The sequence below is a fragment of the Megamonas sp. Calf98-2 genome, assembly GCF_900110235.1.
Lineage (GTDB): Bacteria > Bacillota > Negativicutes > Selenomonadales > Selenomonadaceae > Megamonas > Megamonas funiformis.
Genome location: NZ_FOCY01000018.1, coordinates 9,100 through 52,799 on the forward strand (window position 1 = coordinate 9,100; position 43,700 = coordinate 52,799).

A 43,700-nucleotide genomic window follows, 5' to 3' on the forward strand; every position below is an offset into this window, starting at 1 on the left:
AAAAGGAAGGAAGACACTAGTTTTAGTAATTGCTAAATTAAGGAAAAAATATACTCTAAAAGCCCTATTAAACTATACAAAATTAGCTAAAAGCACATATTATGATGCATTAAAAAAATTATCTAGAGAAGATAAATATAAAGGATTAAAAACATTAATTCATAATATTTGTAATAAGGGTGCACATCAGAATTCTCTAGGCTTTTTTATTTAATCTTGAATTTTATGTTGTAATTTATTTTTTACAGCATCTTTGAAAGTAGAAAAGATTTCTTGTAGTCTTTCTGTGGAGATACCTGTTCCTTCAGAAATTTTAGCTAAACGCTGTTCATCAGTTAATTGACGATAATCGTCTAAATATTCATGACGTTCTTCTTTAGTCATATTAGCTAATTTATCTCTACCGGATTGCATATATTCATCGAGAATATCTACTTCTTGTTGAGTGATTTTGCCTTCAACTACTAATTGATTAGTGAATTTAGCGAGTCTTTCGGATAAATCATCACGATCTTTAGGTGCTTTAGGGTTTGGTTTAAATAAAATGCGTTTTAAAGTATCTACAGGGATAGTAGTGCTTTCGGAGATATCTGCTATATTAGCACGTAAGGAGAAATGTTCACGATTTTCTTGACGATATTCTCTAGCATCTCTGCGGTCTAATTTACGAGCTTTATCTTCATATTTTTGTCTGTCTTTATAAAAACTGATGATTTCTTTTTTCAATTTAGTAGCTTGATTAGTGGAAATAGTATTGCGTTCTAAGGCTTTATCTACAGACACAAAATCTTTTGCAGCATCTTTACGAGTAGATAGATACATCCAAGAATAATCACTTTCAAATTGTGTGCAATAATTTTGTACTTCTTCGTTGTGTACAAATGGTCTAGATGGAGGCGGTGGTAGTTGCGGAGGATTAGCTAAAGCTACACCACTTAATATAAATGTACTACAGCCAGCTAAAATAGCAGATGTAAGTTTTTTCTTTAAAGTAGCTTTCATGAGATACACACCCTTTCGGCTATTGATTTATATAAATATCGCATATTTTTTATTTGTACATTTAGTATATCATTGAAAAAAAATAATCATATTAAAATTTAATTAACTTTAGATTAAAAAAAAGAGCCTATATATAGGCTCTTTTCATATTTATATTTTATTTTACAACTAAAGCAGGACATGGAGCATGTTCTACTACATATTGGCTTACAGAGCCTAAAAGTACACCTTTTACAAGACCAAGTCCACGACTGCCAATTACTACTAAGTCAGCTTTGATTTCATCAGCAAAATCTGTGATAGTAACAGATGGAGAACCAGTTTCTGAAGTTGTAATTACATTGATTTTTTCAGGAACTTTATTAGCAGCTTTCTCTAGTATTTCATTACCAGCTTTTGTTACTGCTTCTAAGATTGCATCAGAGAGGCAAGCATTGATTGCTAGTTGGTTGATATTTGCTACATAAAGAATGTGAATATCTGAATTATATACTTCGGCAATTTTAATAGCTTCTTCAATAGCTCTATCAGAAGTTTCAGAGCCATCTACTGGTACTAAAATACGTTTAATATCTGTCATAAGGAATCCCTCCAAAGATTATTTTACAATGATTACAGGACAAGTTGATTTTTCAAGAATTTGGCGACTTGTACTACCATTTAAAATACTGCTAAATAAATTCAATTTACGACAACCCATGATGATTAAATCTGTATTATGAGCTTTGGTAAATTCTAAAATTTTTGAAGCAGGTTGTCCACTTAAATGATGTGTGCTGATATCAATATTTGCAGGCAATAAATCTTTTGCCCTAAGAAAAACACTTTCAGCATAACGAGAAACTGAACCAGTCAACGGAGTGGCTAACCAAGAAGAATATGTTGATTTATCATCAGTTTCTGTGGAAAAGTATGTAACTAATAATAAACAAATCTGTACTTGGTATATTTTTGCTAAATCTGAAGCTAAAGATAAAGCTTTGAATGATTCTGCTGTGCCATTTATAGGAACGACAATTTGTTGTATATTTGGCATATATTACCACCTAATTCTTGAACTATTTGTATGTATATTTTATTTCGCTAAAAAAAGTGAAAATCCCTTTAATTTTGTAAAATTTTTCTAAAAATAAAATTTTCTCTGCCTGATAAAGCTCAATTGTGATTTTGACGTCTAGTTTGAAAGAATTTTTTTACTAGTAAAGAGCATTCATCTTCGAGTACGCCAGCTCGTATCTGTGTTTGATGATTTAGCCAATGATTATTTACGATATTAAATACAGATTCACAACCACCAGCGCGCCAATCAGTAGCACCGTAGACTAATCGCTTTAATCTACTAGAAAAGATAGCGCCAGCACACATAGGGCATGGCTCAACTGTTACATATAAAGTTAAATCAGAAAGTCGCCAATTTTGAAGTTTAGTGCAGGCTTTGCGAATAGCTACAATTTCTGCATGAGCAGTGGCATCAAATGTTTTTTCGCGAAGATTATGACCGCGAGAGATGATATTGCCTTTATCATCACAGATTATAGCTCCTATAGGAATTTCACCGATAGCAAAAGCTTTTTTAGCTTCAATGAGCGCTTCTTTCATACCTTCAATATCATTTTTTATCTGTAAACGTTCCATGATATCACCACATTTATATTTGTATTTTAATATTGTCTATACTATAATAAATAAGCTATAGTCTTGGCAAGAACAACTGACAATTAATTTGCAGTTGATTTTTGAGGAATGTTTTTGTCTGCAAATAGCAATAAACCTTGATTTTTAGGTTATTGACTTAGGCGAAAGAGTGGAGGCTTATAATGAACTGGTATCTTATGGTAATTGCCCTTTATGCTGTGTTATTAATCGCTGTTGGTGTGATAATATCACGAAAAGTAAAAGGAGCAGATGATTTCTTTGTTGGTGGACGTAAAATGGCACCATTTTTATTATTCATCACTTTGGTAGCACCAAATATCGGTGCAGGCTCAACCGTTGGCGTAGCAGGTATGGGCTTTACTTCAGGTATCTCTGCTGCATGGTGGATTATCGCTTCAGCTGTAGGTACATTTATTTTGGCATTTGTTATTGGTCCTAAAATTTGGGAAATAGCCAAAAATCGTGGTTTTTATACTTTAGGTGATTATTTAGAATATCGCTATAATCGTTATTTTAGAGGTCTTATATCATTGATGATGGCGATTGGCACTTTAGCTATTTTTGCTGGTCAATTGATGGGTATTGCTTGGATATTATCTGTAGTAGCAGAGATTGATAAAACTACAGGTGTTTTAATCGCTTCAGTTGTAGTTGTTTTATATTTTTGTGCAGGTGGATTTTTATCAGCTGTTTACGCAAATTTAATTGAAGCTGGAGTAAAATTAGTCGGTTTTATCGTAGCCGTGCCACTTGTATTATCTTTTGTCGGTGGTCTTGATGGCTTGCAGGCAAAAGTAGTGGCTAATATGGCTGATGTAGCAAAATCAACAGCTTATTTTAGTTTTGATGGCTTAGGTAATACTGTAATTATGGGCTTTTTCTTGATGTTGATGCCATCATTTTTCCTATCTCCAGCGCTTATCGGCAAAGTGTATAGTGCAAGAGATAAAAATACAGTACGCATTAGTACGTTTGCTTGTGGTTTAGTCATGTTATTATTTTCTATCATTCCTGTTACTTTAGGTATGGCAGCTTATGCTATTGCCCCAGATTTACCACAGCAGGATTTAGCACTTCCTTATGTAATGAAAGAATGTATGCCATTTTGGGCTTCAGCTTTAGCTTTAGCAGCTATTTTCTCGGCGGAAATCAGTGCAGCAGATGCAGTTTTATATATGATAACAACATCTTTTACAAAGGATTTATATAAATCTTTTATCAATCCTAATGTTTCTGATGAAAGCTTAATCAAAGGCAGTAGATTTGTAACTGTAATGGCAGGTATTATCGGTATTGGTCTTGCGATTGTTTTACCAAATGTAATTTCAGCATTATCTATTTTCTATTCCTTGATGTCTGTATCCATTACAGCACCATTATTATTCGGTTTATTTACAAAACGCAGTAGTGCGTCAGCTGCTATAATTTCTACAATAGTGGGGATTATAGTTACTGTAGGATTAGATTTATTTAATGGTAATAAAGGCATTTGGATTTTAAATGCTCAATCTACAGCTATTATGTTGACGTTAATAATTATGTTTATCATGATGTTTGTAAGTCCAAATAAAAAAGTACCAAATAAATAATAAAAAGAGCGACTTTAATTTTTAAATTAAAGTCGCTCTTTTTGTTAGAGAAAATTATCGGTAGATTTTACTAGATTGATTTTATATTTGTTGGCTAAAATATTATATCTAGTTTCACTGTATTGCTCGAAGCCTTGAATATCATTCATGCAATCAGTGAGTACGTATATTTTGCGTGTTATCTCTAATTTATCGAAATAATATTCGCAGATTTGGCGGATACTTTCAAGTACGCAATGAGATTTTGCTTCACCTGCGATAATAATTTTATCAAAGGAAGCAATCTCAGTGAGTAAATCTGTATTTGTATCATCATGCATGGAGTATTCAGGTTTGATGATACCATACATTTCAGAAAGTGGATATTGCCCTTTATTGATTTTTGTTAAAGGAATATTTTGAGCTAAGGAAATAAAGTGAATAATATTATTAAATTGACTCTCTAAAGTAGCACCTACAGTACCGTTGATACAATGGTAAGGCCAAATACATAATTGTTTATCAGCTTTTTCTAAATGACGAACATAATTTTTACTAAGTGCAGGGTCAACAGTAGCTCTCCATTTACCTTCTGTTAAATCAGAAGCTTTGATAATGGTATAAGGAGCAGGGTGATTGCCTTCAATATCTACCCACCAGCAAGGGTGAAAGATTTGTTTTACTTCATGAGTATCTAGTGAAACAATGATTTTAGATAATTTATCCATATGTTTATAGAGAAATTGACTTAAGCGAATTACATCTTGCTTCGCTCCTGCAACACCTAAAGCTCCATTATCCATAAAATCTGTTTGGATATCAATTCCCAAAAAGAGAATTTTCGGTTTGTTTTCTTCTGTTTGGGCTGTTGGTGCTTGCCCAGCCCATTTGAGAATTTGATTTAAAGGCAAAGGATTGATTAATTGACCGACCGAGTCTTTATCGAAGATATGGTAAAATGGTACTGACAAAAAAATCACCTCTTTTATATTTTATAAAGCAAAAGCTCAGGAAATCCTGAGCTTTTATTTTGTCTATACTTCTTATGATTTACCAGTGATATTTTTCACCACGGCTGATTTTGAAAGCACGATAGATTTGTTCTACGAGTAGAAGTCTTATCATTTGATGTGTAAATGTCATTCGTGAAAAAGAAATACGTTCATCAGCACGTTTGCGGACTTCTTCAGATAAACCAAAAGCTCCTCCGATTAAAAAGGTTATATGGCTTTGTCCAGATAAAGTAAGTTTATCAATTTTGGCAGATAGTTCTTCTGAGGAAATATCTTTACCAAAAACATCAAGTACAATTAAATAACTATTTGCTGGAACTTTCTTTAAGAGTCTTTCACCTTCAGCTGTTAATGTAGCTTTTTTCTCAGATGGTGAAGGATTATCTTTCATTTTTTCTTCATTGATTTCAATGAATTCTAATTGTGTAAAAGGTTTTAAGCGTTTTACAAATTCATTGATACCATCGCGTAAATATTTTTCTTTAATTTTACCTGAAGCTACAATTGATATTTTCATGATTAATTATTTGTTGGCATTTCAGCTAGAGTAGCTGTAACATCGCCAACTTGTCCATTTCTTGAGATTGTGATTGTGATATTATCGCCGACTTTATGTTCAGCTATGATACTGCGTAAATCAGCTACAGTATTAGTGTCTTTACCGTCGATTTTTAAGATTAAATCACGTTGTCTAATACCAGCTTGGTCAGCAGGACTGCCGAGTTCAAGTTGCATTACAATGACGCCAGCATCGACATTTAATTTATAACCAGCTTGAGCTGCAGTTTGTTTATCAAGAACACCCACGCCAAGATATGGGTAAGTTACATGACCTTTATTGATTAATTCATCAATGATTGGTTTAGCAGTATTGATAGGAATAGCAAAACCGATACCTTCAACGCCAGTAGCAGCAAGTTTGGCACTATTGATACCAATTACTTGACCATCAGCATTTACAAGTGCACCGCCAGAGTTGCCAGGATTGATAGCTGCATCAGTTTGTAAAAGTTTTAGACGATTATCGCCGATAGTTAAAGTGCGGTTTAATGCACTGATTACGCCAGCAGTTACACTACCCTGAAATTCTAGACCTAAAGGATTGCCGATAGCAATGGCAGGTTCACCGACCATGATATCATCGGAATTACCGAATTCAGCAGTTGGTAAATCAGTAGCATCTACTTTGATTACTGCTAAATCAGAATATGGGTCAGTGCCAACGAGCGTAGCAGGAAGTGTTCTGCCATCAGCGAGAGCTACAGTGATATCTTTAGCACCTTCAATTACATGGTTATTAGTTACGATATAACCATCACTTCTGAAAATAACGCCAGAACCAGTACCTTTATCAATTTCAACTTGACGATTGAACCAATCGCGAGCGACTGCTTTATTAGTGATACCAACAACAGCAGGACCTACTTTTTTAGCTGCTTGCACTATTGGTGTATTGCGCGCATCGGAAATAGGTGCAGTGGATTTTTCACTAGAAGCGGAAGATGCTGCAGCAGAAGATGAAGATACAGCACTTTGTTCATTATTAGTACAACCGCCAAGAAAAATACTCATAGTGATAAGGCAAATGCCTAAGATGGAAAGTGGAGAACGCATAGAAAAACCTCCTTAAAATAATTATCTATTTAAAATATAGATAGAATATTAAATTTAATTTTTTATATTTAACATTCTATCAGGTGATGCCACATGTAAAGAAATATCCGTTAAATTATTTTCTTGAAAAATTTGCTTGATTGTATTTAAAGCAATATCAGGCGAATTATTTTGTTCACTGAGATGAGCCAAAATTATCTGTTGAGGTTTAGCTTGAAGTCTGTTGATAGCAAAACCTGCATCAATATTAGATAAATGACCTTTAGTGCTTAAAATACGTTTTTTCAATGACCATGGATATTGACCATTTTGCAATAATTTTAAATCATGATTAGCTTCCAATACTAAAATATCAGAATTCTCTAAAGCAGATTGCACTGTTTCACTTACAAAACCTAAATCAGTAGCTAGAGTTATTTTTTCAGTGAATTTCTTTGTTTTAGCATCATCTTTATACTTAGATATAGTGTAACCTACAGGGTCGATTGCATCATGAGAAATATTGAATATTTTTATAGCTAGATTGCCGATATCAATATTATTAGTTGTAAGTGCTTGGCAATTTTTAAAATTTATATCTGTAAATTTTTGAGTAATAGCTATTTGTTTTAATGTAGCAGTTTTGCTATAAATGGGCACATTATAATTTTTAGTCAATGTCTTTAAACCACGGATATGGTCGAGATGCTCATGCGTTATAAAAATAGCATCTAAGTCTTCAATATTTAAATGGAGTTGTGCTAAAGCTTGTTTCAATTTACGGGTGCTAATACCCATATCAATCAAAATAGCATTATTATCATCATAGATTAAAGTACAATTGCCACGGCTACCACTAGCTAAGACAGATATGTTCATAAAATAAAAAACCTCATTTCTGATTTTTATTGATTATATGTGTATATAGCCTTAGCCAGTAATATGATTAGTATATTACTAGGATAAGAAAAATACAATATAAAAAGCCACAGAAAACTGTGGCTTTAGATTAAATTTTAATTAAAATTAATTGAATTAATGAACTAACTAACTTTAGCTTTGCTATTTAATTTAGCTTTACATTCTGCGCAAGTGCCATAGAAGTAAAATTGATGACGATGAACATCATAAGAAGATTGACTAGCAACTTCTTCTACACATTTAGCAAAATCGATCATGATATCATCAACTCTGCTACATTCAGTACAGCAGATATGAGCATGAGAGCTAGTGTTTGCGTCATAACGGAAAGAATCTTCACCGACATTTAAGATATTGATTAATCCGATTTCGTGTAAAATATCAACAGTTTTGTAAATAGTAGCCAAACTCATTGTAGGGTAATAAGGTTGCAATTTATTAAATATCATTTCAGCATTAGGATGTGCTTTAGTGTTACATAATGCGTTATAGATTGCCAAACGTTGTGGCGTTACTTTGAAACCTTTTTTTCTTAAGAGCTCAGTCACTTTTTTATTATCTAACATGGCTGTATCGCCCCTTCCAAAAATAGTTATTAATAATAATTGTTATTAAAATAGAAAAATTATCCAAAAACTATAATTTTATTCTAAAAGAAAAATAAATCCTTGTCAATAGTAAAGGGTGCTATATATAAGCTTTAAGAAGATTTTTTATAAAAATTATTAAATAGTTAAATAAAATTATAGGGTAGAAATAATTATATAATATATGAAAACTGTCTCTTTTAAAATTTTTGGTAGATATGATATAATTTAGAAATAATGTAGATTTGTAATAAATTTTATTAATAAAATTTATTGATTAGCTAATATTTTAATTTGGAGATTGTTAGGAGTGTGATATATTTGCACATGAGTTTTACTATAATGATGGCTTTAGTAATGGCTGTTATCGCTTGTAGTAGTATTTTATTAGCAAAGGAATATATTTCCGCTAATGTTTATAAATCCGCGAGAAAAAAATTAATCATTATTAATTTAGTAGCTATTGTGGGTTTTGCAGTATTATATCCTAAAATATTAGATTTTGAATATACTTCAATTCTCATAAAATTAGTTGTAATGTGGTATGTATTGCAAGTCTTTTTATCCATTATAGCTTTATTGGTGAAGATTTTCCGCTTAATTTATGAAAAAACAAGTGGCACTAAAGTTGATGAAAGCAGACGTAGATTTTTACATGGCGTTGTTTGGGTGCCTGCTATTTCAGCTACTTTATATGGTGGTTTATACGAAAGCCGTAATATAGAATTTGTAGAACAAGATATAGATTGTAGTGCATTTCCTAAATTAAATGGCTTGAAAATAGCTCATTTAACGGATGTACATTTGGGAAATTTCTTCTCAGTTAGACAGTTTTATGAGATTTTAAATGAAATAGCACATAAAGCTCCAGATATGCTCGTCATCACGGGTGATGTTTTTGATAGTGGCAAGATAAATGATGAAGCTATCAAGATATTAAATGCTTTTACACCGTATTTTCCTTTTGGCGTTTATTTTTGCTGGGGTAATCATGAACATATACGTGGTATAGAACATCTACAAGAAGCTTTAAGTAAGACAAATATCAAAATCTTAAATAATCAGTCCGTAAAGATTTTAAGTGGAGATAAACCTTTATATCTTTTAGGCGTGGATTATGTAGATGAAAGAGGCGGACAAGAGTCTGCTAATATGCGAGAACAGTATTTACAAAAAGCTTTAAAAGATGTACCAGAAGATGCTTATAAGATATTGCTTGCTCATCATTCTATTTTTATAGATGAAGCTTTTAAACATAATATAAATTTGACTTTAACAGGTCATACACATGGAGGACAATTTGCTTTTTTAGGTATACCTATTATTCCTATGTTTAAGTACATGCGTGGAAGATTTGAGCAGAATAACTCCATTGGTTATGTAAGCAATGGTGCAGGCAGTTGGTTCCCTTATCGCATTGGTTGCCCACCAGAAGTTACTTTCTTTAATTTTAAAGCTTAAAAAATATCATATTGTATTTTGAAATTTTGAAGATTTTGGGGTGATATGATGAACGATATAGCAAAAATGCAAGACCTTTGGCAAGAAATGAGTTCATGGATGACAACATATATGAAATCTTTTTATTCGCCAGAAGCAGCAAAGACAGCAAAATCTCATTTGGAGATAAAATCGGCCAAAACGATATTTTTTGACGATGCTCAAATCGTAGATGGCATAATATTAAAAGAAAAACATACATGGAAAGTAGTAAAAAACTGCGAAAATTTGGCTAAGCATTTGAATTTAAATGAACATGATAGTTTGTTAGCTAAAATGATAGGTTTATTCCATGATGTAGGTCGCTTTTATCAGTTCACAGTATATCGCACCTTTAATGATGCCTTATCTGAAAATCATGCTAAATTAGGTCTAAAAGTTATAAAGGATTTACCTTTTATGACTAAATTAGATAAAGAAGATTTAGCGACTTTAAAATTTGCCATAGGTAATCATAATGCTAAAGAAATAGCGCCTACAGAAAATCAAAGGCATTTAGCTTTTGCTAAATTAATTCGCGATGCTGATAAAATAGATATTTATCGCGTATTAAAACCATTTTTAGGACCTACAGATGGTACAGGTTGTAGCCCTGATTTTGTGGATTTATTTGTAGCAGGCAAGCAATGTGATTACACAAAAATGAGAACACAAGATGATAGAAAACTTGTGCGTTTGATGTGGGTATATGATGTATATTTTGCATGGTCATTACAGCAGATTGTAGAACAAAATTATATTGAAGATATAATCAACAATCTAGTTCAAGATGAAAAAATGATGCAAGGTATTACTCGTTTGCGCAATTATATCCAAGAAAAACTACAAACGAAAGATATTTGGCAAGGTTAAAGCTGACAAATAATAGTTTATCATGATATCATATAAGATAAACTATAATTTGATAAAAGAAGGGGAAAAAATAATGGCAGAATTAATGGCTTCTAATTTTGTGCATAATGCTATTGATGAAGATTTAAAAGAAGGTAAATATACTGAAGGAATACATACACGTTTTCCTCCAGAACCAAATGGATATTTACATATTGGACATGCAAAATCCATATGCTTAAATTTCGGTACAGCTCAAAAATATAATGGTCTTTGTAACCTTCGTTTTGACGATACTAATCCAGTAAAAGAAGATGTAGAATATGTAGATTCTATTCAAGAAGATGTAAAATGGTTAGGTTTTACATGGAAGGATAGAAAATATTACGCTTCTGATTATTTTGAAAAACTCTATGATTATGCAGTAGAGTTAATCAAGAGAGGTAAAGCTTATGTAGATGATTTAACTGCTGATGAAATCCGCGAATATCGTGGTAATTTGACTGAAGCTGGTAAAGAATCTCCATATCGCAATCGTAGTGTAGAAGAAAACTTAGATTTATTTACACGCATGAAAAATGGTGAATTCGCTGATGGCGAAAAAGTTTTACGTGCAAAAATCGATATGGCTTCACCTAATATTACTATGCGTGACCCAGTTATCTATCGTATAGCGCATATTTCTCATCATCGTACAGGTGATGCATGGTGCATTTATCCAATGTATGACTTTGCTCATCCATTATCTGATGCTATCGAAGGTATTACACATTCCATCTGTACTTTAGAATTTGAAGATCATCGTCCACTTTACGATTGGCTTTTAGACAGTCTTGGTTTTGACGTAAATACACGTCCACGTCAGATTGAGTTTGCTCGTTTGAATATCACAAAAATGGTTATGAGTAAACGTAAACTTCGCCAATTAGTAGAAGGTGGTTATGTATCTGGCTGGGACGACCCACGTATGCCGACTATCTCTGGTCTTCGTCGTCGTGGTTATACAGCAGCAGCAATTCGCGATTTTTGTGAACGCATTGGCGTAGCTAAGGCAAATAGCTTAGTAGATGTAGCAATGCTTGAACATTGTGTGCGTGAAGATTTAAATGCTCATGCAAACCGTATCATGGCAGTGCTTGACCCTATCAAAGTTGTAATCACAAATTATCCAGAAGATAAAACAGAAATGCTTGCTTGTGAAAACTTACCAAATACAGATGCTAAACATTATATGCCATTTAGCCGTGAAATTTATATTGAACGTGAAGACTTCATGGAAGAAGCACCAAAGAAATTCTTCCGCTTAAAACCAGAAGGCGAAGTTCGTTTGAAAAGTGCTTATATCATTAAATGTGAAGAAGTTATAAAAGACGAACAAGGAAATATCGTAGAACTTCATTGTTCATATGACCCAGATTCCAAAACTGGTGGTAAAACAGCAGGACGTAAAATCAAAGGTACTATTCATTGGGTAAATGCTTCTACAGCTTTAGATGCACAAGTTCGCCTTTATGATTATTTATTAAATGATGAAGAAGGAGCAGTAAATGGAGATTTCATCGCTTCTTTAAATCCAAACTCTTTAGTAGTATTAGATAATTGTAAAGTAGAACCAAGTGTAAAATGGGCAGCACCTGGTACAAAATTCCAGTTCTTACGTCAAGGTTATTTCTGCGTAGATAAAGATAGCACAATGGATAATTTAGTATTCAATCGTGTAGTAGGTCTTCGTGATACATGGTCCAAAGTTGCTAAAAAAGGATAATTATAATTAATTATAGATAGAGATAATAAAAAAGGGGAAAATAAAAAAATAAAGTGAGGTTTATTCATGGATTCAACAGCTTGGATTGCACTTGCCATTTTCATGGTAGTGTACGTGTTCATCGTTTCGGAGAAAATTCACCGAACTGTAATTGCCCTAACTGGTGCAATGCTCATGATTGTATGTGGTATTTTAACTCAGGAGATGGCTATTCACCATATCGACTTTAATACTATCGGTCTTTTAGCTGGTATGATGGTAGTTGTAAATATCACAGGTGAAACTGGTTTATTTAATTATCTAGCAGTTTGGTCAGCTAAAAAAGTAAAAGCAGAGCCACTAAAATTATTAGTAGCATTATCTTTTTTAACTGCAATCTGTTCTGCATTCTTAGATAACGTAACAACAGTATTATTGACAGTGCCACTTACTTTCAGTATTACAAGACAGTTAAATGTACCAGTAAAACCATTCTTAGTAGCACAAATTTTGGCTTCTAATATCGGTGGTACATCAACACTTATCGGTGACCCACCAAACATCATGATTGGTAGTGCCGTACCAGAAATGGACTTTATGGCATTTCTTACAAACTTATCTGGTGTATGTATAGTTACTTTTATTGTTACAATTGCAATATTATTATTCCTCTATCGTAAACAATTAGTTACAACAGATGAATTAAGAGCAAAAGTAATGGCTATGGACGAACGCCAAGAAATCAAAGATTCTACATTGCTTAAAAAATGTTTAGTAGTATTAGCTATGATCATCGTTACATTCACAATGCATGCTCAATTGCATTTAGAATCTGCAACAGTAGCACTCACAGGTGCATGTATTTTGATGCTCATCAGTATGGCTAGATATGAAAAGAAAATTGCCAATGTATTAAGTCATATAGAATGGTTAGCAATCTTCTTCTTTGCAGGCTTATTCATCTTAGTAGGTGGATTAGTAGAAACAGGCGTAATCAAATTATTAGCAGAAAAAGTATTAGAGATAACAGCAGGAGATTTAACAAGTACGACAATGCTTATCTTATGGCTAAGTGCGATAGCTTCTGCATTTATTGATAATATACCATTCGTAGCAACTCTCATACCGATGATCAAAGACATGGGAGCAATGGGAATGACAAATCTAGAACCATTATGGTGGGCATTATCATTAGGCGCATGTCTTGGTGGAAATGGAACACTAATAGGTGCAAGTGCTAACGTAGTAGTAGCAAGTATGGCAGCAATCCATGGAGAAAAAATCTCCTTTGCTAAATACTTTATGGTAGCTTTCCCAATTATGATTTTATCTATTATTATAAGTAGCATTTACTTATATTTATTCTATCTATAATTTAACAAAAATATTAAAATAAAAAGCCCTTTACTAAGTTATTATCATTTAACATAGTAAAGGGCTTTTTATGTTCATAAATCTTTATTTACTTTTCTTTGGTGGGCAAAGAAAAGTAACAAAAGAATACCCACCGCAGATAAAATTTTAGTTTTGAAAATAATTATCACTTCATACAACGCTTAGAAACTCGCTTCGCTCAAACATTCAGACTAAAAACGTATTCAGCGATAATTATTTTCAATAACCTTAGGTTACCACTAAAATTTTATAATGCGGAAAAATATAATACCAAATATTTCCCGCATTTTAGTATTTTTTACGGTAGCCATAGGCTATTGGTAAAGATAAAAATAGGACTACGGTGTTAGTTCTACTGTTTGAGCGAAGCGAGTTTAGAACGTTGTTGACATATTTTTATCTTTGCCAAAGTAAAAAGTGCGTGAGCGGGTGGTTTCTTTGGTTCGTTTCTTTGCCATCAAAGAAATGAACATCTCTATGACATCAAAGAAATGAACATTTATTTAAATATTGCTATGTTTTACAGAATCAAAGATATCTGTGATTTCTTTAGATGGTGCTTTATCAAGTTTGCTACCGATAATGATAGCTAAAGAGGATAAGATAAAGCCTGGAACGATTTCATAGAGTTGTAAGATTGGATATACAGTTGCGATATCTAATAAGGTGATTTGTTTCCAAACAAGAACAGTGATACCGCCGACAATCATACCTGCTAAGATACCATTTCTTGTAGTGCGACGCCAGAAGAGAGAGAATAATAAAGCAGGGCCGAAAGTAGCACCAAAACCTGCCCAAGCGTAAGCAACGATATTTAAAATGGAGTTATTGGGGTCAAGACCAAGAGCGATAGCTATCAAGGCGATACCGATTACAGATAAACGAGTAACAAGTACTAATTCACGAGGATTGATATCTTTATGAATGAATTGTTTATATAAGTCTTGAGCTACAGCAGAAGCACCTACTAATAATTGAGCGGAAGCTGTGCTCATGATAGCTGCAAGTACAGCGGAAAGTACGATACCAGCCCAGAATGGACTAAATAAATGGTCAGTCATAACGAGGAATACTGTTTCAGAATTAGTGCCATTGAGTGGTGTAGTCAAATAAACACTACCAACCATACCTACACATACAGCAGCAGTAAGAGAGATTACTACCCAAGTCATAGCAATGCGAGTAGCTTTTTTCAATTCACTAGAAGAAGTGATAGCCATGAAACGCACTAAGATATGAGGCTGACCAAAATAACCAAGACCCCAAGCAAGTAGAGAAATCAATTCTAATACTGTAGTATAAGAACCATCTGGTTTTGTGAATGGATTGAAAAATTCTGGATTAGTGATGCTGATAGCAGTATATGTATCACCAAATCCCCCTAATGTGAAAGCTGCAGCAATAGGGACGATTAAGATAGCGAAGAACATCATTACGCCTTGGATAAAGTCAGTCCAACAAACGGCTAAAAATCCCCCTACAAAGGTATAAAAGACGATAACGAAAGCACCAAGACAAAGAGCATATTCATAAGGAATGCCAAAAATAGTGTTAAATAATTTACCGCCAGCTACAAATCCAGAAGAAGTGTAGATGATGAAGAAGATTAAAATAAAGATTGCCATGACAACACGAATTAAAGGGCTTTTATCGTGATAGCGATTTTGCAAGAAATCTGGCAAAGTAAGAGAGTTATTGGCAAGTTCTGTATATTTGCGTAATCGGCGAGCGATAAACTGCCAATTTGCCCATGTACCAAGTGCAAGTCCTACGGCAATCCAGCCAGCATTTAGACCAGCCAGATAAGCAAATCCAGGAAGGCCCATGAGCATCCAACCACTCATATCAGAAGCTTCGGCACTCATGGAAGTTACCCAAGCACCAAGTTTTCTGCCACCTAAGATGTAATCGGACATATTATGAGTGCGATAATAAAAATAAACACCGATTGCCATCATGAATAGCAAATAAAGTAAAAAAGCGACGATAATAGATATATTATCAGACATAAGATACCTCCTATTTAATTTTGATGTTTAATTATATGGTTAATATTGTATCATGATAAGCAAAATATGTACATATGTAAATGTGTATACTACAAATAATACAAATATACTATAAATAAGAAAAATATTGCAATAAATATAAGGGAGATTTACTTTGTGGATTGTATACAAAATTTTTTTGTATTTTTAATTGACAAATATAATGTCCAGTCATATAATAAAAAACATCAACGGTGATGTACATCAGAATTAAATAAAAAATTGTTGATATTATCTTGTAATTTAATAGCAAAATAAGACAAAGACGTCTTGTTAAAAGATATACAAAGCAGTATATCCTTTGACAAGGCGTTTTTTATTTTAGCAATTATTATATATTTTTGGCTTATTTTGTGATGAAGAAAGGGTGTAATTTATGAAAAAATTAGCGTCTATATTATCTATGACTGCTATGTTCATAGCGATGATGGCATCTGTGGCTTTCGCCGCTGACGATACTACAGCAGCAATAGATACAGGTGATACAGCATGGGTTTTAATCAGTGCAGCACTTGTATTTATCATGACACCAGGTCTTGCATTTTTCTATGGTGGTATGGTAAGAAGTAAAAACGTATTGAGTACCATAATGCACAGTTTCTTCATTGTAGCGATGATTTCTGTGGAATGGGTTCTTATTGGTTATGCAATGACTTTTGGCAGTGATATTGGTGGTTTTATTGGTAGCTTAGACAAAGTTGGTTTGACTGGTGTGGGCATGCAGGTAATGGCAAATGGTACAATTCCTGAACTTGCTTTTGTAGCCTTTCAGTGTATGTTTGCTATTATTACACCTGCACTTATTACTGGTGCTTTCGCAGAAAGAATGAAATTTGGTGCTTTTGTAGTATTCATCTTATTATGGGCAATCTTAATCTATAACCCTATGGCTCATTGGGTATGGGGTGGTGGCTTCTTAGCTAAACTCGGTGCCTTAGATTTTGCAGGGGGATTAGTAATTCATATTTTATCTGGTGTATCTGGTCTTACAGTATGTATTTTACTTGGCAAACGCCATGGTTATGGCAAAGTTCCAATGCTTCCACATCATTTACCAATGACTGTACTTGGTGCAGCACTTTTATGGTTTGGTTGGTTCGGATTCAATGCAGGTTCTGCTCTCGGTGCTAATGCACTTGCTGCAAATGCTTTTGTTACTACACAGGCAGCAGCAGCTATGGCGACTGTATCTTGGGTAGCATGTGAATGGATGCATCATGGCAAACCTACTATCTTAGGTGCAGCTTCTGGTTGTGTTGCAGGTCTTGTAGCCATCACTCCAGCAGCAGGTTTTGTTGCTCCACTTCCAGCTGTATTTATCGGCTTAATCGGTGGTATTGTTTGTTACTTTGCAGTAGCAGTTGTTAAAGAAAAATTCGGTTATGATGATTCCTTAGATGCTTTCGGTGTTCATGGTATCGGTGGTACATGGGGGGCTGTAGCTACAGGTTTATGGTGTTCTACAGAAATAAATCCAGCTGGTGCAGATGGTTTATTCTATGGTAGTGCAGATACTTTAATCGCTCAGTTGATTTCTATAGTAGTAGCTTATGTACTTGCTATTGTAGGTTCTTATATCTTATTTAAAGTTGTTAGTTGCTTTATGCAGGTTCGTGCAAGTGAAAATGAAGAAGTTTCTGGTATTGATATCTGTGAACATGGTGAACGAGCATACAATCAATCTATTATGAGCGCCAATACATTGCTTTCCAGTAATGCAGAAGCTTTTGCTAGTGAAAATTTTACAAAACCTGTTGATTTAAAATAATAAAATTAAAATTTAAAAATTTTAGTGGTATTATTATAAGAAAAAGAATTTATAAATTTTCATTAGTAAGGGGTAGATTTTATGCGCAAAATAACGAAAATAGAAATTATAACTCGTGCTAGTAAATTAGAAGAATTAAAAGAAGCTTTGAATAAAATCGGTGTTCAGGGCATGACTGTAAGTCAAGTATACGGCTGTGGCTTACAAAAAGGTCATACTGAAGTATATCGTGGCAAACAATATAGCGTAAATCTTGTACCAAAAGTAAAGATTGAGACAATTGTTTGTGCAGTTCCTGTAGAATTAGTTTTAGAAACAGCACGCAAAGCTTTGCAGACAGGTCATATTGGTGATGGTAAAATCTTTGTTTATGATGTAGAGAATGCTATGCGTATTCGCACAGGAACAATGGGTGATAAAGCTATCACAGATGATGAAGCATGATTAATTTCCTTCATTATAATAAGCGTAGTCAATTTGACTATATAGTATAATGAAAGAAATATCTTTATACACAAACAAGAAATATCTCTATAGATAAATAGAGATATTTCTTGGATATTTTTTAGCTTATTAAATAACTTATAAATGAATATACGAAAGAGAAGTTAGGCATTGCCTAACTTCTTTTTTTTATCTTGTATAAAGTTAAAATAAATATATTTTATGCTATAATATAATATATTATCAAAATCGAGGTGTAGCTTATGTCTTTAACTGATAAAGAAATTATGGATGGCGTATTAGCTGAATTTAGCAATTTAGCAGCTATTCCACGTAAATCAAATCATGAAGAAGCAGTAAGTAATTTTTTGAAAGAACGTGCTTTATCTTTTGGTTGCAAAGTAGTTCAAGATGAAAAATTTAATTTAATCATTGATAAAGATGCAGCAAAAGGCTGTGAAGCTTGGCCACGTGTAATCATTCAAGGTCATATGGATATGGTATGCGTAGCAGCTGAAGGTGTGCAATATGATCCACTTACAAGCCCTATTAAAATTATCAATGATGGTGAATTTTTACGTGCTGATGGTACTAGTCTTGGTGCTGATGATGGTATCGGTGTAGCAGCAGCTATGTATTTATTACAACAAGATTTTAATCATGGTCCTATTCGTGCTATTTTCACTGTAGATGAAGAACAGGGTATGACTGGGGCAAAAGCATTAGATGCTAAATATTTATTAGATGCAAAATATCTTATAAACTGTGATTCTGAAGCTTTTGATATGCTCACTTTATCTAGTGCAGGCAGTGTAAATGTTGATGCAGAACGTCGCATTACATGGCATAAACCAGAACATCGTTCTGCTTATAAATTTGTAGTCAAAGATTTACATGGTGGTCATTCTGGTGAAGCTATTAATTGTGGTTATGCTAATGCTGTAAAAATTATTGCTCAAGCAATTAATAGCATTATGAAAAAAACAGAAATTGAACTTGCAAGTATCAGCAGTTTAAAAGCAAGAAATGTAATTCCATCAGAAGCTGAATTTGTATTCACTTCCCCACTTTCCAATGTGAAGGTATTTGATGTAGTAGTAGCTGAAATCACAGATTATTTAAAAGCTGCTTATGGCAATGTAGAAAAGAATTTCACAGTTACTTGTGTTCCTTGTGAGCTTCCAGAACGTGTAATGTCTGAAGAAGATGCAAGCAGTATTGTGGACTTCATTAATTTGAGCATGACTGGCGTGCTCAAGATGTCTCAAGTTGAAGAAGGCTTAGTAGAATTATCTGCAAATATCGGTCCTGTTGTTACTAAAGAAAATGCAGTGGAAATATCTGTATTCCCAAGAAGTGCTGTAGATGCATTGACTAGAGAAATTGCAAATATTTATATTCAATTAGGTAAACGCTGTGGTATTCGCGTTGTAAGTGGAGAACCTGCTCCTGGTTGGCCTGCAAATTCAGATAGCCAATTAAAACATGTAGTATTAGAAACTTTCAAAGAACAAAATGGTTTTGATATGAAAGCAAAATCCATTCATGCAGGTCTTGAATGTAGCTATTTCTATGCTAAAAATCCAAACTTAGATATAATTTCTATTGGACCAAACAACATAGATATTCATAGCCCAAATGAAAGATTGGAATTAAAAACATTAGTTCCTCATGTAAAATTAATTAAAGGCGTTATGGAAAAATTAGATAAATAATGGTTAATGTTCGTTTTTCTTTTGTGTAAAAGAAAAATGAACCAAAAAGAAAACCACCGCAGATAAAATTTTAGCTTTGAAAAACATTATCATTTCATACAATGCTTAAAACTCGCTTTGCTCAGACAGTTAAGCAAAAGGCGTATTCAATGATAATGTTTTTCAATAATCTTGCGATTACCGCTAAATTTTATAATGCGGAAATAGATTACGTATTATTAGAAAAATTTCCTCATAGTATAGATATTATATTTATTGTATAAGATTTATATTATGAGGATTTTTTATTATTAGTTTTTAAATAAAAAATAATAAGCAAATATTCCTCACGTTAGCAATTTTTTGGTAGCTGAAAGCTATTGGGAATTATAAAATCATATCTATGAATTTAGCTCTACTGTTTGAACGAAGTGAGTTTAGAGCGTTATAGATGTGGTTTTATAATGGACAAAGAAAAATTGGTATCGGGAGGTAGAGTTCTTTTGTTACTTTTCTTGCTCATGAAAGAAAAGTAAGTATAAAAATGTAGGTGTTCATTTCTTTGGTGGCAAAGAAACGAACCAAAGAAAACCACCGCAGATAAAATTTTAGCTTTGAAAAAATATATAGGCATTCATTTTCTTTAGTGATAAAGAAAACGAATCAAAAGAAACTACCCGCTCACGCACTTTTTACTTTGTCAAAGATAAAAATATGTCAACAACGTTCTAAACTCGCAAGGCTCAAACAGTAGAACTAAAGACGTAGTCATATTTTTATCTTTGCCAATAGCCTTATGGCTACCATAAAAAGATGCTAAAATGCGGGAAAAAATAGGTATTATTAGAAAATTTTCCTCATAAGATGTAGGAGTTCATTTCTTTAATGGTAAAGAAACGAACCAAAGAAAGCCACCGCAGATAAAATTTTAGCTTTGAAAAAATATATAGGTATTCATTTTCTTTAGTGGTAAAGAAAACGAAGCAAAAGAAACCACTCTCTCACGCACTTTTTATGATAACCTGATGGCTACCGTAAAAAATGCTAAAATGCGGGAGATATTTGGTGTTATTTAAGATTTCTTTTTATAAATAAGTATCTACCTATCGTTTTGAAGCAAATAATATATTTTACTTATGAATGCATATATGATAATATAAGGTCAAGGTTGAACGAGATGTTAATTAAGAAACTATAAATAAGATAATTTATGAAAGAAGGCTTTATATTATGATTAGAAAAGTTCCTGTACCTACTGCTGGGGTGATGCTTGGATTGGCGGCTCTTGGCAATTTGCTTGCACCATATTCTATGATTTTGAAATATGCTTGCGGTATTAGTTCTGCGTTTTTAGGGGTGTTGTTATTTAGCAAAATTATTTTACATCCGCAGATGATGAAAAATGATTTGAATGGAAATTCTATTTTTGCCAGTGTGTTTGCTACTTTCTTTATGGCGATTATGCAACTTTGCACTTATACTTTTCCGTTTGCACCTATAGCTAGTGAAGTAGTTTGGTATGGGGCGATTTGTGGTCATTTTATGTTGATGGCGTGGTTTACTTATCGCTATATCATCAATTTTGAATTAAGAGATGTTTTTCCAACATATTTTATAGCGTATGTAGGTATTGTGGTAGCGTCTGTTACAGCACCTACTTTTAATCATCACAATTTAGGTGAATATATTTTCTGGTTTGGTTTCAGTATGTATATGATATTATTCGCTCTTGTTACTATCCGTTATTGCAGTAAACATGCAATCGCTGAACCAGCAAAACCTTTATTTTGTATCTATACTGCACCAATGAGTTTAAGTTTAGCGGGTTATCTTGCTTGTGTTGCTGATAAATCTTTAATCATGATTGTGATTATGCAGATATTAGCTCAAGGTTTATTTGTGGCAGTGCTTACACAGATGCCAAAACTTTTAAAATTAAAATTCTATCCTAGCTATGCAGCATTTACTTTTCCATTTGTTATCACTGCGATTGCACTTCGTCAGACTGTTAGTTATTTAAATGAAATCAATATAGCAGTACCTAGCATTTTAAATTATGTAGTAGGAGTAGAAACTATCTTAGCTACAGCGATTGTAACTTATGTGTTCATCAGATATTTGAAATTCTTACATGAACAAATGATTGTAAATATGGGGGATAGAGCAAAAACTGTTTTTGGTACTATAACTAATATTGTTAAATAATGAAGCCTTCAAAATTCTAAGAATATACCTTAATACTATTTAGGTTTAGATTTTATATCTAAACCTATTTTTTTATTTTTATGACAAAAATAAAAAGACAAGTAAAATACTTGTCTTTATGATATAATTCTTGGCATAGGGAATAAATTGATGTGTCATGCCTCTCTTTTAGGGAGGTGGTAAATATGACTAATTATGAAGTATTGTCTTTGATAATATCTTTATTAACGCTTGTATTTACTATACTTTCTTATTTTAATTGATTTTAAAATAAAAAAGAAGCCATCTTGATGGACAGCCTCTTCTTCAACAATAACACTATAAGAAGAGGGCTGACATCGGCAAACATCAGTTTATTCTCTTCTTTGTTTATTATACTACAATGAATATGGCAAAACAAGTTGAATTAATTTAGATATTATATTGGGTATTATAATTGATTTGTTTCAACTAAGGACAGGATATGTTATCAAAAAGCATTTTGCCAAATAGTCTATAGATGGTATAATATAGCTATTGTTTTTAACTATTTATAATTTGTATATATAAGAAAGGATGGAAATGAATGGTTGAATCAGCATGGTCGCTATTGCCTCCGATAATTACCATAGTATTGGCTTTGGCGACAAAAGAAGTATACATGTCGTTGATTGTGGGTATCTTTGTAGGGGCTTTAATGTTCACAGGCTTTGATTTATTAGCTGCTATTGATACATTTTTTGCAATTATGTCCGATAAAGTTGGCGGAAATGTATATATTTTAGTATTTTTGGTCTTATTAGGTATTATTGTAGCAGCTATTGCTCGCTCTGGTGCTTCTCGTGCTTATGGTGAATGGGCAGCAAGTGCAATCAGAGGAAAACGCAGTTCCTTACTCGTTACTTCTATCTTAGGGGTAGTTATCTTTATCGATGACTATTTTAACTGTTTGACTGTAGGTACAGTTATGCGTCCTGTTACTGATAAATTTAATGTAACTCGTGCAAAACTCGCTTATATCATTGATGCTACAGCAGCACCAATTTGTATTATCGCTCCAGTATCTAGCTGGGCAGCAGCAGTTAGTTCTTCACTTCCAGAAGACAGTGCTATTGATGGTTTCTCCTTATTCTTGCAGACAATTCCTTTTAATATGTATGCATGGTTTACTATTATCTTTATGTTGTTCTTGATTTGGACAGGTAAAGATTTTGCTGCTATGAAAACTTTAGAGAAAAAAAGCGGTGGCAAATTAGTAATTCCTGAAGAATATAAAGAAGAAAAAATGGAAGCAGTAGGTAATGGTAAAATCTTAGATTTATTATTACCACTTATCGTTTTAATCGGTGGTTGTATCTTCGGTATGCTTTACACTGGTGGTATTTTAGAAGGTGCTAGTGTATCTGATGCTTTTGCAAATTGTGAATCTGCCAGAGGTCTAGTAATTGGTTCCTTTATCGCTTTAGTATTCACATTTTTACTCTATGTACCACGTGGGGTGCTTCGCTTTGGTAAATTCTGTGAATGTTTTAACCAAGGTTTTAGAGCTATGACTCCAGCTATCTTTATCTTATGTCTTGCTTGGAGCTTATCTGGTGTTTGTGGTGAAGATTATTTAAATATCGGCGGTTATGTTGGCGGTATTGTATCCAATAATGCTACTGTAGGTATGTTCATGCCAGCAGTATTCTTCCTTGTAGCTATCGGTCTTGCCTTTGCTACTGGTACTTCTTGGGGTACATTCGGTATCTTGATACCTATCGCTCTTGCTGTAGTATCTACTGATCCTCATCTTTTAGTAGTTACAGTAGCAGCAGTATTGGCTGGTGCTGTAGGTGGTGACCATGTATCACCAATATCTGATACAACTATCTTAGCTTCTGCGGGGGCTCAATGTAGTCATATCGATCATGTAAGTACACAGGTTCCATATGTAATCGTAGTAGCTAGTTGTGCATTTGTAGGTTATTTAGTAGCTGGTATTGCTGGTAATGGTTGGATTGGTGTAGTATCTGGTTTAGTTTTATTAGCTATAGCTATGACTTATATTTATAAAGTTTTGATGAAAGATTAATTAAAAAAGTTCTAGGAATTATTATTTATTTCTAGAACTTTTTTTATGATAATTAGGGTTTTAATTATTACTATTAGGAAAATTCTATTTTGAGAAAAGATAGAAATATCTACAAAGAAAAGCGATATAGTAGTGGATTTTTACATATATATGATATAATATAGAATTAGTTAAGAATGGATTTATAAATTAATAATAAAATTTGTGGAGGATTTTATGGGAAGATTTTATAAAAAAGCGATAGTTACAGCTTTATTAGTATCTGCATTATCAACTACTGCTTTTGCAGCGCCAGAAGATGTATATACAAATATTGCTGATAGTGCAGTGATTATGGATGCAACAGATACATCAGTGTTTAAACCAGCAGCTATTAAATCATTAACAGATTATGATGAACATTATCGTTTATATAAATATGATACGATATCTATTAGAATAATTGGCTTTAAAAATGCTCAAGGATTGGACAGCATAATGATCGGCACAGATGGTTATGTCAATCTACCATATGCCGGTAGCGTGAAATTAGCAGGTCTAACTATTGAAGAAGCAAAACAAGTATTGACTGCAAAATTTGGCAGATATATTAAAATACCAGATATGTCAATAATCGTCACTAATTATGGACCTAGAAAAGTACAGGTATTAGGAGAAGTGAATGTTCCAGGTACAGTGGAATTAGCTTCTGATGATATGAATGTATTATCTGCTATTTCTAGAGCTGGATGGGTGACTACATATGGTCGTATCAAAAAAGTACAGGCCATTCGCATAGATGATGGTGTTATGTATGTGAAAGAAGCCAATATTAAAGATTATATAGAAAAACATGATATCAGTCAGAATTTTGCCTTAGAAGATGGAGATATCTTATATATTCCTAAATCTAATAAAATCGACTTCCATAAAGACGTATTACCACTTATCAATGTATATAGTACGTATAGAGCTTTGACTGATTAATTAGGAGTGAAATAATGGATATAAATAATGCAAATGATAATGATACAATTGATTTAAGAAAATTGTTTTCTTTAATGATGGAAAAGAAAAAGATAGTTCTAGCGATAGTAGTAATTTGCACTATTATTGCTACTATAGTTGCTTTTGTCTTGCCAAAATCTTATCAATCTACCACACTTGTACGTGTAAAATCTAACAACAGCTCTACTATGGCTGGTTATGCAGCTATGGCAGCTGGTTTTGGTATAGATATAGGGGGTGGAAGTTCCGGTTCACCTGAGTCTTATATTGAATTAATGAAGTCTCGTGAAGTCTTAGAGCCGATTATTGCTGAATTAGATTTACCAGATGAGGATAAAGAAAAATTAACAGTAGAAGATTTTGCAAAGAAAAATTTAGAAGTTATTAATATTAAAAAGACCGATTTAATAACAATAGCAGCTTATGGTAAGACTCCAGAAGAAGCGCAGATGATCTCTCAAGGGGTAGCAGATAATTTCTTAGCATTGATGACAAAATTAAACAAAGAAGATAATTCCACTACTTTGAAATTCCTTGATGAACGTATAAAAATCGCTAAAGAAGAGATGGAAACAGCAGAAAATAAATTGCAAGCATATCAGCAGGAACATAAAATCTATGCACCTGATGAACAAGCGAAAGCTATTATTACTAATTTAAATACTTATGATACAACGATTGCTCAGCTTCAAGCTCAAAGTGAAGGTGATAGTGCTAAACTGGCTGGTGTGACTAGTCAATTGGAACAGCAAAATGCATCTTTATTAGAATATAATGTATCTGATAATACAAATATCGGCAATATCCGTGAGTCTATAGTCAATAAACGTGTAGAACTTGTAGGACTTCAGCAACAATTTACTGATGAACATCCAGATGTGATTAAAGCGAAAGAAGAATTAAATAGCCTTGAAAGATCTTTATCTGATGAGATCGCAAAGGCTGTAAATTCTCAATCAGTGACTTTAAGCCCAGTGCAATCTAATCTTTTAAAAGATAAAATCAGTACAGAAGTGCAGATATCTGTAAATAATGCTTCTCTAGAAGCTTTGAAAGCAAAACAAGCAGAAGCTCAAGAGAATATAGCTACATTATCTGCCGATAGTGTGGAATATATGCGTTTAGAACGTAATGCTAAAATTACAGGTCAAGTATATACTTCTCTTGTACAAAATTATGAACAGACTAGAATTCAAGAAGCAAAAGACTCTATGGATATCCAGATCATAGATGCAGCAGATTTACCAAAAGAAGATATGCCAGCTAAGCCAAATAAAAAATTAGTTGTAGCTATTGGCTTTGTCTTAGGTATAATGATCAGCTTTGGTTATACTTTATATAATTATAGTAGAAGATATGGTTTATAATAGGAAATAAAGATAAAAGGAGAAGTATAAATTTAAAATAAATATGGCTTCTCCTTTTATACTATAAATAAAAATAAATGCAATGTAGGTGAATTTATTGGTACAAAATTATAAAACTAAGCTAAAACAGAATATCCGCATAATTTGGTCCGGTATATCACTGATGGCAGATTATCTAGCAGTATTATTAGCAGAGATGATAGCGATATATTTTAGTGAGGAAAATCTTCGTCATATAGATTTATTTATCGTTATACCATTTATCTATATAGCTTTTATCGCTGCTGCTAGGACTTATCGTCGTACTATCCCTTTTTGGCAGAGAATAGAGTCGCTTTTTTATAGTAGTATCTATAGCATTATTGCTATATTATTATTCTTTTTTGTGCGAGCAAGTTCTACTGAACATAGTATAGCTTTTTTAGCTTTATTATGGCTAGCTAGTTTTATCTGTCTAGTAATAATGCGTTATATTTTAAAACGTATTTTGGATGAACGTGAGATGTTTAAGATACCTTTATTAATTATTGGTGCACAAGAAGAAGCTTTAGCTTTTACGAGAAGTATAAATAATGATATAGGGATGAGTTCTTATAAAATAGTGGGTTTAATCAGTGATAAAATTCCTGTAAAAGGATTAGAAAATTATTCGCTATTAGGTGATTTTAAGGATATTGAAAAAATAATTAAAACTACAGGGATAAATAATGTATTGATAGCTATTCCTTATTTAGAACAAGTAAAAATGCAAAATATTATTCATCGTGTACAGCCATTAGTAAAAAATATCTGTATCATTCCTAATCTTACATCTATCCCTATGGGGGGAATAGATGTAGAAACATTTTTTACGGAAAAAATCATGCTTATTCGTGTACGCAATAATTTAGAACGTAGATTAAATCGCATTATTAAATATTTATTTGATATGGTATTGACTATAGTGGGAACAATTTGTATTTCTCCACTTTTAGTTATCATTGCTATATGGATCTACAAAGATTCTCCAGGACCTGTGATATTTAAACATATGCGAGTAGGTAAAGATGGTAAAGAATTTCCATGCTATAAATTTCGTTCTATGTGCGTAGATGCTAAAGAAAAATTAGAAGAATTATTAAAAAATGATCCTGTAGCAAGAGCTGAATGGGAAAAGGATTTTAAATTAAAACATGATCCTAGAATTACTAGATCTGGAGCATTTTTGCGAAAAACTAGTCTTGATGAATTACCACAGATTTTTAATGTATTAAAAGGTGAGATGAGTCTGGTAGGACCAAGACCTATAATAAAAGCAGAAATGGAAAGATATAAAGAGCATATTGCAGATTATTTGATGGTCAAGCCAGGTATAGCAGGAATGTGGCAATGTAGCGGGCGTAGTGATATTGACTATGCAGAGCGTGTAGAACTAGATAGTTGGTATGTACACAATTGGTCTGTATGGCTGGATATTATGATACTCTGGCAGACACTTAAAGCAGTTTTTGCAAAAAAAGGAGCATATTAATGAAACAAAAACCGATAAGGGTATTGCAGATTATAGGCTTTGTATGTGGCGGCGGTGTAGAAGCTGTCATTATGAATTACTACCGTAATATAGACAGAAATAAAATTCAGTTTGATTTTGTTATAGATGGGTATGAAAAAACTGCTTTGGATAATGAAATATTATCTCTGGGAGGAAAAGTATATAAAGTAGAGCCGTATACGAAAAATCCATTAAAAAATATTTATCAAATATACAGGGTTATTAAAGACAATAATTATCAAATTGTACATTCAAATATGAATACTTTATCTGTATTTTCTTTATTTGCTGCATGGCTTGCCGGTGCGAAAGTTCGTATTCTGCATAATCATTCTACGGCTGTAAAAAGTGAAAAACTGCGTTCTGCTATGAAATATATACTTAGACCGTTTGCACCTGTTTTTGCTAATAGATATATGGCATGTTCAAAACTTGCCGGCGAATGGATGTATGGTAAAAAGAACATGCAATCGGGTGAAGTTAAAGTATTAAATAATGCTATAGATGTAGATGCCTTTGCCTACAATGAAAATCTGCGAAAGAAATTGAGACAGGACTTAAATATAGATGAAGATACTTTAGTTATCGGTCATGTAGGCAGATTTATGTATCAAAAAAACCATGATTTTCTAATAGATATATTTAATGAAATTCATAAACAAAAAAGCAATTCGCTTCTTTTATTGATTGGTGATGGACCATTACGACAATCAATAGAAGAAAAAGTTAAAAATTATAATTTACAAGATAGTGTAAATTTCCTTGGTCTTAGAAAAGATGTAAAGGATTTATACAACGCGATGGATGTATTTGTACTTCCTTCATGGTATGAGGGACTTCCAGTTGTATCAGTGGAAGCACAGGCGAATGGACTACCTTGTTTTGTATCGGATAAAGTATCGAAGGAATGTTATTTATCCAGTTCAATGCATTTTATTAGTTTGGATAAAAATGCTGATATTTGGAGTAAAGAAATTTTAAATAGTAAATTAACAAGAAATAAAAGTGCTAAACAGGAATTGATTGCAAATAATTTTGAAATAAAAAATGAAGCAAAAAAATTAATTGGATTATATACGATAAATTGAAAGGGTAAAAATGAAAAAAGTTGGTATTGTATTATATTATTTTAGAAAATTGTAGAAGTTTGTTGTAATGAGGTTTAATATGAATAGTGCATTTTTTTTAATATCATTATATATATTATATTGTATATTATTATTTTTTAAATTAAAAAGTAAAATTTATTATAAATTAATAGCATTTACTATACCTATTCCAATGTGTTTTTTTAATCCTATAAAATTATATTATTTTAAAGGATTATATGTAGATACTTTTAGGATATATGGCGAAATGGAATTGTTTAGATTATATGGTTGGAATGCTATTACAACATATGATGGTGCTATTTTATCTAAAATATATATTTTTTTATATTCATTATTAAATGTTGATGAATTATTGCCTATAATGAACTGTTTTTTTGTTTATTTTTTTATTTTGTATACAGTAAATAAAATAGGAGTTAAGTTAAGAGCTAAAGAAAATATAAAATGTATTGTTATTTTATATACAACATTATTAATTAATTATTTTTACGTTACGACAAACATTAGATACCCTTTAACATTAGCAATTTGTTTTATGATTATAATATATGATTTTTTTTATAATAATAATTATATTTATAAAAAAATTATATTAGTGTTGAGTTATTTTAGTTTACTTATGTTACATCCGGGAATAATATTTATTATATTTTTTAGAGTATTATTAGTATTACCAGTTAAATTATATTTTTTAGCTATAATAATTGTTATTATTATGGCTAACGCTTTTCTTGAAGATATTATTTTTATGTTAATGGGAAGTAGTATACCGTTTTTGGGATTATTAGGTGATAAATATACATCATATAGTGAAATAGATTTAGTTGAGTTTAATTTTCTTAATATAGTTGTGTGTGTAATTACTAATTTTGTTGTTATAGTAATGAGTTTGATACTAAAAAAATATTTATTAAATAATATATATATAAAATATAATAAGTTTATATTATTTAATTTTAGCTTATCTATATTAGCTTTTATTTTTGCGATAACAGAATCACAATTTATGCATAGATTAGATGAATTTGTTATATATTTATCAGTTATATATATATATATAATTGCTCATAAAAATAATTTTAAATTAAAAAAAGGATATTTAAATTTAGTTGTATTTAGTTTGTTTATGTTTGGGATAATGTTAAGTTATTTTGTTAGTTTTAATTTGGTTGGAATATTAAAGAGATATATATATTATTTTGATTAAATAAAAGGTGAGTGATGAATATGAATATAGATAAAATAGATAGTGTAGTACAAAATATTATACAGTATAAATATAGAATAAACAATAATAATAAATTAGTAAATGTATCATACGGAATAGATGATAATTATGGACGTTGTGCCGCAACTTCTATAGCTTCAATATGCATAAATAATCTTGATTATGATTTTAATTTTTATATTATAGCAGCAGGTTTATCAGAAAGAACAAAAAATAATATTAAATTATTAGCAAAAAGTTTTTCTATAAATATAATTATTTATGAAATAGACAAGAAGTTTTTTGAAAAATTACCTATAAAAGCGCATATTCCTATATCTACATACTTTAGGTTAATATTGCCTATATTGCTAAAGGATAGTGTTGATAAATTATATTATATTGATGCAGATGTTGTTTGTTTGAAAAATGCTGGGCAGTTATTTGATTTTGAGTTAAAAGACAATATAGTCGCGGCGGTACCAGATATTAATCGAATAGCTAATAACAGAATAAAAATATTAAAATTAAAAAAGCATATTTACTTTAATGCAGGAGTGCTAGTTATAAATGTAAAAAAATGGAATGAATTTAATATATTAGACAAATGTTTGAATATATTAAGAGATAATCCAGAAATTTTTACTTATCAAGATCAAGATGCCTTAAATGTAATATTAACGGGAAAAATTAAATATCTCGATAGAAAGTTTAATTGTATAAATATATATGATATGGACAGTTTTGAAGATATTATATTGTTACATTTTGCTAATCAACCAAAGCCATGGAATAAATTATGGTATTTAAATATAATGTGTAATAAATTTACTAAAAATATATATAGTCATTACGAGAAAAAAACGGCATGGAAAGATTATAAATTAATAGATAACAATAAAATTAAAGACATACTTAAATGGTACTTAAAAAAAGTATTATTTAAATTAAATATGATTTAGTTCGGGAGAATGAAAATATGAAATATTTAATTTCGATAATTATTCCAGTATTCAATGTAGAAGCGTATATAAAAGAGTGTTTTGAATCTATAAGAAGAATAAGGTCAAATGATATAGAAATTATATGTATAGATGATGGTTCTACCGACAATAGTGGAATGATTTGTGATGAATATAGTAAAAAAGATAAAAGATTTAAAATTGTTCATAAAACTAATGGAGGAGTGTCTTCGGCAAGAAATATAGGAATAGAAATAGCTAAGGGAAAATATATAGCATGGGTAGATCCGGATGATTATGTTGGAAATGATTGGTATCAATCTGTAAAAGATGTATTAAATAATAATGTAGATTTTATTTTTTTTGATTATTATGAGTTGAAAAATAAAAAAATAAAAGCTATATCCTATGAAAAAAAATCAAAAATGATTGATAAAGAAATTTTTTTAAAAGAAACATGTTTAGAACAAAAGATACAAAATCAATTATGGAGAAATATTTATAAAAAAGAATTGATGATAGGGATAAAATTCCCACTAGGTATTAATCTGATGGAAGACTATGCTGTATTATATAAAATAATTTTAAATGCTAAAAATATATATTATTTGTCTAAAAATATATATTTTTATAGATTGAGAGATAATAGTCTGGTTTCTAAAGTAGATATAAATACAGTATATAAATGTTATTTAATTTCTAAAGAACGATATGATTTTATTAAAAAAAATGGAATTAATATTACTAAATTAACATATTTGTTAAAACTTATAAGAATATGCGTTTTATATCATAAGGTAGATAAAGAAAATGAAAAAAAGGTGTATAGAGAGATATACACAAAAGCTAAAAAAATGATAAGAGACAATATTGTATATATATTAAAAGAAAAAGATATAAGTATTAAAATCAAATTTAAATTTTTATTGTGTTATTTTAATTTTGAAGGAATAGCTGGATATATATATAATAAAAAATTAAATAAAATATATAATACTTTGATAAATAAGTGAACTAAATATAATATGAATTTTTTATAGGTGATAAAATGAAAATGGCAATAGTAACAATAGATGATAATAATAATTATGGAAATAGATTGCAAAACTATGCTTTACAATCATTTTTAAAGTGTTATATAAGCGAAGTTAAAACAATTTGGTATGATAAACTTACTAGTTTTGAGTTAAAAAGTATTATGAGTTTAAAATCTATAATAAAATTTATGATTAATAGAAATAGTTATAGATATTATTTAAAAAATGAATATTTAAATGAATGTATTAGAATATATAATATAAAAAAGTTTTCTCAGAAATATATTGATATAGATTTTGTTAATGATTTAAGTAAAATATCTAATGAATATGATTTTTTTATTACGGGAAGTGATCAAGTTTGGAATCCTAATTTTTGGTTTAGAGAAAAATTGTATTCAACAGCTAGATTTTTAAAATTTGCTCCTAAAGAAAAACGAGTTGCTTATGCAGCAAGTATTGCTATTCCTTCTATTCCAAAAGATAAAGAGCAGTTTTTTAGAGATAGTTTAAATGAAATGAAAGCAATATCTATGCGGGAAAAATCTGGAGCTGAATTAGTCAAAAATTTAACGGGAAAAGATGTTCCTGTAGTAGTTGATCCAACTATTTTGTTATCAAAAGAGGAATGGCAAAAGATTGAGTTGGTACCTGAATGGTATAATGGAGAAAAGTATATTCTTACTTATTTTTTGGGAAATCCATCGCCGATAATTGAAAATCTTGCTAAGAAAAATAATTGGAAAATCTATAACTTAATGGATAAAAGTAATTTAGATTTATATGCTTCAAGAGTTGAAGAATTTGTGTATTTAATAGAACATGCAGAACTGGTAGCAACGGATTCTTTTCATGCCTGTGTATTTTCTATTTTAATGAATACTCCTTTTTTAGTTGTTAATAGAAAAGAAAAAGGAATGGCGGACATGACATCACGTATAGATACTTTATTGGAGCTATTCGGATATCAGAATAGATATATTGTTAATGGAGAATGTGATTTATCTGATGAAGAAATTTTGCATATGGACTTTAGTAAGGTAAAAGATATTCAAGAACGAGAAAAAAAACGTTCAAAAGATTTTTTAGAAAAGGCTTTAAATTTAAAAGTTAGTAATAGATAAGGAATAATTATGTTGATAAATAAGTTAAGAAAAGTAGAGATATTAAAAACTATATATTATACATTTTTATCAAGAAATATAAATAAAATAGAAAGAAAATCTAAGCTCATTTGTTTAAAAAAAAGTAATTTTCAATTAGCAAAATCATCTAAAATTATATTGCACAAAACATTAATGTTTTCAGATAATAATATTAATGGTTCAATAAGACAATCTAATTTAAGAATGGATGAAAATAGTATATTAGAAGTAAAAGATTTTTTTTCTATTTATTATGGTGCAGATATAATTTTATTTGAAAATGCTAAATTAAAATTAGGATCTGGATTTTTTAATTCTAATATTAAAATACGTTGTCATGAAGAGATAGAAATAGGAGAAAATGTAGCAATTTCTCATGATGTAACAATAATGGATTCTGATGCTCATGAAGGTCTTTGGGAAGGATATGAAAAGACAAAACCTATAAAAATAGGAAATCATGTTTGGATAGGTACTAGAGTTACTATTTTAAAAGGTGTAACTATTGGAGATAATGCAATTATTGCGGCTGGTTCAGTAGTAACAAAAGATGTTCCTAATAATACTATAGTAGCTGGAGTACCAGCAAAAGTAATAAAGACAGATATAAATTGGAAGTGAGTAATTGACATGATAGATAATTTAGATAAAAATAAATGTACAGGTTGTAGTGCTTGTTATAATATTTGTCCTAAAGATGCTATTATAATGAAAAAAGATAGGGCAGAATTTTTATTTCCTGAAATAGATTATGATAAATGTATAAAATGCAACTTATGTGAAAAAGTATGTCCATCCATGTCTAAATTTGAATGTTTAGAAGATAGGTTTAAAGAACCAATTGTGAAAGCAGCATGGTCTAAAGATGAAAATATAAGAATAAATAGTACATCAGGTGGTTTATTTAGTGAATTAGCTAAAGGTTTTTTGAAAGAAACGGAAACATTTGTTGTAGGAGCTATTTATAATAAAAAATTTTTAGTAGAGCATTATATTACTAATAAGACGAAAGATTTAGAGCTATTAAGACAATCTAAATATGTTCAAAGTGATAAAAAAAATGTATTTAGTAAAATAAAAATTTTATTGAATGAAAATAAAAAAGTATTATTTGTAGGTGCTCCTTGTGAAGTAATGGGGTTATATAGTTTTCTAAGAAAAAAATATGAAAATTTATATACGATTGATTTTTTATGTTTAGGAACCAATTCCCCTAAAGTATATCGTAAATTTTTAGAAACACTAGAAAAACAATATAATAGTAAAGTAAAAAAAGTATGGTTTAAAAATAAAACATATGGATGGAATTTATTTAGTACAAAAGTTGAATTGGAAAATGGTAAAAGTTATTTAAAAGATAGAAAACATGATTATTTTATGCGTGGATATATAGGAAAAAATAAATTTTATATTAGAAAATGTTGCACACAGTGTCAATATAAAGGTTTTCCAAGAATTGCAGATATTAGTTTAGGTGATTTTTGGGGATTGGGTAGAAAATATCCAGAGCTTGATCAAGATAAAGGTACTTCTGTAGTATTAATTAATTCTCAAAAAGGTGAATTTTTATATGAGGGTATTTTAAATAATATAAATTCATATGATAAAAATATAAAAGAGGCACTACCTGGGAATCCCGCGTTAATAAGTTCACCTAAACTAGATGAGCGAGTAAATGGTTTTTATATTGATATAGACAAGATGACTTTTGATAAATTAATAGATAAATATTGTAAGTATACAATTAAGGATAAATTAAGATTAATAAAAAGCGATATAAAAAGATTTTTAGGAATAAAAGAATATTTATAAATATAGAAGGTATTTTTGATGAAAAATCAATTAAAAATAGGAGCAATTTTATCATATGTAAATATATTAGCTGGCTTAATTGTTGGACTAGGATATACACCTGTAATGATTAGACTTTTAGGGCAATCTGAATTTGGGTTATATTCATTAATTGGTTCACTTGTAGCATATTTAAGTGTATTAGATATGGGCCTAGGTAATACTATTGTTCGATATGTATCGAGAAATCGTGCGATAGGTGATAAAAAATCTGAGTCAGAGTTAAATGGATTGTTTTTGGCGATATATTCAGTTATAGGTTTAATCACTTTGATTGTTGGAAGCATATTGTATTTTAATGTAGATAATATGTTCGGAGCAACTTTATCTGCTGACCAGATTGAACGAGCTAAAATAATGATGATATTGCTTATATTCAATATAGCGATATCTTTTCCTTTAAGTGTATTTGCTTCTTTGATGCAGGCATATGAACGATTTATTTTTTTACGTATATTTAATATTATTAGTGTATTATTGAAACCTATAATAGCATTACCCTTCTTATTCATGGGATATGGTGCTGTAACTTTAGTAGTAACAGCAACAATAGTAAATATTGCTTGTTTACTTACAAATGTATATTATTGTTTTAAATATTTAAATATACATTTTAGTAAAGGTCATTTTGAAAAAGCTTTTTTATATGAGATATCTGGTTATGCATTTTTTATTTTCCTTAATGCTATAATGGATAAAATTTATTGGGGAACTGGTCAGTTTATACTAGGTATGGTATCTGGAACTATTCAAGTAGCTATTTATGCTATAGCTATGCAATTTATGAATATGTATATGCAATTTTCTAATGCTATAAGTGGTGTACTTTTACCAAAAGTAACTATGATGGTGACTAATGGTGCTACAAAAAAAGAATTGACAATGTTAATGATAAAAGTTGGTAGATTGCAATATATAGTAATGAGTTATATTTTAATTATGTTTTTTTTATTAGGATATGAATTTTTATATTTATGGGCAGGTGAAAGTTATCTATCCGCATATTATATGATTTTAATTATAATGGTGGGGCAATTTATTTCTCTTATACAAAATTCAGGAATTGCTATATTGCAAGCAATGAATTTAAATCGTTATCGAATGACTATTTATACAATTATAGCTGTAATAAATATTTTCACTAGTTTTCAATTGGCTAAATTGTATGGAGGTTTAGGCTGTGCGATTAGTACATCTGTAGCTATATTTTTTAGTACAGGTTTGATTATGAACATATATTACTATAAAAAAGTAGGAATTAATATCCCATTATTTTGGAAAAATATAATTCATATGCTACCAAGTGCATTTATATTAATAATAATGGTAGAAGTTTTTAAATTGAATATAACATTAGAATATAATTGGAAATATTTTATTATAAAAACATTAATATATTCGATAGTATATTTTATATTAATGTTCATAATAGGTATGAACTCTTATGAAAAGAATATTATAAAAAAGTTTTTTATAAAAAGATGAAGGAGAGAAATTTATTATGAAATATTTTATTCTGAATAATGGAATAAAAATGCCTGTTATTGGATTAGGAACTTTTCCAATGAGACGATTAGAATTATTTAAAGTTTTTTTTCAAGCTACTTCTTGTGGTTACACAAGTTTTGATACTTCATCAGCATATGGTAATGAAAGATGGTTGGGATTAGCACAGTGGATTTCAAGAAAACAAAGAGAAAAATTATTTTTTACTACAAAATTAAGTAATTCTCAACAAAGAGAAGGAAATATTAGAAAAGCATTAGAAGATAGTTTGAGATTATTGAAATTAGATTATATTGACTTATATTTAATGCATTGGCCTAATCCAGAAACATATTTAAAATCATGGAAAGAAATGGAAAAATTATATGAAGAAAAATTGATAAGAGCAATAGGTGTATGTAATTTTCATGAACATCATTTAAATAAATTATTTAGTGTTGCAAATGTTATTCCTGCTGTTAATCAAATTGAATTGCATCCACTATTATCTCAAAAACCATTAGTGAATTTTTGTAAAAAATACAATATACAAATAGAAGCGTATTCTCCATTAGCTAGAATGAATGAAAAATTAATAAAAAATAAAACCTTAATAGATTTGTCGAAAAAATATAATAAAACAATTTCTCAAATTATTTTTAGATGGAATTATCAAAATAATATAATTGTTATACCAAAAACTAGTCATAAGAATAGATTGATAGAGAATATTGATTTTTTTGATTTTGAAATATCAAGTGACGATATAAAAAAGATAGATTTAATAAATTGTGATTTTAGAGTTAGACATAATCCTGATACTTGTGATTTTACAAAATTATAAAAATTAATGATAGATAAAAATACGTAAAATATAAATATTTGTCTATTGATTAATAATGGATTTTATACTATAAATAGTTATAAAAAATCTTTGTAAAAGTGCAATTTGTAAAGTATTACGTGTGAAATGATATTAAAATGTTCAAAAAAGTTATTTTTATTAAATAGTGTAGATAAAATAGATAGGTAGATTTTTTTACCTATCTATTTTTATATATGCAAGAATTTATTAGAAAATAAATGGATAAAATTTATATATGGAGAAGATAAATAATGAAAATATTAGTAACTGGTGGAGCAGGATTTATTGGTAGTAATTTTGTTTATTATGAATTAGATAATTATCCAAGTGATGAAGTAATCTGTTTAGATAAACTCACTTATGCTGGTAATTTAGAAACATTAGAAATAGCAATGAAAAATCCTAAATTTAAATTTGTTAAAGGCGATATTGCTGATAGAATTTTTGTTGATGAATTATTTGCAAGTGAAAAACCTGATGTTGTAGTGAATTTTGCAGCAGAATCTCATGTGGATAGATCTATTGAAAATCCAGAAATCTTTTTACAGACGAATGTAATCGGTACAAGTGTACTTATGGATGCTTGTCGTAAATATGGTAATATTCGCTATCATCAAGTATCTACAGATGAAGTTTATGGAGATTTACCACTTGATAGACCAGATTTATTCTTTAAAGAAACAACACCACTTCATACTTCTAGTCCATATTCAGCTTCAAAAGCTTCAGCAGATTTATTAGTGCAAGCATATTATCGTACTTATAAATTACCTGTGACTATTTCTCGTTGTTCAAATAACTATGGACCATATCACTTTCCTGAAAAATTAATTCCACTCATGATAGCAAATGCTTTAAATGATAAAAAATTACCTGTATATGGTAAAGGTGAGAATGTACGTGATTGGCTCTATGTAGAAGATCATTGCTCTGCTATAGATTTGATTATTCGCAAAGGGAAAATTGGCGAAGTATATAATATTGGTGGTCATAATGAACGCACTAATTTAGAAGTTGTAAAAACAATTATTAAAGAACTAGGTAAAAGTGAAGATTTAATTGAATTTGTAACCGATAGACCAGGTCATGATCGTAGATATGCTATTGATCCTACAAAAATTCATAATGAACTTGGTTGGCTTCCTGCTACTAAGTTTGATGATGGCATTAAGAAAACTATTGATTGGTATTTAACACATAAATCTTGGTGGGAAAAAATAATTAGTGGTGAATACAAAGATTATTATTTTAGAATGTATAATAATAGATAGAAAAAACCGCAAAGAAGATATTTTCTTTGCGGTTTTCTTTTAGTATAGTTTATACATAGTAAATATTGCAATCAAGTATCATATCATCTATTTGCTTATGATCTGTGTATTGCCATATCTTACAAATGCGATTAGGATATTCTAGTTTAAAGCTGTTTTCATGGTAATATTGAGCAGACTAGATGGGAATATAATCTGCAAGTAGATTTAAGTCAATGATATTGGTGAGCCAATTATAGGAACTATATAGACCTACATAATTATAATCTAGTTCGTTTAGTTGATTGATGAAATTGCCAATCATATAAGCTACATTGATATTGTTTTTGAGTATAGATTTATCTTCTGCATCATACCAGATACCAAGTGGTGGATTTTGTCCATTGAGATATGTTTTGATTTGTTTATCTACCCAATTAGCTTCTGCTATAGCTTTATCAATTGTTGAAGCATGAGCATAATAATATATGCCATAGGGCAGATTATAAGTTACAGCATTATTTACATGTGAGATAAACATTTCATCTAGATGAGTGTATTCACCTATTTTGATAATAACGCCTTGAATATTATTTGCTTTTAGTTTTTGCCAATTGAGTTTTTCTTGCCAAGCTGAGATATCTACTACTTGAAAATTTTGCATAAGTAATCACTCCTTTAATGATTTACTTGCAGTTTAAAGGAAGAAATTAAACCTTTTAAGCAAATTTGGGAAAATTTTTGTTATTTTTATAAAAATTTACGATATGTCGAATACATTTTATTTTTATAAGAGTATAATATAGTTAATTTAAGAAAAAGCGAGATGATTATAATGCTACTTATAAAGGCAGTAGATTATAGGATTTTGGAATTGTGTAAGGCTTATAATTTGAGCATAAATGGCTTGGCAAATAAAGCAGGAATGCCACCTTCAACTGTGGCTAGCTTATTAAGTGAAAAAAGTCGTAATCCTACAGAAGATACTATTTTTAAAATTTGTATTGGTTTTGGTATGAGAATGGATAAATTTTACGCCTCAAATTTATTTGACCTTAAAAATATAAGTTTAGAAAATACTTCGCAGAAAATATATAAAGTTTAAATTCATAACTGCACATATAGCGAAAGGCAAACTATTATGTTTTTGGATAATAGTTTGCCTTTTTTACTTGCTAAGAAAAAATTTTTGATTTAGGGGTTGATTTTTGCAATCTAAGTTGCAAGTAAATAAGTGTAAGGAGTTGATAAGATGAATAAAAAACGGCGGCAAAAGATGTTATCAATTAAAGCTATGATGTATTTTTAAATTTTAAAATTAAGGAGTGATTTTTTATGGCAGATACACGTAAATTAACAATGGTATTTACTTTAGATAATGGAGACGATTTTAAATATAATTTGGCAGCTCCTAAAGATGAATTGACAAAGAGTGAAGTCGATGTGGTTATGCAGAAAATGATTGATACACAGGCTATTATCAAAAATAATCATAAAGCAACAGCGATTAAAGAAGCATATATCACAACTACTACACAAGATGTTTTAGCTTAAGTTTAATTTATAATTTTATAGTTCATTAGGAGGAATGTATTATGGCAGTTAAGAAAAACGCAGAATGTGAAATCATTATTAAAGTGGAAACAGGTACTACTTCTACAGGTAAAGCTAGCTATAGCAGTCGTAGTTTCGGTTATATCAATCCTTCTTTAGCAGAAGATGATATTTTAGATATCGGTCAAAAAATAGCGGGCTTACAAAAATATAATTTAGGTAGTGTAAATCGTCAGGACACAGCAGAAATCGCTGCAGAATAAGGAAAAAGGGGTGCGTGTCACCCCTTTTTCTTTTAAATTATTCTCTTGATGATAGAAAGAAGACGATTAGATGGAAAGACTATTAATAAAAGCTAAAGCTGGAGATAATTATGCTATACAGTTATTATTAAATAAGTATAAGAATTTATTAAATAGTGCTTCTAGACAACATCATTTAATATCTATTCAAGAAGAGGCGTATGAAGAAGCCGTGATTAGTTTTTATCAGGCAATTAAAGATTTTAATGAGTCTTTAGGTGTGCCTTTTGCCGGTTATGCTAAAGTAAAAGTATATCAAGGTGTGCATACTTTATTTCGTAGATATCTGCGTATTTGGCAAAATGAAGTGTCATTATCTGCTCAAATGAATACAGATGATGATGATGAAATAAAAGAATTTGGGGATTTATTGGCAGTAGATGAGGATTTAGCTGATAGTATTTCTTCTAGATTAGATATAATGAAGTTTATTCATCAATTGCCACCTAAACAATATAAAGTTTTTATTTTGGTAGTATTTAAAGGATTAAAATATAAACAAGTAGCAAAACTATTGCATATATCTGTACAAGCTGTAAGCAAAAATTATCGTAAAGCATTAGCTTTTATTAATAAATCTCTAGAGAAATAAAGAATTAAGGTGATAATATGGAATATATTTTTACGTATATAGCAAATTATGGTTTTCCTATGGTAGTAGCAAGTTTTTTGTTATTTCGCATGGATAAACACTTGGCTAATTTAGAAGAAGGTATAAGACATATGAATGAAACTTTAGCTAAACAGGTCAATCATTAATAAAAATAGAGATTTTCTTCATGATAGATCGAATAAATAATTTCATGAAGAAAATCTTTTTTTATGCTATAATAAAATTTGATTGTATAAAATTGTCACAATTTAAAGTATTTTATTTATTTGAGTAGATTATAGGGAGTAGATTGTTATGAAACGGATTCGCAAAGCTGTTATACCTGCTGCTGGTTTTGGTACTCGTTTTTTGCCAGCGACAAAAGCAACACCTAAAGAAATGTTACCAATAGTAGATAAACCTACTATTCAGTACATAGTGGAAGAAGCTATTGCTAGCGGTATTGAAGATATTTTGATCATCAGTGGTCATGCTAAACGTGCAATTGAAGACCATTTTGATAGCGCGCCAATTTTAGAAGCTGAATTAAAAGCTAAAGGTAAAACTAAATTATTGGAAATGGTACAGGAAACATCAGAAATCAATGTACATTACATTCGCCAAAAACATATGCGTGGTTTAGGTGATGCTATTTTATGTGCTAGAGCATTCATTGATAATGAACCATTTGCTGTATTATTAGGTGATGATATAGTTTATAATCCTGAAATGCCAGCTTTAAAACAATTGATGGATATGTACACACAAACAGGTGCTACTATTTTAGGTTGTCAACAAGTGCCAAAAGAAAAAGTTTCTTCTTATGGTATTGTAGCAGGCGTGCCAACTATCAATGAGCAATTGATGAAAGTCAATGATATGATTGAAAAACCAAGCATTGAAGAAGCTCCAAGTCAAATGGCAGTGCTTGGTAGATATATCATCACTCCAGATGTATTTGAAGTATTACAAAATACTAAGCCAGGTAAAGGTGGAGAAATACAGTTAACAGATGCACTCAAAGTTATGGCAAAACGTGAAAATGTTTATGCTTATAATTTCACTGGCAAACGCTATGATGTAGGCGATAAATTAGGCTTTTTAAAAGCTACAGTAGAATTTGCTCTCCGTCGTGATGATTTATCTGGAGACTTTGCGGAATACCTCAAAACAATTGTAAAGGATTTATAATAAGAATTATAATAAAAAAGGTGATACTTTTAGTATCACCTTTTATTTTATCTATATTAAATTTATGATTAATTTTCTGGAATAGTTAGATTATCTTTAATTTGCGATACTTCGCTATTGATATCTAACATTATAGGAGCTTCAATAGCATAAATGCGATTTAAATTATTTACAATATCTTTATGTTCATTTTGATTGTAAGTTCCTTCATTGATGATTACAATACTTTGACGAACAGTTTCATTTAATTTATAACTATAAACACGAGTTTTTTCCAAAATATTATAAACTAATGTATAATTGTTTTGTGATAATTCACTTGGCGGTAAAGCATCTTGTAGTGAATTATTAAAAGCATTTGTTTCATCATATAATCTTTGCAATTGACTTAAAGCTTCAGTTGCAGATATGGATTGATTTTCATAATTAGAAATGATTTTGTGATAAACTGTAGCAAATCTATCTAGCTGATTGATATCTTCTTTATAATCATTGTACCATGTTATAAAATAAGGTTGTTCATTTAAAATAGCCAAACGTTGCTCAGTAGAGATAGAATTTGAAGAAGATGGTATCACTAAAGAACTATAGACAGCTACAAAACAAAGTAAAATAATGCCACAAGGAATAATAAATATTCTCTTTGTAGGGTATTTTCTATCAGCTAAATAACTAGCAATAATGATAATAATCATAACAGCAATAGCTAGTAAAATATTCATAAAAAATTTTTTCCTCCTTATAGTAATGTTCATTTTTCTTTTATTAAAAGAAAAATAAATCAAAAAGAAAATATTTTGAGATATTGATTTTATTTTTATTAGTAATATAAAGGTGATTATAAAATTTTATCTATGGTGTTGTTTGTTTACTACAAAAGAGATGAACATATATATAGATGCTATTTAGATTTACTTTTCTTTCATGAGCAAGAAAAGTAACAAAAGAACTCTACCTCCCGATATCAATTTTACTTTGTCAATTATAAAATTATGTCTATAACGCTCTAAACTCGCGTTGCTCAAACAGTAGAGCTAAAACCATAGCCATAATTTTATCCTTGCCAATAGCCTACGGCTACCGTAAAATTCGCTAACGTGAGGGAGATTTGGTTATTATTTTTAGTTACAAATAATATGTTATTTCTTCCGCATTATAAAATTTAGCGGTAATCGCATGATTATTGAAAAAAATTATCATTGAATACGGTTTTTGCTTAACTGTTTGAGCGGAGCGAGTT

Annotated in this window: 40 protein-coding genes and 2 pseudogenes; 30 read left to right on the forward strand and 12 right to left on the reverse strand. The window is 30.4% G+C overall.

Translation table 11 applies throughout. From position 1 onward, the window contains the following. Positions 1 to 214: pseudogene (locus BMX03_RS11270) on the forward strand (hypothetical protein); the annotation flags it as partial. On the opposite strand, the gene BMX03_RS06710 reads toward BMX03_RS11270, so the two are convergent. The 4 genes from BMX03_RS06710 to tadA form a co-directional block, all read right to left on the reverse strand. After that, positions 211 to 1,002 carry a hypothetical protein gene (locus BMX03_RS06710; RefSeq protein ID WP_091694513.1) on the reverse strand — a complete coding sequence of 264 codons (792 nt, stop codon included), beginning with the start codon at positions 1,000 to 1,002 and terminating at the stop codon, positions 211 to 213. The pseudogene BMX03_RS11270 and the gene BMX03_RS06710 sit on opposite strands and share 4 nt — an antisense overlap. Positions 1,003 to 1,159: 157 nt before the next feature. Continuing rightward, the gene (locus BMX03_RS06715) at positions 1,160 to 1,582 is read right to left on the reverse strand and encodes a universal stress protein (protein WP_008539539.1); all 423 of its coding nucleotides are present in this window, start codon (positions 1,580 to 1,582) and stop codon (positions 1,160 to 1,162) included. A gap of 18 nt (positions 1,583 to 1,600) precedes the next feature. After that, positions 1,601 to 2,038 (reverse strand): universal stress protein, encoded by a 438-nt coding sequence (locus BMX03_RS06720; RefSeq protein WP_015561775.1) that lies wholly within the window; start codon positions 2,036 to 2,038, stop codon positions 1,601 to 1,603. Positions 2,039 to 2,157: 119 nt separating this feature from the next. Further along, entirely contained in the window at positions 2,158 to 2,637 is a 480-nt protein-coding gene (gene tadA / locus BMX03_RS06725; RefSeq protein ID WP_015561774.1) for a tRNA adenosine(34) deaminase TadA, read from the reverse strand. A 182-nt stretch (positions 2,638 to 2,819) separates the two neighbouring features. Here tadA and BMX03_RS06730 point away from each other — a divergent pair, with 182 nt between their 5' ends. Then, a complete protein-coding gene (locus tag BMX03_RS06730) occupies positions 2,820 to 4,247 on the forward strand; it encodes a sodium:solute symporter family protein (RefSeq protein ID WP_022227850.1) in 1,428 nt (475 codons plus the stop codon). 44 nt (positions 4,248 to 4,291) lie between these two features. Here BMX03_RS06730 and BMX03_RS06735 read toward each other — a convergent pair whose 3' ends face one another. The 5 genes from BMX03_RS06735 to BMX03_RS06755 form a co-directional block, all read right to left on the reverse strand. Then, complete coding sequence (locus BMX03_RS06735) at positions 4,292 to 5,197, reverse strand: cysteine hydrolase family protein (RefSeq protein ID WP_022227849.1); 906 nt, start codon at positions 5,195 to 5,197, stop codon at positions 4,292 to 4,294. 79 nt (positions 5,198 to 5,276) lie between these two features. Next, complete coding sequence (gene rlmH / locus BMX03_RS06740; protein ID WP_091694515.1) at positions 5,277 to 5,756, reverse strand: 23S rRNA (pseudouridine(1915)-N(3))-methyltransferase RlmH; 480 nt, start codon at positions 5,754 to 5,756, stop codon at positions 5,277 to 5,279. 2 nt (positions 5,757 to 5,758) lie between these two features. Further along, on the reverse strand, positions 5,759 to 6,853 hold the full coding sequence (locus BMX03_RS06745) for a S1C family serine protease (protein WP_015561771.1): 1,095 nt from the start codon (positions 6,851 to 6,853) through the stop codon (positions 5,759 to 5,761). A 54-nt stretch (positions 6,854 to 6,907) separates the two neighbouring features. Next, positions 6,908 to 7,711 (reverse strand): MBL fold metallo-hydrolase, encoded by an 804-nt coding sequence (locus BMX03_RS06750; protein ID WP_091694518.1) that lies wholly within the window; start codon positions 7,709 to 7,711, stop codon positions 6,908 to 6,910. A gap of 164 nt (positions 7,712 to 7,875) precedes the next feature. Continuing rightward, a complete protein-coding gene (locus BMX03_RS06755) occupies positions 7,876 to 8,319 on the reverse strand; it encodes a transcriptional regulator PerR (RefSeq protein ID WP_015561769.1) in 444 nt (147 codons plus the stop codon). A 348-nt stretch (positions 8,320 to 8,667) separates the two neighbouring features. Here BMX03_RS06755 and BMX03_RS06760 point away from each other — a divergent pair, with 348 nt between their 5' ends. From BMX03_RS06760 to BMX03_RS06775, 4 genes are all read left to right on the forward strand, one after another. Beyond that, on the forward strand, positions 8,668 to 9,801 hold the full coding sequence (locus BMX03_RS06760) for a metallophosphoesterase (RefSeq protein ID WP_075554866.1): 1,134 nt from the start codon (positions 8,668 to 8,670) through the stop codon (positions 9,799 to 9,801). A 48-nt stretch (positions 9,802 to 9,849) separates the two neighbouring features. Beyond that, a complete protein-coding gene (locus BMX03_RS06765) occupies positions 9,850 to 10,692 on the forward strand; it encodes an HD domain-containing protein (RefSeq protein ID WP_338088743.1) in 843 nt (280 codons plus the stop codon). Between the two features lie 73 nt (positions 10,693 to 10,765). Continuing rightward, positions 10,766 to 12,436, forward strand: coding sequence for a glutamine--tRNA ligase/YqeY domain fusion protein (locus BMX03_RS06770; RefSeq protein WP_091694521.1), 1,671 nt, complete (start codon positions 10,766 to 10,768; stop codon positions 12,434 to 12,436). Positions 12,437 to 12,502: 66 nt separating this feature from the next. After that, positions 12,503 to 13,789, forward strand: a complete 1,287-nt coding sequence (locus BMX03_RS06775; protein ID WP_091694524.1) for an ArsB/NhaD family transporter — start codon at positions 12,503 to 12,505, stop codon at positions 13,787 to 13,789. 524 nt (positions 13,790 to 14,313) lie between these two features. On the opposite strand, the gene putP is transcribed toward BMX03_RS06775, so the two are convergent. Further along, positions 14,314 to 15,819, reverse strand: coding sequence for a sodium/proline symporter PutP (gene putP, locus BMX03_RS06780; RefSeq protein WP_022228638.1), 1,506 nt, complete (start codon positions 15,817 to 15,819; stop codon positions 14,314 to 14,316). A gap of 415 nt (positions 15,820 to 16,234) precedes the next feature. Between putP and BMX03_RS06785 the strand changes: the two genes are divergently transcribed. The 18 genes and pseudogenes from BMX03_RS06785 (at position 16,235) to rfbB (ending at position 38,842) form a co-directional block, all read left to right on the forward strand. Then, positions 16,235 to 17,626 (forward strand): ammonium transporter, encoded by a 1,392-nt coding sequence (locus BMX03_RS06785; protein ID WP_022228639.1) that lies wholly within the window; start codon positions 16,235 to 16,237, stop codon positions 17,624 to 17,626. 81 nt (positions 17,627 to 17,707) lie between these two features. After that, entirely contained in the window at positions 17,708 to 18,070 is a 363-nt protein-coding gene (locus tag BMX03_RS06790) for a P-II family nitrogen regulator (RefSeq protein WP_008539559.1), read from the forward strand. Between the two features lie 263 nt (positions 18,071 to 18,333). Next, positions 18,334 to 19,785, forward strand: coding sequence for a beta-Ala-His dipeptidase (pepD, locus tag BMX03_RS06795; protein WP_091694526.1), 1,452 nt, complete (start codon positions 18,334 to 18,336; stop codon positions 19,783 to 19,785). 1,209 nt (positions 19,786 to 20,994) lie between these two features. After that, positions 20,995 to 21,969, forward strand: a complete 975-nt coding sequence (locus BMX03_RS06800; RefSeq protein ID WP_091694529.1) for a TDT family transporter — start codon at positions 20,995 to 20,997, stop codon at positions 21,967 to 21,969. A 565-nt stretch (positions 21,970 to 22,534) separates the two neighbouring features. After that, positions 22,535 to 24,022, forward strand: coding sequence for a Na+/H+ antiporter NhaC family protein (locus BMX03_RS06805; protein WP_091694531.1), 1,488 nt, complete (start codon positions 22,535 to 22,537; stop codon positions 24,020 to 24,022). Between the two features lie 216 nt (positions 24,023 to 24,238). Next, the gene (locus tag BMX03_RS06810; RefSeq protein ID WP_091694533.1) at positions 24,239 to 24,988 is read left to right on the forward strand and encodes a polysaccharide biosynthesis/export family protein; all 750 of its coding nucleotides are present in this window, start codon (positions 24,239 to 24,241) and stop codon (positions 24,986 to 24,988) included. A gap of 14 nt (positions 24,989 to 25,002) precedes the next feature. Next, on the forward strand, positions 25,003 to 26,376 hold the full coding sequence (locus tag BMX03_RS06815; protein ID WP_091694534.1) for a GumC family protein: 1,374 nt from the start codon (positions 25,003 to 25,005) through the stop codon (positions 26,374 to 26,376). Between the two features lie 88 nt (positions 26,377 to 26,464). Beyond that, positions 26,465 to 27,886 (forward strand): undecaprenyl-phosphate galactose phosphotransferase WbaP, encoded by a 1,422-nt coding sequence (gene wbaP / locus BMX03_RS06820; RefSeq protein WP_255361434.1) that lies wholly within the window; start codon positions 26,465 to 26,467, stop codon positions 27,884 to 27,886. A gap of 23 nt (positions 27,887 to 27,909) precedes the next feature. After that, on the forward strand, positions 27,910 to 28,995 hold the full coding sequence (locus BMX03_RS06825; RefSeq protein WP_255361435.1) for a glycosyltransferase family 1 protein: 1,086 nt from the start codon (positions 27,910 to 27,912) through the stop codon (positions 28,993 to 28,995). Positions 28,996 to 29,074: 79 nt separating this feature from the next. Continuing rightward, positions 29,075 to 30,226 (forward strand): hypothetical protein, encoded by a 1,152-nt coding sequence (locus BMX03_RS06830; RefSeq protein ID WP_091694537.1) that lies wholly within the window; start codon positions 29,075 to 29,077, stop codon positions 30,224 to 30,226. A 20-nt stretch (positions 30,227 to 30,246) separates the two neighbouring features. After that, positions 30,247 to 31,188 (forward strand): glycosyltransferase family 8 protein, encoded by a 942-nt coding sequence (locus BMX03_RS06835; RefSeq protein ID WP_177159367.1) that lies wholly within the window; start codon positions 30,247 to 30,249, stop codon positions 31,186 to 31,188. A 17-nt stretch (positions 31,189 to 31,205) separates the two neighbouring features. Continuing rightward, positions 31,206 to 32,201, forward strand: a complete 996-nt coding sequence (locus tag BMX03_RS06840; RefSeq protein ID WP_091694541.1) for a glycosyltransferase family 2 protein — start codon at positions 31,206 to 31,208, stop codon at positions 32,199 to 32,201. A gap of 41 nt (positions 32,202 to 32,242) precedes the next feature. Then, positions 32,243 to 33,349 carry a polysaccharide pyruvyl transferase family protein gene (locus BMX03_RS06845; protein WP_255361436.1) on the forward strand — a complete coding sequence of 369 codons (1,107 nt, stop codon included), beginning with the start codon at positions 32,243 to 32,245 and terminating at the stop codon, positions 33,347 to 33,349. Positions 33,350 to 33,814: 465 nt separating this feature from the next. Further along, a pseudogene (locus tag BMX03_RS11535) lies at positions 33,815 to 33,970 on the forward strand (DapH/DapD/GlmU-related protein); the annotation flags it as partial. A gap of 30 nt (positions 33,971 to 34,000) precedes the next feature. Further along, positions 34,001 to 35,182, forward strand: a complete 1,182-nt coding sequence (locus tag BMX03_RS06855) for a Coenzyme F420 hydrogenase/dehydrogenase, beta subunit C-terminal domain (protein WP_091694546.1) — start codon at positions 34,001 to 34,003, stop codon at positions 35,180 to 35,182. A gap of 18 nt (positions 35,183 to 35,200) precedes the next feature. Next, positions 35,201 to 36,706 (forward strand): oligosaccharide flippase family protein, encoded by a 1,506-nt coding sequence (locus BMX03_RS06860; RefSeq protein ID WP_091694549.1) that lies wholly within the window; start codon positions 35,201 to 35,203, stop codon positions 36,704 to 36,706. Between the two features lie 16 nt (positions 36,707 to 36,722). Then, entirely contained in the window at positions 36,723 to 37,550 is an 828-nt protein-coding gene (locus BMX03_RS06865; protein ID WP_091694552.1) for an aldo/keto reductase family protein, read from the forward strand. A gap of 272 nt (positions 37,551 to 37,822) precedes the next feature. Then, complete coding sequence (rfbB, locus tag BMX03_RS06870; RefSeq protein ID WP_091694554.1) at positions 37,823 to 38,842, forward strand: dTDP-glucose 4,6-dehydratase; 1,020 nt, start codon at positions 37,823 to 37,825, stop codon at positions 38,840 to 38,842. A 178-nt stretch (positions 38,843 to 39,020) separates the two neighbouring features. Here rfbB and BMX03_RS06875 read toward each other — a convergent pair whose 3' ends face one another. After that, positions 39,021 to 39,485: a GH25 family lysozyme gene (locus BMX03_RS06875; protein ID WP_255361437.1), complete on the reverse strand. Its 465-nt coding sequence runs from the start codon at positions 39,483 to 39,485 to the stop codon at positions 39,021 to 39,023. A 204-nt stretch (positions 39,486 to 39,689) separates the two neighbouring features. Between BMX03_RS06875 and BMX03_RS06880 the strand changes: the two genes are divergently transcribed. From BMX03_RS06880 to galU, 6 genes are all read left to right on the forward strand, one after another. Beyond that, positions 39,690 to 39,926, forward strand: a complete 237-nt coding sequence (locus tag BMX03_RS06880; RefSeq protein ID WP_255361438.1) for a helix-turn-helix domain-containing protein — start codon at positions 39,690 to 39,692, stop codon at positions 39,924 to 39,926. Between the two features lie 230 nt (positions 39,927 to 40,156). Continuing rightward, complete coding sequence (locus tag BMX03_RS06885) at positions 40,157 to 40,375, forward strand: DUF2922 domain-containing protein (protein ID WP_015561739.1); 219 nt, start codon at positions 40,157 to 40,159, stop codon at positions 40,373 to 40,375. Positions 40,376 to 40,416: 41 nt separating this feature from the next. After that, positions 40,417 to 40,638, forward strand: coding sequence for a DUF1659 domain-containing protein (locus BMX03_RS06890; protein ID WP_008539592.1), 222 nt, complete (start codon positions 40,417 to 40,419; stop codon positions 40,636 to 40,638). A gap of 70 nt (positions 40,639 to 40,708) precedes the next feature. Next, a complete protein-coding gene (locus BMX03_RS06895; protein ID WP_091694557.1) occupies positions 40,709 to 41,269 on the forward strand; it encodes a sigma-70 family RNA polymerase sigma factor in 561 nt (186 codons plus the stop codon). 17 nt (positions 41,270 to 41,286) lie between these two features. After that, complete coding sequence (locus BMX03_RS06900) at positions 41,287 to 41,436, forward strand: YvrJ family protein (RefSeq protein WP_008539595.1); 150 nt, start codon at positions 41,287 to 41,289, stop codon at positions 41,434 to 41,436. 148 nt (positions 41,437 to 41,584) lie between these two features. After that, on the forward strand, positions 41,585 to 42,460 hold the full coding sequence (gene galU / locus BMX03_RS06905; RefSeq protein ID WP_015561736.1) for a UTP--glucose-1-phosphate uridylyltransferase GalU: 876 nt from the start codon (positions 41,585 to 41,587) through the stop codon (positions 42,458 to 42,460). Between the two features lie 68 nt (positions 42,461 to 42,528). Here galU and BMX03_RS06910 read toward each other — a convergent pair whose 3' ends face one another. Further along, on the reverse strand, positions 42,529 to 43,182 hold the full coding sequence (locus BMX03_RS06910) for a hypothetical protein (protein WP_091694560.1): 654 nt from the start codon (positions 43,180 to 43,182) through the stop codon (positions 42,529 to 42,531). Positions 43,183 to 43,700 lie beyond the last annotated feature (518 nt).

Bases quoted from the DNA above. Each gene is read 5' to 3' on its own strand.
- BMX03_RS06835 (WP_177159367.1), top strand. From the start codon at position 30,247: ATGAATATAGATAAAATAGATAGTGTAGTACAAAATATTATACAGTAT.
- BMX03_RS06745 (WP_015561771.1), bottom strand. From the start codon at position 6,853: ATGCGTTCTCCACTTTCCATCTTAGGCATTTGCCTTATCACTATGAGT.
- rlmH (WP_091694515.1), bottom strand. From the start codon at position 5,756: ATGAAAATATCAATTGTAGCTTCAGGTAAAATTAAAGAAAAATATTTA.
- BMX03_RS06785 (WP_022228639.1), top strand. From the start codon at position 16,235: ATGAAAAAATTAGCGTCTATATTATCTATGACTGCTATGTTCATAGCG.
- BMX03_RS06750 (WP_091694518.1), bottom strand. From the start codon at position 7,711: ATGAACATATCTGTCTTAGCTAGTGGTAGCCGTGGCAATTGTACTTTA.
- BMX03_RS06770 (WP_091694521.1), top strand. From the start codon at position 10,766: ATGGCAGAATTAATGGCTTCTAATTTTGTGCATAATGCTATTGATGAA.
- BMX03_RS06860 (WP_091694549.1), top strand. From the start codon at position 35,201: ATGAAAAATCAATTAAAAATAGGAGCAATTTTATCATATGTAAATATA.
- rfbB (WP_091694554.1), top strand. From the start codon at position 37,823: ATGAAAATATTAGTAACTGGTGGAGCAGGATTTATTGGTAGTAATTTT.
- BMX03_RS06865 (WP_091694552.1), top strand. From the start codon at position 36,723: ATGAAATATTTTATTCTGAATAATGGAATAAAAATGCCTGTTATTGGA.
- BMX03_RS06800 (WP_091694529.1), top strand. From the start codon at position 20,995: ATGATTAGAAAAGTTCCTGTACCTACTGCTGGGGTGATGCTTGGATTG.
- BMX03_RS06910 (WP_091694560.1), bottom strand. From the start codon at position 43,182: ATGAATATTTTACTAGCTATTGCTGTTATGATTATTATCATTATTGCT.
- BMX03_RS06810 (WP_091694533.1), top strand. From the start codon at position 24,239: ATGGGAAGATTTTATAAAAAAGCGATAGTTACAGCTTTATTAGTATCT.
- BMX03_RS06840 (WP_091694541.1), top strand. From the start codon at position 31,206: ATGAAATATTTAATTTCGATAATTATTCCAGTATTCAATGTAGAAGCG.
- galU (WP_015561736.1), top strand. From the start codon at position 41,585: ATGAAACGGATTCGCAAAGCTGTTATACCTGCTGCTGGTTTTGGTACT.
- BMX03_RS06885 (WP_015561739.1), top strand. From the start codon at position 40,157: ATGGCAGATACACGTAAATTAACAATGGTATTTACTTTAGATAATGGA.
- BMX03_RS06815 (WP_091694534.1), top strand. From the start codon at position 25,003: ATGGATATAAATAATGCAAATGATAATGATACAATTGATTTAAGAAAA.
- BMX03_RS06855 (WP_091694546.1), top strand. From the start codon at position 34,001: ATGATAGATAATTTAGATAAAAATAAATGTACAGGTTGTAGTGCTTGT.
- BMX03_RS06805 (WP_091694531.1), top strand. From the start codon at position 22,535: ATGGTTGAATCAGCATGGTCGCTATTGCCTCCGATAATTACCATAGTA.
- BMX03_RS06775 (WP_091694524.1), top strand. From the start codon at position 12,503: ATGGATTCAACAGCTTGGATTGCACTTGCCATTTTCATGGTAGTGTAC.
- BMX03_RS06845 (WP_255361436.1), top strand. From the start codon at position 32,243: ATGGCAATAGTAACAATAGATGATAATAATAATTATGGAAATAGATTG.
- BMX03_RS06765 (WP_338088743.1), top strand. From the start codon at position 9,850: ATGAACGATATAGCAAAAATGCAAGACCTTTGGCAAGAAATGAGTTCA.
- BMX03_RS06710 (WP_091694513.1), bottom strand. From the start codon at position 1,002: ATGAAAGCTACTTTAAAGAAAAAACTTACATCTGCTATTTTAGCTGGC.
- BMX03_RS06790 (WP_008539559.1), top strand. From the start codon at position 17,708: ATGCGCAAAATAACGAAAATAGAAATTATAACTCGTGCTAGTAAATTA.
- BMX03_RS06830 (WP_091694537.1), top strand. From the start codon at position 29,075: ATGAATAGTGCATTTTTTTTAATATCATTATATATATTATATTGTATA.
- BMX03_RS06900 (WP_008539595.1), top strand. From the start codon at position 41,287: ATGGAATATATTTTTACGTATATAGCAAATTATGGTTTTCCTATGGTA.
- BMX03_RS06875 (WP_255361437.1), bottom strand. From the start codon at position 39,485: ATGCAAAATTTTCAAGTAGTAGATATCTCAGCTTGGCAAGAAAAACTC.
- BMX03_RS06755 (WP_015561769.1), bottom strand. From the start codon at position 8,319: ATGTTAGATAATAAAAAAGTGACTGAGCTCTTAAGAAAAAAAGGTTTC.
- pepD (WP_091694526.1), top strand. From the start codon at position 18,334: ATGTCTTTAACTGATAAAGAAATTATGGATGGCGTATTAGCTGAATTT.
- BMX03_RS06895 (WP_091694557.1), top strand. From the start codon at position 40,709: ATGGAAAGACTATTAATAAAAGCTAAAGCTGGAGATAATTATGCTATA.
- BMX03_RS06890 (WP_008539592.1), top strand. From the start codon at position 40,417: ATGGCAGTTAAGAAAAACGCAGAATGTGAAATCATTATTAAAGTGGAA.
- BMX03_RS06760 (WP_075554866.1), top strand. From the start codon at position 8,668: ATGAGTTTTACTATAATGATGGCTTTAGTAATGGCTGTTATCGCTTGT.
- BMX03_RS06730 (WP_022227850.1), top strand. From the start codon at position 2,820: ATGAACTGGTATCTTATGGTAATTGCCCTTTATGCTGTGTTATTAATC.
- tadA (WP_015561774.1), bottom strand. From the start codon at position 2,637: ATGGAACGTTTACAGATAAAAAATGATATTGAAGGTATGAAAGAAGCG.
- putP (WP_022228638.1), bottom strand. From the start codon at position 15,819: ATGTCTGATAATATATCTATTATCGTCGCTTTTTTACTTTATTTGCTA.
- BMX03_RS06715 (WP_008539539.1), bottom strand. From the start codon at position 1,582: ATGACAGATATTAAACGTATTTTAGTACCAGTAGATGGCTCTGAAACT.
- BMX03_RS06720 (WP_015561775.1), bottom strand. From the start codon at position 2,038: ATGCCAAATATACAACAAATTGTCGTTCCTATAAATGGCACAGCAGAA.